Genomic DNA, 53,050 nt, shown 5'->3' with positions numbered 1-53,050 from the left:
GGACACCGCGCGCCATGATCACCGGCACCATGGTCGACGAGCTGGAGCGCCGCAACGCCCGCTACGCCCTGGTGACGCTGTGCATCGGCGGCGGCATGGGTGTGGCCACCATCATCGAGCGCGTCTGACGCCCAACCCTTCACATTCTCCAGGAGAACGAAAAACTATGACAGAGAACATGATCGGCTGGGAAAAGGACGCCGACGGCATCGTCGTGCTGACCATGGACGACCCGAACCAGGGCGCCAACACGATGAACGAGCTCTACAAGAGCTCGATGCACGCCACGGTGGACCGCCTGGTGGCCGAGGTCGACGACATCACCGGTGTCGTCATCACCTCCGCGAAGAAGACCTTCTTCGCGGGCGGTGACCTCAAGAACATGATGAAGACCACTCCGGAGAACGCTCCGGACATCATGGAAGAGCTCACCAGCATCAAGGCCGACCTGCGTCGCCTCGAGACCCTGGGCAAGCCGGTCGTGGCCGCCATCAACGGCGCCGCGCTCGGTGGTGGCCTGGAGATCGCGCTGGCCACGCACTACCGCATCGCCGCCGACGTCAAGGGCGTGCAGATCGGTCTGCCCGAGGTCTCGCTCGGCCTTCTCCCGGCCGGTGGCGGTGTCACCCGCATCACCCGCATGCTCGGCATCGCCGACGGCCTGATGAGCGTGCTGCTGCAGGGCAACAAGTTCAACGCGCAGAAGGCCAAGGCCAAGGGCCTGATCAACGAGGTCGTCGGCAGCGTCGAGGAACTGGTCCCGGCCGCCAAGGCGTGGATCACGGCCAACAAGGACAACGCCGAGGCCGCCACCCAGCCGTGGGACCGCAAGGGCTTCAAGATCCCCGGCGGCTCGCCGTCGAGCCCGGCGCTGGCCGCCAACCTGCCGGCCTTCCCGGCCAACCTGCGCAAGCAGCTCAAGGGTCAGAACATGCCGGCCCCGCGGGCCATCATGGCCGCCGCGGTCGAGGGCGCGCAGGTCGACTTCGACAACGCGTCGCTGATCGAGTCGCGCTACTTCGTCTCCCTGCTGACCGGCCCGGTCGCGAAGAACATGATCCAGGCGTTCTTCTTCGACCTGCAGGCCATCAACAACGGTGGTTCGCGTCCGAAGGACGTGGCCAAGCGGGAGATCAAGAAGGTCGGCGTGCTCGGCGCCGGCATGATGGGCGCGGGCATCGCCTACGTCTCGGCCAAGGCCGGCTTCGAGGTCGTGCTCAAGGACGTCTCCCAGGAGAACGCCGACCGGGGTAAGGACTACTCGGTCAAGCTGGAGCAGAAGGCGCTCTCGCGTGGCAAGACCACCGAGGAGAAGTCCAAGGCGCTGCTGGATCGCATCCACCCGACCGCCGACCCCAAGGATCTGGCCGGTGTGGACTTCGTGGTCGAGGCCGTCTTCGAGAACCCCGACCTGAAGGCCAAGGTCTTCCAGGAGATCGAGGACGTCGTCGACGCCGACGCGCTGCTGGGCTCCAACACCTCCACCCTGCCGATCACCTTGCTGGCCAACGGCGTGAAGCGGGCCGAGGACTTCATCGGCATCCACTTCTTCTCCCCGGTCGACAAGATGCCGCTGGTGGAGATCATCCGTGGTGAGAAGACCTCCGACGAGGCGCTGGCCCGGGTGTACGACTACACCCTCGCGATCCGCAAGACCCCGATCGTGGTCAACGACAGCCGCGGCTTCTTCACCTCTCGCGTCATCGGCACGTTCATCAACGAGGCCATCATGATGCTCGAGGAGAACATCGACCCGCAGACCATCGAGCAGGCCGGTCTGCAGGCGGGCTACCCGGCCGCGCCGCTGAAGCTGAGCGACGAGCTCAACTTCGAGACCATGCAGAAGATCTTCAAGGAGACCAAGGAGGCCGCCGAGAAGGACGGCATCGCGATCTCCGCCGCTTCGCTGGCCTCGGGCCGCGTGGTCGAGACCATGATCGACAAGTTCGATCGCAAGGGCAAGCTGCACGGTGCGGGCTTCTACAACTACGCCGACGGCAAGACCGCCGGCCTGTGGGAGGGCCTGCGCGACGCCTTCAACTCCAAGCGTGAGCTGCCCGAGGGCGTCACACTGCAGGATCTGAAGGACCGCATGCTGTTCATCGAGGCCATCGAGACCCAGAAGTGCTTCGACGAAGGCGTGCTGACCAGCACCGCCGACGCGAACATCGGCTCGATCTTCGGTATCGGCTACCCGGCCTGGACCGGTGGTGTGCACCAGTTCATCGTCGGCTACCCCGGTGGCACGGAGGGCTTCATCGCCCGTGCCGAGGAGCTGGCCGCGAAGTTCGGTGAGCGCTTCCAGGTGCCGGACTCGCTGCGCAAGTAAGGTTCTCGCCACGCCGAGATACCCTGCGACGGCCCGGATCACGTTCCCGCGTGATCCGGGCCGTTTGCTGTCTCGTCGCTCTCACCGGCGTGGCAGCGGCCGACGGAAACGGTCGCGACTCGAAGCGAGCGGAACTGCGCCCCGACCCGTACGGACCGCGCTACGTTGGAATGAGGGCGCGACGTTCGAGGTGGCCAGATGAACCCACAAACGGGCAAGGTCCCCAGCACGGACGACCCCGCGGCGGACTCGGAGGCGGCCGCGGGGGCGAATACCCAGCGCTACCAACCGATTCGCATCGCCGACGAACTCGAGGCGATGGGGCTGTTCGATGCCCAGGAGATCGGGCGCGGCGGTTTCGGGGTGGTCTATCGCTGTGCGCAGCGGGTACTGGATCGCGTGGTGGCGGTGAAGGTGCTGTCCTCGGAGATCGACGAGGAGAGCCGGGAGCGGTTCCTGCGCGAGGAACATGCCATGGGCCGGTTGTCGGGCCATCCGAATATCGTCGACGTCCTGCAGGTCGACGTCACGCCCAGCGGTCTGCCGTTCCTCGTCATGCCGTTCGCCGCGCACGGCTCGCTGGAGCAGCTGATTCGCGATCACGGCCCGCTGAGCTGGTCGGATTCGCTGCGGGTCGGCGTGAAACTCGCGGGCGCGATCGAGAGCGCACATCGCGTGCACGTCCTGCATCGCGATGTGAAACCGGCGAACGTGCTGCTGAGCCGCTACGGCGAACCACAGCTGACCGATTTCGGCATCGCGCGCATTCCGGGTGGTTTTCAGACCTCGACCAGCATGATCACCGGATCGCCCGCCTTCACGGCGCCGGAGGTGCTCAAAGGTGAGGAACCGACCGTGCGGTCCGATGTGTACGGTTTGGGGGCCACGCTGTTCGCGCTGCTGACCGGGCACGCAGCCTTCGAACGCCGCTCCGGTGAGCGTGTGGTCGCCCAATTCCTGCGGATCACCACCCAACCGGTTCCCGACCTGCGCGAACAGGACATTCCGGCCGATGTGGCGGGCGTGATCGAATCGGCGATGGCTCAGGATCCCGCCGATCGCCCGGCCTCGGCCCTGGAATTCGGGCAGGAGATGCGTGCCGTGCAGATCGCGCACGGCGAGACGGCCGACGAGATGGCTCTGCTCGACGGCGAAACGACCGACGGCCGCACGGCCGAACCCGACGCGACGGCTCATCCGATCACCTCACGCCGCAGCCGCGCGGTCCTCGGCCTGCCCGCGCTGCGCACGCCGGGGCCGCCCGGTCTCGCCCAGCCCGCGACGCTACCGCCTACGGCCGCAACGAAATTCCGTCCGCCGACCCCGGCCCGCGAGCCGATTCCCCGGCCCCGGCTGCTCGATATCCTGCGCACGGGTGGGCGCCGCCGGCTGGCCGTGATCCACGGTCCGGCGGGCTTCGGAAAAAGTACGATCGCCGCTCAATGGCGCACCGAACTCACCGCCGACGGCATCGCGGTGGCGTGGATCGGCATCGATCACGACGACGACAACGAGGTGTGGCTGCTGGCCCATCTGATCCAGGCGATCCGGCGCGTGGCGCCGGATATCGGTTCCGGGCTGGCGGAGGTGCTCGAGGAGCGCCCCGCGGAGGCGGTGCCCTATGCGATCTCCACGCTGATCGACGAGATCCACAGCGGCGGACAGGTCGTCGTGGTGGTGGTGGAGAACTGGGATCGGGTCACCGACGAAGGCGCGCACCGGGTGATGGATGCGTTGCTGGAGAACGGATGTCACCATCTGCGCTTCGTGATCACCACCCGCGAGCAGGCCGGTCTGCCGCTGAGCCGGATGCGGGTATGCGACGAGCTGGTCGAGATCGGCAGTCACGAACTGCGGCTCACGTTCGCCGAGACACGGCAGATCCTGTTGGAGCGCAACAAATTTCCGCTCACCGACGAACAGGTCGAGCAGATCCACGCCGCCACCGACGGATGGCCGGCGGCGATCCAGCTGGTCAGCTTGTCGCTGCGCGGGGCCACCACGGGCGCACCGGTGGATCCGGCGCAGCTGATCGCCCATCTGTCCGGCGGAAACCAGGCCATCCGGGAGTATCTGGCGGAGAACGTGCTGGCGGGGCTCGAACCCCGCATGCTCGAATTCCTGATGTCGATCTCGGTCGCGGAGAAACTCAACGGCGGGCTGGCCGTGGCGCTCAGCGGCGAACCGGATGCCGAGCAACTGCTGGAGCAGGCGCAACAGCGCGAGCTGTTCGTCACCCGCGTCGAACACGATCCGGGCTGGTTCCGAATCCAGCCGCTGTTCGCCGAGCAGTTGCGTGCCCGGCTCGAACGCGTGCATCCCGGCAAGTTGAAATCGTTGCACCGCAAGGCGTCTCGCTGGTACGCCGAACATCAGCAACTGCGCAAGTCGGTGGACCATGCCCTGGCCGCCACCGACCTGAAGATGGCGGTGGATCTGGTCGAGAACGGTGGCATGGATCTGATCGACACCTCCCGTCTGGCGACCCTGCTCGGCACGGTATCCAAACTGCCTGTGCAGCAGGTCACTTCGCGTTCGAAGCTGTTGATGACGCTGGCGCGGGCCAATATCAATCTGCAGCAGTCCGGAGCGGCCCGCACCGCGCTCGGGCGACTGTCGAATATGCTCGCCCGCAGCTCACCCTCGGATGCCGATGCCACCCGCCAGCGGTGTGAGGCCGCGGTGTTGTCGGCCGCCGACCTGGTGGCCCGCGACCGTACCGACGGTGTGCTGGAGAAGGTGCTGCCGTGTCTGGAGGAGCCCGAGGAACTGCCGCCGTGGACGGTGTCCACCGCGGCGAATCTGGTGTCGTTCGTGCGGCTGTGCGATTTCGATTTCGACGGTGCGCTGGCCATTCAGGACTGGGCCGCGCCCTATCACAGCAGGTCCAAGGATCCGCTCGGTGTGGTGCTGGGTCTGCTCAACACCGGCGCGGTGGCCTACGAACAGCTCGATATCGACACGGCCACCCGGTGTTTCGACAAGGCCTGGCAGATCGGGCGGGAGCGCTCGGGCCCGCGTTCGCACGCGGTGCGGGTGGCCGCGGCGCTGCTGGGGGAGCTGACCTATCGGCGCGGCGATCTGGAGGCGGCGGATCGGCTGCTCGAGCAGAGCCATCGGTTGCCGGCGCGGATCGGTGCGGTGGATTTCATGATCACCACCTTCGTCGTGGGCGCGCGGGTCAAGGCCGTGCTCGGTGATACCGAGACCGCGCGCGCCCGGCTCGACGAGGGCGCGCGGATGGCCGCCGAGCGCAAACTCCCGCGCATGGCCGCCCACATCCGGGCGGAACGGCTGCGGTTGGGGCTGGTCGAACCACCCGCCGGGCCGGAACCGCCCGCCCCGGTGCTGCGCCAGTCCGCCGGCACCGTCGCCCTCACCGCCGAGGCCGAGGAGGTCGCGGCCGTGCGCGTGCTGCTGGCGCGGCACTATCGCGGTCTGGACGGGGCGAACGTGGCGGCCGAGGGCCTCGAATCGGCGGTGAAACGGGCGCGCGCGCTCTACGGCCGGATGGTCGAACAGAACCGTCCCCGAGCGGAATTGGATGCCGCGCTACTGCTGGTCGAATGCCTGTCGGTCGCCGGATGGAACGGCGAGGCGATCACCTCACTGCTGCCGGCGCTGGATCGCTGTGCCCGCTTGGGCTGGACCAGACCACTTCTCGATGCCGGCCCGGAATTGAGCTATCTGCTGCATTCGCTGCGCGACGACATGCTGATCGCCGGTGAGGGCACCGGATCGTTCGATATTCCACGGCCGTTCCTCAACGCGCTGCTGCACTGACAACGCCGGCGGGCCGGATTCGTCACCACGAATCCGGCCCGCCGGCAACATGTTTCGTGCCCGATCAGGCGTTCCACCAGGGACGCAGCGGCACGTCCCAGGTCTGCTTGTCTCCGAGCTTCATCCCGAGCACCTGGTGCAACTGCACCACATTGCGCTCGAAGCCCAGCTGGGAGCCGGCCATGTACAGGCCCCACACCTTGGCGGTGCCCTCACCGACCTCCTCGACGCATTCGTCCCAGTTCGCGACCAGGTTCTTGCACCATTCGTGCAGGGTCAGCGCGTAGTGCGGGCGCAGATTCTCCTCGTGCAGCACCTCGAGCCCCATGTTCTGGATATCGGTGATGATGCGCCCGGAACCGATCAGCTCGCCGTCCGGGAAGACGTAGCGGTCGATGAAGTCGCCGGCCTTCGTCGTGCGGGTGTTGTCGGGGCGGGTGATGCAGTGGTTCAGGAACAGGCCGCCGTCGCGCAGCTTGCTCTTGATGAAGCCGAAATAGCTCGGGTAGTTCTGCACCCCGATGTGCTCGGTGAGGCCGATCGAGGACAGCGCGTCGAAACCGGATTCGGCGATGTCGCGGTAGTCGCTGTGGCGGACCTCGGCCAGGTCCTGCAGACCCTCCTCGACGATCTTGGCCTGCGCCCATTCGGCCTGTTCCTTGGACAGGGTGGCGCCGATGACCTTGACGCCGCGCCGGGCCGCGTAGCGGACCATGCCACCCCAGCCGCAGCCGATATCGAGAAGGCGATCGCCTTCCTTCAGCCGCAATTTCTCGAACACCAGCCGGTACTTGTTCTCCTGGGCCTGTTCGAGGGTCTGGTTCTCATCCGCGTAGCAGGCGCAGGTGTAGGTCATCGACGGGCCGAGCACCAGTTCGTAGAACCGGTTGGACACGTCGTAGTGATGGTGGATCACCTCGGCGTCGCGGTTCTTCGAATGCCGCAGCCCCTCGAGCGCGATGCGCCGCCAGCGCGGCAGCGTCTCCTGCGGCGGCGGCGCGATCGGCTTGAGGGCGTCCCAGCCCAGCGAGCGCGCGATGGTGACCAGTGCCAACGCCGACGGGCGCCGGAACTTCAGGTCGGTCATCGCCTTCAGGATGTCGTACGGGTCGCCCGGGTGGACGCCGTCGACCGCCATATCACCGGAGATGTAGGCCCGCGCCATGCCGAGGTCGCCCGGTGCGGTGGCGATGTAGTTGATGCCCCGCGGCGTCGTGATCTCGAGGCTGAACTTCGAATCGTCGGGTCCGGTGCTGCTTCCGTCGTAGGCGGAGAACCGGATCGGGACGCCGCCGTCGACGAGAGTCTCGAAGATTTCGGCAATGCTGAGTTTCGTCCCCAGCTCCGAGAACGGGGGCAGCTGGGAATCCTTGAATGTCGTCACTTGCGTTGCACCGCCTTCGAATACAAATCCAGCAAACGATGATCGGGGTCGTATCGTTTCTTCAGATTCGCGTAGTGATCGCCTCCGTAGAGGCGCGCGAAATCGTCTTCTGCGTAGTAGGAGTCCGAGTAGAGGGACTTGTGGCCGTCCAGGCGGGCGACCTCGTCCTCGATCGCGCGATTGGCCGCGCCCTCGATCTGCCCGGGTTGTTTCGGCACCGCCGACCAGAAACCGACATTGACGTAGGTGCGATCCGGTTCCAGCGGATACAGCGGCCACGGACGCGACGGATCCCCCGGTACTTCCGCACTGTCGCGCAGCCGGAGCGGGCACAGCCACAGCGGTTCGATCGGAATTTCGCGCAGGAACCAATGCAGGAATTCGGCGGTGCGCTCGATCGGCACCTCGATGTCCTGCACCACGCGTTCCTGCGGCGGATTTCCCTTGCGTGCTTCGAGCTTGTCGCCGATGTTGTATTTGTGATCGAGCGCGATCAGCTTCCAATAGAAGCTCGAACGGCGGTACTTCTTCGGCCAGAACCGGCGGATCTTCGGATTCTGGGTGCCGAATGCCCGTGAGCACCAGAACCAGTCGGTGTCCCAGCGCCACAGATAGTCGTGGATGGTCAGCCGGTCACGCTTGGGCTCGGCGCTGTCGTGCCGCAGGGACTGGTAATAGATATCCATCCCGGTGTAGTCGCTGACCGGGCCGGGTTCGTCGGTCTGGCGGCCCAGGACCAGATAGCTCTCCTCGGCGGTGAATACCGCGCCGTCGAGATAGTCGACCCGCTCGCCGTCGTAGCTGCGGTCGGTGACGATCTGCGCCATCACGGTTTCGAGTTCGCGCAGATCGTGGAAACGTACATGGCGCAGCGCCACATACGGCTGCACCGATTCCAGCTCGATCTTCAGGCGAGTCGAATAGCCGAGCGTGCCATAGGAATTCGGGAAACCGCGGAACAGATCGGCGTATTCGCCGTCCGGGGTGGCGGTGATGATCTCGCCCGCGCCGGTCAGCACATCGATCTCGAGGACGGATTCGTGCGGCAAACCGTTGCGGAACGACGTCGATTCGATTCCCAGGCCGGTGACCGCGCCACCCAGCGTGATCGTCTTCAACTGCGGAACGACGAAGGGCGCCAGACCGTACGGCAGGGTGGCGGCGACCAGATCCTCGTAGGTCGTCATACCGGCCACATCCGCGGTCTTCGCCTGGGGATCGACCGCGATCACCCGGTTCAGGCCCGAAACATCCAGTCCGGGTGCGGGGTTCTTCGCCCGGGCGCGAAACAAGTTCGACGTCTTTTTCGCCAACCGCACGTTGGCATCCGAAGGAATCGCACGATAGCTGGCGAGCAGACGCTCGACACCTTCTCGGTGCGCGGCAAAACCTGATTCGCGTGCGGCCGGCGCGCGGCCGGCCTTCCCCAACAGACTCACTGCCACCCCCTGACGCTATCTCTCCTGGTTTCCCCCGGCCACCGCGAGGGTACCTATGGGCGCGATTCTTCACGCATATGTTGTATTGCGTTCGATCACGGGCCCGGTCCGTACCGCCCCACCATCCGCGCAGCTCGCGCGCATATTTCCGGTCGGAAACACGGCAGCGTGTGCGGCCTCGGCGGACGTGTCGAACGCCTCGAAATTCTTCGCGCGTCCCGGAACGTGCGTTCCGGTTCGGCGTCGATCCGCGGTCGGCGGCCGCCCGCGATCGGCTGGCCCGACGAGTCGTCGCCGGACCCGTTCGTCGTGCGCCGAACAAGTGGGGTCGACGCCCGGCAGCCGCAGTCACCGCTGTCTGTGCCGCCACCGAAGGAGTGCGCGAAAGAGAACTCCGGCAGACGACCGCCTGGGCGGTGCCGTTGGCGATGCGGACGGGACGGGCACTACCTCCAGCGAGGCGTCGAAACTCGACGACGGCGGCCGACGATGCCGCCCCGGGCTCCGGTGCCATTCACGGTAGGCCGGACATTCCGGAGTTGCCGGCCGGACGTTCCGGTCTCGGACGGACCGGCGTTCGTCCCGGCGAAAGGCTCGGCCCTGCGGACGTTTTGGCGAGTCGTGGTGCTATCGCGGTCCGCTCGGGGGATATCCGGACGGCGCGGGCGGGTGGCTCGGCGAGGCAGCGCCGGGCGCGAGATAGGGTGCAGCAGAGGGGTATTCCGCGTAACCGGATGGGCCCTGGCGGGTCGGATATCCCGGCGGCGGCGAAGCGTAGCCGGCCGCGGGGTAGGCGGGCGGCAGATAACCGCCGTTCGGACCGCTCGGATAGCCGGGTGGGGTAGGTGTCACCGGCTGGTCGGTACCGGTCCCGGGATATCCGGCCGGATTAGGGACCACGTGCATACCGGTGTTCCCACCGGAACCGCCCAAGCGGCGCACCTCGCCGACCAGGAAGGCGCCACCGGCGATGATCATCAGCACACCACCGCCGAGCATGAACCAGCCGGTCCGGGTGTTGTCCGACGCTTGTTCGTCCACCGATCGGGTGGTGCGGTGACCGTGTTTGTCGACCTCGACGCAGGTGTCCCCGGACTTCATGGTCCTACCGCCACAGTCGACATCGCCGTGACTGTTCAGCATCGTGAAGGCGCCGATGAGCAGAACGACGCCGACGACTATGGCGCCGACCCAGATCAACACGTTCTTCACACGGCGCGCGCGGATCGCGAAGTTCGACATTCATCCCCCCGGGCATAGCTGCGGGCAGAGCGAAACCGCGTCTGCCGGTCCGGAACTGCACCGGACGCGGCGTAGCATAGCCCCGCAGAACGGCTCGAATAAACCCGAACGACCCCGGATCGACTAGGAGCTCATTGTGGGACAGGTCAGTGCATCCAGCTCGACCGTCGTCGCTGCGGAACCGCAGCGTGCGCTGGAAGCGATCGCGGACTATCAGGATGTGCGCCCCCGCATCCTGTCTTCGCACTACCACGACTACAAGGTGCTCGAAGGCGGAAAAGGCGCCGGAACCGTCGCCGAATGGACGCTGCAGGCGACGCAGAAGCGCTCCCGCAACGTCCACGCGGTCGTCTCGGTCTCCGATTCCATGGTGACCGAACGGGATTCGAATTCCACGCTCGTCACCACCTGGACCGTCACCCCCTCGGGTGAGGGTTCGCAGGTGACGGTCCGCACCAGCTGGAAGGGTGCGGGCGGTGTCCCCGGCTTCTTCGAGGGCATCTTCGCCCCGCTCGGCCTGAAGAAGATCCAGGCCGAGGTATTGGAAAACCTGAAGCGCGAGCTCGGTTAATTGGCCTCCGCTTCGCTCCGGCGGGCTTCGGCCCCCTGTGCCTCGATTTTTCCCTCCTCCGCTCAGTCGCTGCGCTCCCTCGCTCCGTCAGTCCAAAATCGAGGCGGGCCGAAACCATTGGGGATGCACCGCTTCGGGGAAGTGCTTGCCTGCACACCCCCCGAAGCGGCTCAGTGCTGGTGGGCGATGTCGAACAGGTTGCCCTCGGGGTCGGCGAGAGTGACCCACTGCACGCCGAATTCGTCGAAGTCGCCGATGTGTTTCGCGCCCAGCGAGACCGCCCGCTCGATCTGAGCGCGCCAGTCCGGTGCGCTCAGATCGAGGTGGACGACGTTCTTGCTCGGGGTCTTGTCGGGGACCTGGATGAACATCAGCGCCGTACCGCTGTCGCCACCGCGGCCGATCGAGGCGAAGTACTCGTTGGCGTCCGGGTCCACCGGCCGCTCCAGCAGCTGGGCGTAGAAGTTCGCCAAGGTGGCGGCGTCACGGCAGTCGAAGGTGACGGCGGCCAGGCTGATCGACATGAAATATCCTCTCTTCGTGGGGAATTCGTGAATTCGGGAGGTGTGTCGCGGCGTTCGCCCGATCACGCCGGTGCGATCGGCCAGCAGACCTCGGTGCGCTGCGCGGTGGGATCCGTGCAGTCCTGCGGGCCGACCACGTAGATCTCGCGAATCGGCTCGGTCAGCGCGGTATCGTGTTCGGCCACATGCGAACCCAGCGCACCGTAGGTGCGGTCGAAGTCGGTGAACGGCCCGGCATGGACCGCAATCGCGAAGCGGCGCTGCGGAAATCGGCGAACCGTGACGTCGCCGTGGTTGTCGAAGGCGGCGCCCGGATCCGCAGCCAGCGGCGCGAATGCCACCACCTCGCCGATCTCGTTCTCGAAGAAGTCCGCCGAATACGTCGCCCCGCTGGGACCGCCCGGAGCCACCCCCGCGGCCGCGAGCACGTCGTAGAGCCGGGGGAACACGGCCCCGCACCACTCACCGATCTGCGCCCGCGATACCAGCGCGCGAATCGTCACGGCGGTGAAATCCGGAACCAGGCGATACCGCACGTCGATCGGCGCGCCGGGTGACAGCAGCGTCCGCAGCGATGCCACCACATCGCGCGTCCGCAGCAACTCCGCTTCCATTCGCTCCAGGTGCGCGGCCAGCGCCGCATCCCGGGTCGACCGATCCGGCGCGGCCAGGACCGCGCGGATCTGCGGCATCGGCATATCGAGATCGCGCAGCCGGCGGATCAGATGCGCCTGCTCCACCTGGGCGGTCGAATACCGCCGATACCCCGAGCCGGGATCGACCGACACCGGCTCGAGCAACTCGATCTCGTGGTAGTACCGCAGCGTTTTCACACTGAGACAGGTGAGGCGGGAGAACTCGCCTATGGAGACTGTCGCGGGCATGAAGACAAGCGAACACCCTCCAGCAACAGGAGAGTCAAGTCCTATTGCTCCGTGAGAGCGAACGTCAGCAGCAGCGTGGTCTGGAAGAACCCTCGCCACCAGGAGTAACCGAACCAGACGCCGGGGGTCACCTGGCGGATCTCGTCGAGGATCTGCGGTGTGATCGAGGGGCTGTAGTCCAGGAGCCAGGCCGGTTGGCCGTCCAGGCGGGCGGGTCCGGAATACACGTTGGCGGGAAAGCCCTCGATACCGGCCCCGGTGACCCGGTTGGTCAGGGTGCCGCCGTCGGGGCCGGTGTAGAAGTTCTTGCCGATCCAGAACGACGGCGCCACCGCCTCCATCACCGGCGGTCGGGTCACCCAGCCGTTGGTCACCCCGGTCGGCACGTCGCCGCGGGGTGCGTCCCGGAAGATCTGATCCTGCTGTTCGGCCGAACAGTGGTTGTGCAGCGCGTCGATCGTCGCCGCCGGATCGTCGGTGTAGAGCACGCAGCCACCGCCGTAATCGGTATCCGCCGACGCGGCCGGGGCCAGGACGGCGGACCCGAGGCTCAGAACGGCGGTCGCGACGACGGCCGTCAACGCCGAACTCCGCCGCCCGCGACGTGGCGGTGGTGCGGATGGGGTGTGCGCAGATGCGGAAGACATGTGTTGATCTTGATCCCGATACATAACCGGCCTCCACCGGATTGGCCCGACCCGTGTGCCGACGTCCGGCCCCGTTCCGATGGTAAAGGCGCCCGGGCCGGGCCGGTACCGGGCGGAATCCGAACGTGACTACGCTGGTGCACATCCGCATCCCGCAGAGAGGACATCCCCGTGGAGCCTGGTGGACAGCTCGATATGCAGGCCCTGCTCGCGCAGGCGCAGCAGATGCAGCAGGCGGTGATGGCCGCGCAGGCCGAAATCGCCGCCACCGATGTGACGGGTGAGGCCGGCGGCGGTCTGGTGCGGGTGACGATCAAGGCCAGTGGCGAGGTGCAGTCGCTGCAGATCGATCCGAAGGTGGTCGATCCGGAAGACGTGGAGACGCTGCAGGATCTGATCGTCGGGGCGGTCAACAACGCGATGGCCAACGCGCAGCAGCTGGCCGCGGAGAAACTGGGCCCGCTCGCCGGCGGCATGGGCGGCGGTTCCGTGCCCGGCCTGCCGTTCTGAGCGGCCCGATAGGACGAATCGGTGTATGAGGGTCCGGTCCAGGATCTGATCGACGAACTGGGCAAACTGCCCGGAGTCGGTCCGAAGAGCGCGCAGCGCATCGCCTTCCATCTGCTGTCGGTCGAGCCGCCGGAGATCGATCGGCTGCAGTCGGCGCTGCAGAAGGTGCGCGACGGTGTGCGGTTCTGCGCGGTCTGCGGCACCGTCTCCGACGGAGAGTTGTGCCGCATCTGCGCCGACCCACGCCGGGACCGGACCATGATCTGCGTCGTCGAGGAACCCAAGGACGTCCAGGCCATCGAGCGCACCCGCGAATTCCGCGGCCGCTACCACGTGCTCGGCGGTGCGCTGGACCCGCTCTCGGGGGTCGGCCCGGATCAGCTGCGCATTCGAGAGTTGTTGGCGCGCATCGGAAATCAGGAGGACGGTGTCGACGTCACCGAGGTGATCATCGCCACCGATCCCAATACCGAGGGCGAGGCGACGGCCACCTATCTGGTGCGGATGCTGCGGGACTTCCCGGGCCTGTCGGTCACCCGGCTCGCCTCCGGTCTGCCGATGGGCGGCGACCTGGAATTCGCCGACGAACTGACCCTGGGCCGCGCCCTGTCGGGACGGCGAACACTCTGACGTCGCGGGAGGCGCCGATCGGGACGTCCGTCAGAACGTCACCTTCAGAACGTCACCGCTTCCCAGTCGAGCGCGTCGAGGCGGCCGCGATCCCCGGCGGTCCAGTCCCAGACGAGTGCGGCCACCTGGTCGCCGTCCTCCAGCTGCACCGCGAAATGCCGGTCGGGACCGCCGTCGCGGTATTCCAGCGTGTACAGGCCGGGCTCGTCGCGATAGGTCTGGATGTAGACGTGGTCGGCGCGTTCCACGATCAGATACGGATTCGGTTCCCCGAGTTCGGTGATCCATCGGTGCGCGAGCTGCTCGGTGAGGTAAGGGAATTCACCCGCACCGCCGTGCGTGACGGTGACATCGATGCGACCGGTCGGATCGATCAGCCAGTTCAGCTGCGGATCGTAGAGCGCGTAATCACGCGGGGTCGCGAGTTCGAACAGAAGGTTGCGCACGTGGCCGATGGCGTCGTAGCGGGCGGCGACGTACAGGGCGCCGCCGGTGCCGTCGCCGCCGGTGGCGACACTGAGGAACGCCTCCTCCTCCGGCAGCGCGTCGTTGCGCCGGTTCACCTCGGCCGCGATCGCCGCCACGGTGTCGGTCTGCGGCCGTCCCTGCTGTGCGGCCAGGTAGGTTTCCACCGCATCGGGCGAGGTGGCGATGCCCGCGGGGAGCAACACGTGGTCGTAACTCATCCGGCCAGGCTACGTGGGGGTGTGGCGAGGGTCCTTTTCCCGCCCGCGGACCGACCTGTAAACTGGCCGACATCATGCAGCGGGCACTCCTCCTCGGCCGCCGCGACGGGGTCTGAATCGGACCGGCTCCCGTCGCGGGGTTCAGCTGTGCCGGTCGACCCCATACTTGGGACACCCACCCACACCCTCGGAGAAACGCCATGTCACCCGCTGACGCCTTCGTATCCGGTACGCGCACCATCACCGCGCCGTCCAAACCCGCGCCCGCCGATCAGCCCGCGTGGAATCAGCAGAAGAACTCCTCGATGCCGACCTTCCGGTACCGGCCCTTCGCCGAGGAGGTCGAGCCCATCACGCTGCCCGACCGCACCTGGCCGAACCAGGTCGTGGACCGGGCTCCCGGCTGGTGCGCGGTCGACCTGCGCGATGGCAACCAGGCCCTGATCGACCCGATGAGCCCGGCCCGCAAGCGCCGCATGTTCGACCTGCTGGTGCGGATGGGATACAAGGAGATCGAGGTCGGCTTCCCCTCGGCCAGCCAGACCGACTTCGATTTCGTCCGCGAGATCATCGAGGACGGCGCGATCCCGGACGACGTCAGCATCCAGGTGCTGACCCAGTGCCGCCCCGAGCTGATCGAGCGCACCTTCGAGGCCTGCCAGGGCGCCGCCAACGTGATCGTCCACTTCTACAACTCCACCTCGATCCTGCAGCGTCGCGTGGTGTTCCGCGCCGACCGCGACGCGGTGAAGAAGATCGCGACCGACGCCGCGACGCTGTGCCTGGAGATCGAGCAGCGCTACCCGGACACCAACTGGCGCTACGAGTACAGCCCGGAGTCCTACACCGGCACCGAACTGGACTACGCCCGCGAGGTGTGCGACGCGGTCTCGGAGATCATCGCGCCGACCCCGGACAAGCCGCTGATCATCAACCTGCCGGCGACGGTCGAGATGGCGACGCCGAACGTGTACGCCGATTCCATCGAGTGGATGAGCCGCAACCTGGCCCGCCGCGATTCGATCGTGCTGTCGCTGCACCCGCACAACGACCGCGGCACCGCGGTCGCGGCCGCCGAACTGGGCTATCAGGCCGGTGCCGACCGCATCGAGGGCTGCCTGTTCGGTAACGGTGAGCGGACCGGAAACGTCTGTCTGGTCACCCTGGGAATGAACCTGTTCTCCCGCGGTGTGGATCCGCAGATCGACTTCTCCGATATCGACGAGATCCGCCGCACGGTCGAATACTGCAATCAGCTGCCGGTGCACGAGCGTCACCCCTACGGTGGCGATCTGGTCTACACCGCCTTCTCCGGCAGCCACCAGGACGCGATCAACAAGGGCCTGGACGCCATGAAGACGGCCGCCGACGACGCCGACGCAGATATCGACGACATCGTCTGGGAGGTTCCGTACCTGCCGATCGATCCCAAGGATGTGGGCCGCACCTACGAGGCCGTGATCCGGGTGAACTCGCAGTCCGGCAAGGGCGGCGTCGCCTACATCATGAAGACCGACCACGGGCTGGTCTTGCCGCGGCGGTTGCAGATCGAGTTCTCGCAGGCGATTCAGAAGATCACCGACGGCGAGGGCGGCGAGGTCACGCCCAAGGAGATGTGGGACGTCTTCGCCGACGAGTACCTGAACCCGATTCTGCCGCTGGAGCGGATCCGGCAGAAGATGACCGCCGCCGAAACCGATTCCGGCACCGACACCATCACCGCGGTGGTGAAGGTGGACGGGGCCGAACAGGAGATCGTCGGTTCCGGCAACGGCCCGCTGGCCTCGTTCGTCGACGCGCTGACGACCATCGATTACGACGTGCGGGTGCTGGACTACTCCGAGCACGCGATGTCCTCCGGTGACGACGCACAGGCCGCCGCCTACGTCGAATGCGCGATCGGGGACAAGGTGACCTGGGGTGTGGGCATCGCGACCTCCATCACCACCGCCTCGCTGCGCGCGGTCGTCTCCGCGGTGAACCGCGCACTGCGCACTCGCTGATCCGCACACCCCGCTCGACAGCCGGGACCGCCCACCGCCGGGAAGGTGGTGGGCGGTGTTCTGCGGCGACCCGTCCGGCACGGGGTGCGGCCCCTGTTCACCGGGGGACTCGTATTCGGCCAGCATGCTAGCGTTGTGGCGCATTGGCCGCGAGCTCTCTGCTCGAACTCTGTCGAGCAGATGGGGGAAACGTGACGACTAACGACAACTCCACTTCACCGCCTTGGTTGCATGGGCAGGGAATGGGCGATACAGCTGCCGACCAGGACAATCCGACCTCGCTGCCGTCGCGGGACGAATCCGACGCGGACACAACGGCATCCGACGGGACGTCGAGCGTGACGTCCGAAGCCGAACCGAACGGCGCACCTGCCGACGAATCCGCGGAATTCGAACACGCGGCGTCCGGGATCATTCCGCCGGTGCCCGACGGTATCGAGCAGACCACGTTCGCACCCGGTCCGCAGTTCGGGCCGGACGGCTTCGCCCCGCCCGAGCAGGGAGGATTCGCACCGGGCCCGTTCGCGCCGCCGGGAGCGAACCCGTATCCGCCGAATCAGGGTTTCGCGCCGCCGGGGTTCCCGATGAACGACCACGCCGGTCCGTTCGCCCCGCCGGGAGATCCGAACGGATTCCCGCCGCCGTGGGCGGGCGGTCCCGGTCCGGACGGTTTCGCGCCCAATGGATTCCCCGGTGAGCAGGGCGGTTTCGCGCCGCCCGGCGGCCCCGCCGACCAGGGCGGCTTCCCGCCGCCGGGACACCCCGGCGAACCGGGCTTCGCACCGGCCGCATTCCCCGGTGAGCAGGGTGGTTTTCCGCCTCCCGGAAATCCCGGTGAACAGGGTGGTTTCGCGCCGGGCGGATTCCCCGGCGAGCAGAACGGTTTCGCGCCCCCCGGTGAGCAGGGTGGTTTTCCGTCGCACGGAAACCCCGGTGACCCAGGTGGATTCGCGCCGCACGGCAATCCGGGTGACGCAGGCGGATTCGCGCCGCACGGCAATCCGGGCGATCCGGGTGGTTTCGCAGCGCAGGGCAATCCCGGTGAACAGGGTGGTTTCCGGCCCGGTGCCGGTGAGCCGGGAGCCGGGTACGGCGAGGTCCGGCAGGACACGCCGTACGGTGAGATCCGCCAGGAGATCGGTTCCGACGGCATGGTCCGCCGGGTCTTCGACGAGCGGCAGGGGCCGGCGTCCGGTCCCGAGCAGCAGGGCGGGGACGCCGATGCGGGCGGCCCGATCTTCAGCTGGGCGCCGCCGCCGTTGCCCTCGACTCCGCCGCAGCAGCCCCAGCAGTATCAGCCGCAGCAGCAGGGCGGCTGGCAGGGCGGTCCCGGACCGCAACAGCAACTGCCGCAGGCATATCAGCAGCAGCAGCCGCCGCAGTCGACGTTCCAGCCGCAGCACATGACCCAGCCGGTGCAGCCGGGCAATTCGGTCAACGACCTGAATCTGCTCAAGCGAGCACGGCGTTCACCGCGCAGTGGCTGGCGCCGCGCCGTGCACAAGGTGACCGGTGGCGCCATCAATCCGGGTGAATCGTCGGCCGATGTGATCTACCGCGAACTGGTGGATCGGGTGAATCAGCCGGTGCGCGGCGACTACCGGATCGCGATTCTGTCGCTCAAGGGTGGCGTCGGAAAGACCACGACCACAGTCGGTTTGGGCTCGACCTTCGCCTCGCTGCGTGGTGACCGCGTCATCGCCATCGACGCCAATCCCGACCTCGGGACCCTGGCCCACCGGGTGCCGCGCCAGACCCGCTCGACGGTCCGCAATCTGCTCGAGGATCAGCACATCGGCCGCTACTCGGATGTGCGGGCCCACACCTCGCAGGCGCCGAGCCGGCTGGAAGTGCTTGCCAGTGAACAGGATCCGGCCGTGTCGGAGGCTTTCAGCGAGGCCGACTACCGGCGCGCGATCGGCATCCTGCAGCAGTTCTACAACATCATTCTCACCGACTGCGGTACCGGACTGATGCATTCGGCGATGGCCGGTGTGCTGGATATGGCGAGTTCGCTGATCCTGGTCACCTCCCCGGCCATCGACGGCGCGCGCAGTGCCTCGGCGACGCTGGACTGGCTCGAGCACCACGGCTACAGCAAGCTGGTGGAGCGGACCGTGGTGGTGGTCAACGCCTCTCGCCGCGGCGCCTCGACCGTCGACCTGGATCAGCTGCGCAAACTTTTCCTCGACCGCACCCGCGCGGTGCAGGTGGTGCCGTTCGACGATCATCTCGCCGAGGGCGCGGAGATCGATCTGGAACTGGTCGGCAAGCCGACCCGGCGGGCGCTGCTGGAATTGGCGGCCATGGTCGCCGACGATTTCGGATATCACGTCCCGCAGCCGCCGTTCCCGGGTCCGCAGACGCAGTACCCGGGTCCGCAGGGGCACTATCCGGGCCCGCAGGGCTACTGATTCGCGCCGGGCACCGGTTTGCGAGGATTTCCTCCCCGCCGAATTGCTGCCCGGCCGAATTGTTACCCCAATCGATACGAGGCCCGGCCGCACCGCATACAGTTACCCGCGGTGTGGAGGTCCCGATAGATGGCAGAAAAATACGGGGCCGTCTCGCGAAGGACGGTACTTCGCGGGGCGGCCGGCGCGGGTGTGATAACCGCGGGCGCCATGATGCGCCCGATTCGTGCGAATGCCGATCCCGGTCGGCGGGTCGCGATTTTCGGTGGCGGCGTCGCCGGACTGACCGCGGCGCACGAATTGGCCGAACGCGGATTCGACGTCACGGTCTACGAACGCCGGGCGCTGGGCGGTAAGGCGCGCAGCATTCCGGTGCCGGACAGTGGTCGCGGCGGCCGTGCCGATCTGCCGGGTGAACACGGTTTCCGATTCTTCCCCGGTTTCTATCACCACATTCCCGACACCATGCGACGAATTCCGTTCGCGGGCAATGCCAACGGCGTCTGGGACAATCTGGTCCCGGCCGCCGAGGCGCGTTTCTCCCGCGCCGGCGCCGACGACACCATCGTGCCGATGGGGCGCGCCGGAAAACCGTGGGCCACCCCCGACGATTTCCGCCAGACGGTCGCCTCGGTGATCTCCACCTCGATGAAGATGCCGATGACCGATGCGGCGTATTTCGCCAATCGGCTCCTGGTTTTCAACACCAGTTGCGACGATCGCCGTTTCGGTGAGTGGGAAAAACTCGCCTGGCGCGATTTCGTGGGCGCCCGCGGTCGCTCGCAGGAATTCCGCATGCTGATGTCGCGCACTCTCACCACACTGCTGGTCGCGGCCAAGGACGATCACGCCAGTACCCGGACCATCGGTTCCATGGGCGAGCAGTTCCTCGGCAATCCGCTGGAGACCGGTAACGACGGACCGCTGGACCGGCTGCTGAACGGTCCGACCAACGAGGCCTGGATCGACCCGTGGGTGGCCCATCTGCGCGGCCTGGGGGTGCGCTTCGACACCGCCGAACTGCGCGGGCTCGACGTGCGCGATCGGCGTATCTCGGGTGCCCGGGTGACCGCCGGCGGCGGCGAGCGGGCGGTCGACGCCGACTATTTCGTGCTGGCGGTGCCGGTCGAGGTCGCGCGCGCACTGTGGACGCCGGAAATTCTGGCCGTGCAGCCGGAATTGGCGGCCATGGACGGCCTGGTGGTGAACTGGATGAGCGGAATCCAGTTCTATCTGCGCCGTCCCACCCAGATCGCGCGCGGCCATACCGCCTACGTCGACTCCCCGTGGTCGCTCACCTCCATCGCGCAGAATCAGTTCTGGTCGCGCACAAGGCTTTCCGATTCCGGCGACGGTTCGGTCCGGGATTGTCTGTCGGTCGACATCTCGGACTGGAATACACCCGGCATCCTGTACGGCAAACCGGCGATCGAATGCACCCACGACGAGATCGCCCGCGAGGTCTGGGCGCAGTTGCAGAAGCATCTGGAAGGGCATGCGGCGCTGGAGGATTCGGATCTGGTGTCGTGGTTCCTGGATACCGGCGTGAGCTGGGATGCCGCGCAGAACCGCAATACCAACGCCGATCCGCTGCTGATCAATACCGCCGGCTCGTGGGCGGCGCGCCCGAATGCGCACGGTGGTCTGGAAAACCTCTTCCTCGCAGGCGATTACGTCCGCACGAACATCGATCTCGCGACGATGGAAGGTGCCTGCGAGGCGGCTCGCACCGCGGTGAACGCGCTGCTGGACGTCGCCGGGTCGAACGCCGCCCGCTGCCGGCTGTTCCAGCTGTACCGGGCGCCGCAGCTGGAGCCGCTGCGCCAGGCCGACAGCGCGCGCTACGCGGCCGGACAGCCGAATATGTTCGACGTCCCGATGTAGGTGGCGGGCGGCGGATCTCGCGCGTTCAATGGGGTGATGAGCGAGATCACCAGCGCCGCCGAACTTCGGGAACTGCTCGGTGAGCCGGCGCCGCGCGCCGCGACGAAGGAACGGACGCGGCTGCACCCGCTCGATCGGGAGTGGATCGCGACCGCGCCGTTCGCCGTCCTGGCCACCAGCGACGCCGACGGTCGGTGCGATGCCTCGCCGAAGGGCGATCCGGCCGGATTCGTGCACGTGATCGACGACCAGACGCTGGCCGTTCCGGAGCGGCCGGGCAATCGCCGGGGCGACGGATACTTCAACATCCTGTCCAATCCGCACGTCGGCGTGCTCTTCCTGATTCCCGGACGCAACGAGACGCTGCGGATCAACGGCCGGGCGCGGCTGCTGCGTGACGCGCCCTACTTCGACGACATGGTGGTCAAGGGGCACCGCCCGATCCTCGCCATCGAGGTGGCGATCGAGCAGATCTTCTACCACTGCGCCAAGGCGTTGCTGCGCAGCGACCTGTGGCGGCCCGAACGCTGGCCGGAGGATCCGCTGCCCAGCCATGCGGTCCTGGTGAAGCAGGTGCAGCGCAACACCACCGAATCGCTGGAAGAGCTGCGGGACTACTACTCACCGGAGAACTACCGGCGCATGCTCTACTGAGCGCCTCCCGCCCCCGGTCGCAGATCACATCGGCCGGTCGCGCACCGGTGTCTGTCCACCAATACACTCGCGTGGTGGCAGACATCTCGGTGCGCGGACGGCTGGCGCTGCGGGCGGCGGCAGCGGCGTCGTGGGCCTCGCAGAAGGCCGGACGCGGTAAGGGGTCGATGATCGGCGGGCTGATCGCCCTGCAGATCGCCCCGGACATCATGACCCAGTTGGGCCGCGATCGGCGGACGGTGCTGGTCACCGGCACCAACGGCAAGTCGACGACGACCCGGATGACCGCGGCCGCGCTGGCCGAACTGGGCCGCGTCGTGACGCAGGCCGACGGGGCCAATATGGATGCCGGAATCGTCGCCGCGCTCAGTGTCGACCGCACCGCGCCGCTGGCCGCCATCGAGGTCGACGAACTGCATCTGCCGCACGTGGCCGATGCGCTGAACCCGGCCGCGGTGGTGCTGCTGAATCTGAGCCGCGATCAGCTCGATCGGGTCGGCGAGATCAACATGATCGAGCGCAAGCTGCGTGAGGGGATGGCCCGCCATCCCGACACCGTGCTGATCGCCAACTGTGACGACGTGCTGATCACCTCGATCGCCTACGACCATCCGAACGTGGTGTGGGTGTCGGCGGGCAGCGGCTGGGCGGTCGACGCCACCAGTTGCCCCCGCAGCGGTGAGCCGATCGTCTGGGAGGGCAACCACTGGCGCAGCACCGGTGCCGACTTCCATCGGCCCGATCCGCAGTGGTGGGTCGACGCCGAGTATCTGTGCGGACCCGACGGGCTGAAACTGCCACTGCACCTAGCACTTCCGGGGCGTGCCAATCGCGGCAACGCCGCGCAGGCGGTGGCCGCGGCGGTCGCGCTGGGCGGCCGGGCGGAAACCGCGGCGCAGGCCGCCGGAACCGTTCGCGAGATCGCCGGCCGCTACCGCACCGTGCAGGTCGGTGAGCACTCCGCGCGCCTGCTGCTGGCCAAGAATCCGGCCGGATGGCAGGAGGCGCTGTCCATGATCGATCCCGACGCAACGGGTTTGGTGATCGCGGTCAACGGCCAGGTGCCCGACGGTGAGGATCTGTCCTGGCTGTGGGATGTACGCTTCGAGCACTTCGAGGGCACCCAGGTGGTCGCGGCGGGCGAGCGCGCCACCGACCTGGGCGTGCGACTGACCTACGCCGGGGTCGAGCACACGACCGTGCCGAATCCGTTGCGTGCCATCGCATCCTGTCCGCCCGGGCGGGTCGAGGTGCTCGCCAACTACACCGCCTTCCGGGATTTGAATCGCGATCTGGACGGAAACCACTGATGGCTGAATCGACGGTACGGATCGGGCTGGTGCTGCCCGATGTGATGGGCACCTACGGTGACGGCGGCAATGCGCTGGTCCTGCGGCAGCGGCTGCGCATGCGCGGTATCGATGCCGAGATCGTGGAGATCACGCTCGCGGACCCGGTGCCGGAGACGCTGGACATCTACACCCTCGGCGGCGCCGAGGACTCCGCACAGCGCTTGGCGACCAGGCATCTGCAGCGTTATCCGGGTCTGCAGCGTGCGGCCGCGAAAGGTGTTCCGGTACTTGCCATCTGCGCCGCGATCCAGGTGCTGGGCAACTGGTACGAAACCTCGGCGGGGGAGCGCGTGGACGGTGTCGGCCTGTTCGACGTGACCACCGCTCCGCAGCGGGTCCGGTCCATCGGCGAGGTCGCCACCACGCCGTTGCTCGCCGGCCTGACCCAGCCGCTGACCGGCTTCGAAAATCACCGGGGTGGAACGGCTCTCGGTGCGGACGCGACCGGACTGGGCCGGGTCACCAAGGGCGTCGGCAACGGTGTGGGCGACGGCCTCGAGGGGGTGGTGCAGGGCTCGGTGATCGGCACCTACATGCACGGCCCGGCACTGGCCCGCAATCCCGAACTGGCAGACCACCTGCTCACGCGCGCCCTCGGCGGTCGCGAACTGGAACCGCTCGACCTGCCCGAGGTCGACCGGCTGCGTCGCGAACGTCTGCGCGCCTGAGTCCCTCTACTACGTGATATAGCGATCGCGCATGTAACAGCGCGGTCGCCGGCGCCGATCCTGTTGAGAGATAGGAAGTTCGGCGGTAATCTCGCGCGCGGCCATGCGTGATGAGGGAGGTGGCCGGTGCGGAGACGTGCCTTTTTACAGGCGGCCGGTGCTGCGGTTTTGCTGGGTGCCACGGGCGCGTTGCGCGAGACCGGAACAGCCAGCGCCGACCCGGCGTGGAACGGGATGTTCCGCAACTGGGTGTCGGAGATCTTCGTACCGCTCGCGGATCCGCCGGAGCACACCGAGGCCATCGTGATCGGATCCGGCTTCGGCGCCGCGGTGGCGGCGTTGCGCCTGGCGGAGGCGGGTATCGCCAACACCGTGCTGGAGCGCGGTTCGCGCTGGCCGAACGATCCCTGGCGAGAGATCTTCACCGGTGACGATCTGCCCGACGGCCGCGGGTTCTGGCATCGCACCAGCTTCACCGGCGTCACCAAGGTCGCCATGCATTTCGCCGATTTCGGCGGTGTCCTCGATGTCACCGAATTCGACGGGATCGATGTGTGGCGGGCCGCGGCCGTGGGCGGCGGTTCGGTGATCTTCTCCGGGTGCATGATCGCCCCGGAGCGCCGGCACTTCGACGAGATCTTCGGTGGCACAGTCGATTACACCGAATTGGAGCGCACCTACTATCCGCGCGTGCGGCAGATGCTCCGCCTGTCGGTCATGCCGGCCGACATCTACAATTCGCCGCCGTTCGCCCATTCCCGGATGTGGGACGATCAGGTGCGCGCGGCCGGATACGAGCCGCAGCCCAACGAGTCCATCTTCACATGGGATACGGTCCGCGCCGAATTGGCCGGTGCGACGCGCGCGTCGGCCACTGCGGCCCGCAGCAATCTCGGCAACTCGAACGGTGCGAAGTTCGACCTCAACCAGAACTATCTGAAGTACGCGCATGCCACGGGCCGCTCGTCGGTGTTTCCGGGGCATCGGGTGGACAGCATCGGCCGCGACGGTGACCGCTACGTCCTCCAGGTCTCCAAGATCGACCCGACCGGCAAGGTCCTGGGCATCCGCACTCTGACCTGCGACAAGCTGTTCCTGGGCGCCGGATCCATCGGCACCACCGAACTGCTGGTCCGTGCTCGCGCCACCGGCACGCTGCCCAACCTCGACGAACATGTCGGCGACGGCTGGGGCACCAACGGTGACGTCGCGCTGGCCCGCGGTGAGAGTCGCCTCTCGGGGCTGGGGCAGGGCGTGCCGAGCGCCAGCCGGATCTTCGACGAATCCGGCATGCCGTTGACGCTGGAGAGCTGGTACATCCCCGGGATTCCGGTGGAGACCGGCGCATTGGCCTCACTCGGGCTCGTGATCGATCCGACCCGGGCGCGCATCACCTACGACGCCGCGCGCAATGCCCCTGCCCTGAGTTGGCCCCGTGCGGCTCAGGATCGGATCGTGGCCGCCTGCCGCGCGGTCGACCAGCGCATCGCCGAACGGTCGGGCGCGCTGTTCGACTATCAGGCGCTCGGCTACGACGCCAATGCCCCGTTCACCGCGCATCCTCTCGGCGGTGCGGTCCTGGGCCGGGCCACCGACAACTACGGCCGGGTCAACGGCTATCCGGGGCTGTACGTGGTCGACGGCGCGGCGATTCCGGGCAGCACGGGTGCGGCGAATCCGTCGCTGACGATCACCGCGCTGGCCGAACGCAACGTCGAGGCGATCATCCACTCCGGGCACTGATTCCCGCCGCCCCGGGCCTCGGGGCGGCTTCCCGGCGTCGCCGGTGCCGTTACTCTCGGCAGGTACCCGTTCGATGTGGAAGGGACCGTTGTGGCGCAGTACCCGGCTGGATCGTTGCCCGAGCAGTATCCGCGCAAGCCGCCGGCGCTGTGGACCGACCTGGTGATGCTGGTGCTCGCCGTGGTCTCGGTGGGTCTGGTCACCTGGATCACCTTCTTCACCGTTCCGCAGCACACGTATCACGTGATCGTGGTGGTCGACATTTCGATCTGCGCGGTGTTCGCCCTCGAATTCCTCTGGCGCTGGCGGCGGGCGGATTGGTCGTGGACGTTCCCGTTCGTCTACTGGTACGAGGTCCTGGGCATGATCCCGGTGACCAGTCCGTTCTTCCGGGGCTTCCGGTTGCTGCGCATCATCGTGATTCTGGTCCGGCTGGCCCGCGTCGCCGACCGGGCCTTCGGCGATCGGGTCACCGCCGCGGTGGTGAACCGCTCGGTCGGCGTGATCGTCGACGCGGTCCGGCGCCCGGTCACCATGGCCGTGCTGGAGGAGGTCGCCGATGTGCTGCGCCGCGGCCGGTACACCCACAACATCGCCGCGGCGCTGGAGGAGAACCGCGACGAACTCGACGCCATGATCCTCGAGCTGATCAAGAAGGATCCGGCGGTCGGGCGGGTGCGTTACCTGCCGTTCCACGAGGAGATCATCCGCGGTATCGCCGACGCCAGCTTCCGGATCGTCTTCCAGGTGCTGGCCGACCCGCGCACCGATGAGCTGGTCGGAGATGTGTTGCGCGAGAACATCAATCAGATGCGGGACGCGGTGCGCGACGGCGGGCAGGTGCCGGAGGCGGTGGATCACAGACTCCAGCAGCGTGTTTCGCCCGATCGGGCACCGCGCTAGTCCGGTTCGGCGGTCAGTGCGCGTGCCGCACCGCGTCGCGTGGCTGCGCGTAACGCACTGTCTCCCAGACGATCAGCACGGTGAGCACGGCACACAGCAGCGCCAGTGCGGCCATCGCCGGCAGTTGTCCGGCGAGCGGAACCGCAGCGATCAGTACCGCCGCGGTGACCAGGCGCGGCCACAGCACCACCCGGGTCGCGTAGTGCCGGAAACCGACCAGTGCCAGCAGGTACAGCACCACGCCGCCGTAGAGCGCGAACAGCGGAATGCCCTGCAGCCGATCGTGCAGGGTATGTCCGGCCGCGCCGCCGAGATAGTTCAGCGTCTTCTTCAAGCCGAGCGACATGGCGACGATGCCGGCCACCATCGGGAAATGCCAGAAGGTGTAGCAGTTGCGCGCGATCCGGATCCGGCGCGGCCCCGAGGCCTCGGTCATCGCGCGTTCCACGACGGTCGCGGCGACGTCGAAGTAGGCCCACCACAGCAGGCCCGAAACCGCCAGTGCCAGTAGCGATCCCACGGCGATCGGCCACGAGATCGGCAGCCCGGCCACGCCGACGCCGATGGAGACGATCGATTCCCCCAGCGCGACGATCACGATCAGGCCGTGCCGCTCGGCGAAGTGCGAGGCCGAATTCACGCGCCAGTCGTTACCGGCGAAGAAGGTCCAGACCATATCGCCGGCGATGGCCGCGATCCACAGCACGATCTGCACGGTGCCATGTTCGACGGCCGCCACGATCAGCAGTGTGGTGCCGATGGTGATCGAGCCGCCGGCCCAGCGGCCGACCTGCCCGCGCAACTGCCGGTCCTCGATACTGGCCAGCCAGAACATCCCCAGATGGACCAGCCGGATCACGAGGTATCCGATGGCGAACACGAGCGGTCCGTACCAGCCGCCCGGCATGTCGTGGAATGCCTCGGGAATCACCTCGGCCACGATGAGTCCCGCGCCCATGGCCGCGAACATCGCCACCCGGGCCAGACCCTCGTCGGCCTTCACCACATTGCCCAGCCAGGCGTAAGCGATCCACACCCACCACATCACCGCGAGGACCAGCAGGGCTCTCAGCATGTTGAGCGCGGTGACGTCGTGGGCGGCCAGATCGGTCACCTGGGTGAAGGCGAAAACGAGGACGAGGTCGAAGAAGAGTTCCAGCTGGGTTACCGAGGCGTCCTCGGTGACCGCTTGAATGCGTGTGCGTCTGACACCGGTCATTCGCACATCGTGGCAGGAAGCCGACGTCAGCGCCCGCGACGGCGAACCGCTCGCTCAGCCGACCTCGTAGTTCTCGCCGAAGGGAAATTTTTCGATGTACTCGATGAGGTTCTGCACGGCCTCGTCGTTGGCCCGCGACAGCGTGCGCTTGAGCAGCAGACCGGGAACGGGGATCGGCAGGTACACCTCGGAGTGGTACCAGACCTCGGTGCCCTCGTCGGTCTCCTCGATGTCGAACCAGCCCTTGCCGCCGCCACCGGCGGCGCTTTCCACCACTTCCCAGGAGATGCGTTCCGGGGTGCAGGTGTACTCGAGGACCTGACGGTCGGAGTTGTTGAGGGTCGTCACCGTGGCGTAGACGCGGCGGGGACGGTCGAATTCGTCGCGGGTCGCGACGCGCACATCGCGGTGCGCGGGCGACCATTCCGGAATCCGCTCGACGGCCAGCAATGCTTCCTGAACCTGATCGGGTTCGACATCGATGATGAATCGGTGATCGGTCTTCGTGCGCATGTCTTGCCCTCCACTGCTTCGGCCGATTGTCTCCGCCGTCACACGCGGTCGTCAACCGTGTGGTCTGTTCCTTGAGTTACAGAGACCGACCAGTCTGATTTGATTCGGTCGGGCGAGCCGAGTTTGCGGTCGCGCTGCCGGGGCGGGTCGGCGGCGTGCGCGGCGTCGCTGCGCCGCGCCGGTGGCCGGGCGATTGCCGGGTGAGTGGTCGCCTGCCCGTAGAGGGGCTGCCCCCGGGTGGGAAAGGGGGCTTGACGTTGCTCGTCCGCACAGCTACCGGTGGTGAAGGACCTCCCAGTCGGGCCCTGGGAAGACCAGACTTTCGTGTCCGTCCTCGAACCGGACGACGTAGGGCGGGGCGCCGTCGCTGCCGCGCGCCTCGATGATTTCGCCGGTGCGTTCGGGTATTCCCACGGCATTGCTGTGGACGAGGATGTGATCGCCTATATGCGCCTGCATGCCCGCCATTATCGTTCGATGTGATACTGCTCACAAGTCAATGTCATAGTTCCCTGCCGACCGAATCGCCTTGTCCGTGGCGATCACCGCGACGGCGGTGCGCAGCTATTCCCGATCCCGCTTGACACCACTTCGACTGTAGTACTACGTTTCAACCACTACAGTTAGAGTGCAACAAGCAAGGCGGTATCGGTATGCGAAAGCTTCTCTACTTCGTCGGCGTCTCGCTCGACGGCTATATCGCCGGGCCGGGTGGGGAGTACGACTTCTATCCCGTGGCCGAGGACATGGCGGAATTCGTCAATGGGCGCTATCCGGAGTCGGTTCCCGCGCACCTGCGTCCCCACTTCGGGATGGCCGTGGACGAACCCAACAAGGAATGGGACACGATCCTCATGGGGCGCGGCACCTACGAACCCGCGCTGTCGGCCGGAATCGCGAGCCCCTATCCGCATCTGAAGCAGTACGTCGTATCGGCCACGCTCGATCGCGTCGACGATCCGGAGGTCGAGCTCGTTCCGAGCGATCCGGTGGCCCTGGTGCGTCGCCTGAAGGAGCAGGACGGCAAGGACATCTGGCTGTGCGGCGGGGGACAACTGGCCGGCGCGCTCGTCGACGAGATCGACGAGCTGATCATCAAGAGTTATCCGGTGGTCGCCGGCGCCGGCATCAGCGCCTTCACCGGCAACTTCCGGCCGACCGCGTTCACGCCGGTGCAGCGCCGCGAATTCGGCAACGGCGCGCAGATCACCTGGTTCGAGCGCGGCTGACGTGCCCGCCCGGCGCGGGGCCGCGATCAACCGGCGTCGCGCAGGAACGACAGGCGCACCCGGCGAATGGGGTTGTCGATGTTGAGATCCACGAAGGCGATGGACTGCCAGGTCCCGAGCGTCAGCTCGCCGCCCAGCACCGGCACGGTGGCGTAGGGGGCGATCAGCGCGGGCATGACGTGTGCGCGGCCGTGCCCGCGCGAACCGTGGGCGTGGCGCCACCGATCGTCGGCCGGCAGCAGGTCGCGCAGGGCGTGCAGCAGGTCGTCGTCGCTGCCCGCGCCGAGCTCGATCAGGGCTACGCCGGCGGTGGCGTGCGGGACGAAGACGTGCAGCAGTCCGTCGCCGCCGCCGGCCTCGCGCAGAAACGTGGCGCACTGCGGGGTCAGGTCGTGGACGACCTCACGATCGCCGGTGTGCAGCTCGATTTCGATGCTCTTCATAGGCCCATCGTGCGCTTTCGCCGCGAGGTACACCGGCGACTCACGGGAACGGGTTCGCCGACCGGGTGCTAAACCGGTCGGTGTGATTACTCACACCGGTACGCCGGCTGTTCGGGCGGCAGCCGGTCACGGACTCCCGCGCACCCGGAAAACCGCTGATGAACGGGGCTGTTCGCGCCGATTCCGATGCCCCGCAAGGGCTCTGCCGTCGCGGCCGCGCCCCACAGCGCCGTCACGGGACGGGATCGCCGCTGGTCCGGGTAACGAATTCGAGGGACGAACCCGTCCGGTCCCGGTGGCCGCTCGGAGGTAGCCCACCACCGAGCGGACTCCGATCGGTAGTCTTATTGGCTGTAACAGCAGCTAGTCGATCTTGGAGGACCCCACTGTGGCTCTCGTCGTTCAGAAGTACGGAGGATCTTCGCTCGAGTCTGCCGAGCGGATCCGGCGCGTCGCTGAGCGGATCGTCGAGACGAAGAAGCAGGGGCACGACGTGGTCGTCGTGTGCTCGGCAATGGGTGACACCACCGACGAACTGCTCGACCTGGCCCAGCAGGTTGCGCCGGCGCCGCCGGCCCGCGAACTCGACATGCTGCTGACCTCCGGTGAGCGTATCTCGAATGCGTTGGTGGCCATGGCGATTCACTCGCTCGGCGCCGAAGCGCGGTCGTTCACCGGTTCCCAGGCGGGAGTCATCACCACCGGCACCCACGGCAACGCCCGCATCATCGACGTGACCCCGTCCCGGGTTCGCGATGCGCTCGACGAGGGCTTGATCGTGCTGGTCGCGGGCTTCCAGGGCGTTTCGCAGGACAGCCGCGACATCACCACGCTGGGCCGCGGCGGTTCCGACACCACCGCGGTGGCGCTGGCCGCCGCGCTGGAGGCCGACGTCTGCGAGATCTACACCGATGTCGACGGCGTGTTCACCGCCGATCCCCGGATCGTGCCGGATGCGCAGAAGCTGGAGCAGGTGAGCTTCGAGGAGATGCTCGAGCTCGCCGCCACCGGCGCCAAGGTGCTGATGCTGCGCTGCGTCGAATACGCCCGCCGCTACAACGTTCCGGTGCACGTGCGGTCGTCCTATACCGACCGCAAGGGCACCTATATCTACGGATCGATGGAGGACATCCCCTTGGAGGACGCAATTCTCACCGGCGTCGCGCACGATCGCAGCGAGGCCAAGGTGACCGTGGTGGCCCTGCCGGACGAGCCGGGCTACGCGGCCAAGGTGTTCCGGGCCATCGCCGACGCCGAGATCAACATCGACATGGTGTTGCAGAACATCTCCAAGGTCGAGACGGGCAAGACCGACATCACCTTCACCCTGCCGAGGGCCGACGGGCCGCGCGCGGTGGAGTTCCTGACCAAGCGTCAGGGCGAGCTGGGCTTCAGCCAGGTTCTCTACGACGATCACATCGGCAAGGTGTCGCTGGTCGGCGCGGGGATGAAGAGCCACCCCGGGGTCACCGCCACCTTCTGTGAGGCGCTGGCCAAGGCCGGAATCAACATCGACCTGATCTCCACGTCCGAGATCCGCATCTCCGTGTTGGTCAAGGACACCGAACTGGACGGCGCCGTGCAGGTGTTGCACAAGGCGTTCGACCTAGGCGGCGACGAGGTCGCGGTCGTGCACGCGGGATCGGGGCGCTGACATGGTCGGGTCAAGCGCGGAGGCGGCAGCGCAGCGTAACCACGTAGCGCTCCCGAGCATGTCGAATGGAGCAGAGCCATGGGCGTACGCGTAGGTGTGGTCGGCGCGACCGGGCAGGTCGGCGCCGTCATGCGAAAACTGCTGGAGGACCGCGACTTTCCGGCCGATGAGGTGCGATTCTTCGCCTCATCGCGTTCGGCGGGCAAGAAGCTGCCCTGGCGCGGCGGCGAGATCGTGGTCGAGGACACCGAGACCGCGGATCCGTCCGGGCTGGATATCGCCCTGTTCTCGGCCGGCGCCACCATGTCGCGGGTGCAGGCGCCGCGGTTCGCGGCGGCCGGTGTGACCGTCATCGACAATTCCTCGGCGTGGCGCAAGGACCCCGAGGTGCCGCTGGTGGTCAGTGAGGTGAATCCCGAACAGACCCGCAACCTGGTCAAGGGCATCATCGCCAACCCCAACTGCACCACGATGGCCGCCATGCCGGTGCTCAAGCCCCTGCACGACGAGGCCGGACTGCAGCGGCTGATCGTCTCCAGCTACCAGGCCGTCTCCGGCAGTGGACTGGCCGGTGTCGAGGAGCTGGCCGGCCAGGCGCGTGCGGTGATCGGGGACGCCGAGAAGCTCACCCACGACGGCAGTGCCGTGCAGTTCCCCGCGCCGAACAAGTACGTCGCGCCGATCGCGTTCAACGTGCTGCCGCTGGCGGGTGCGCTCGTCGACGACGGTTCCGGTGAAACGGACGAGGACCAGAAGCTGCGCAACGAGAGTCGAAAGATTCTCGGCCTGCCGGAGCTGCTGGTCAGCGGTACCTGTGTGCGCGTGCCGGTCTTCACCGGGCATTCGTTGTCGATCAATGCCGAATTCGCGCGGCCGCTCTCGGTGGAGCGGGCGAAGGAACTGCTCGCCGGTGCGGCCGGTGTGAAGCTGGTCGACGTCCCGACGCCGTTGGAGGCCGCCGGTAAGGACGAGTCGCTGGTCGGCCGGATCCGCCAGGATCCGGGCGTGCCGGAGGGACGCGGCCTGGCGCTGTTCGTCTCGGGTGACAACCTGCGAAAGGGCGCCGCGCTCAACACGATTCAGATCGCGGAAGTGCTGCTCGCGCAGCGCTGACACTGCGTCTTCGCCGAAGTTCACGTCGAACGGGCCGTCCGATTCCGGGCGGCCCGTTTCGCTGTCGATCGCTCAGCCGGCCGGCGTGCAGCGGGCCCGCAGTCCGTCGAAGACGACGGCGAAAGCGCGGGCTCGCTGCTCGCCGGTGGCGGTGTGCGTGCCCGCGAAGGTGCCCTTCAGCACCCGCATCAGATCGTCGAAGTCGATATCGCCGCGGATCGCGCCGGCATCCTGCGCGCGGCGCAACAACTGGGCGATGGCCGCCTGGAATTCCTTTGTGGGCCCGGTGATCTCGATCGTCTCATGACCGCCCAGCGCATCGGCGAGGTCCCGCTTGACGCCCCCCTCGGTGACCATGTGGTCCAGCAGGTCGAAGAAGGCGGCCCCCGGATCGTCGGCGGATTCGAGCCCGCGCGCGTAGTCGATCATGCGCTCGATGTTGTCGACGATGGCGGCGTGGAAGAGGGCTTCCTTGGTGGGAAAGTGGCGGTAGACGGTCCCGGGGCCCACCCCGGCGCGCCGTGCGATCTCGTCCAGCGGAACCGAAATACCTTCGGCGGCAAAGGCTTCCCGGGCGGCTGCGAGTACCCGCTCCCGGTTGCGGCGGGCGTCGGCGCGCAGGGCGCGGCGCGGTTCGGCCGCCGGGTCCGCTAACTGTTTCTCCGCCACAGCGCGAGTCTACCCGGTAACCGTTGACAAACGGGGCGCGCGTTCCGGATCATAAGCGGGGCGTACGTTCCGCTTCTAGCAGAGGAGTTTGTCATGGTTTCCAGTTCGGTGCGCAGTGCCCGCCAGGTGGTCGAGGATCTGTTCGCGACATTGCCGGTGCGCGATGCCGACGCCTTCGTCGCGGCGCTCGCCCCCGATGCGGTATTCGAGATCCCGTTTCCGATTCCGGGAATGCCGGAGCGGCTCGAGGGACGGGAGGCGATCCGCGAACACCTCGCGCAGCGCTGGTCGGGTCTGTCGGGTATCGAGGTGCACGGGGTCTGTCCCACGGTCTACGAATCCACCGAAGACGGAGTGCTTTTCGTGGAGAACGAGGTGGATATGACGGTGCCCGGCGCACCACGTGCGCGAGTGCGTACCTCGGTCAACGTGGTGCACGTGCGGGACGGGGAGGTCACCCTGTTCCGGGACTATATGGACACCGCGCGGATAGCGCGTATCACCAGCTGATCCGGTGACGACAACGCCCTGCCTCCGCGGGCGGCGGATCCGGCCGCGGCCGAAGGCATTGCGTCAGCGGATGCCCGGTGTGCGGGGATCGGGCCCGAGGCAGACCAGCAGCGCGCAGCCCGGCGGCGCGTCCGAGAACGGCGGTGTCAGAGGCGTATTCAGACAGGACAGCACCGAACAGCCGGGGTAGGCGTCGGGCCCGACGCCGAACACCGCCAGGGTGATGTTCGGATCGAAGAACGCCCGGGGATCCAGAGTGACCGGTGGTTCGACATAGGGGCCGGGGTCCGGGATCGGCGGCTCCTGGAAGGCGGCGAGCAGCCTGCGGAAGAATTCCCAGGTCAATTCCGTCAGATTCTGCACGATGCCGGTCGGTCCGCCGTTGCTGCGATTGCCGAACACACCGGTCCACACCACGGTGAGATCCAGGCTGGGGATGAAGAAAACGTCCTGCAGACCGAGCCCGGACATCGCGAAGACGTCCGCGGGCAGGAACGACGGTATCTCGATACACCCGGGGCGGGCCCAGAACAGATAGCCGTAACAGTCGCGGCCCGGACCCGTCTCCTGCGCGCGGTGCAGATAGTCCGCCGAGACGACCCGCACTCCGTTCCAGTCGCCACCGTCGGCGACCAGCAGCGCGATCTTGGCGAGATCGTCCGGCGGGATCAGCAGATGCGCGTAGCCGTAGGTGTGACCGGACCGGTCGCGGGCCCAGTAGTAGTCACCACGGTCGATGCCCAAGGCAGAGAACAGTTCCCGCTGCGCGAACTGCTGCAGCGGTTCACCGACCGCCAACTCCACCACGTAGGACAGCAGATCGACATTGCGCTGGCTGTAGGAGAACGTCGTGCCGGGGGGATGGTCGAGCGGAACGCCCAGCGCCTGCACGGCGCTGTTCGGATCGAGCGGGATCACCCCGGAGATCCCCTCGTTGATCACCCCGACGCGCAGGCCTGAGCGCTCGGTCAGCAAATCCTCGACGGTGATCGCGCGGTGGGCGGCGTCGCCGAGGCCGGGCGGAAGATAGCGCCCGATGGGCGCGTCGATATCGAGTTTGCCCTGGTCCCAGGCGATTCCGGCGATCAAGGAGACCACGCTCTTGGTGACGCTCCAGATATTCCACGGCGTCCGATCGGTCGCGTCGTTGTGTGCGCCGGTGCCGATGAGGCAGTTGTGCCGGAAGATCTTGACGTTCAGCCGGTTCCGTTCGTCCGCGAACCGCAGGGCGGATGCCAGCCGGGCCGAGTCCAGGCCCGCCGATTCCGGTGCGGCTCGTTCGAACGCGCGTCCGGACGAGACCGCGCAGGTCTGTGGATCCTCCGCTCGTGCCGGAACCGCAGTGGCGCAGGCGCCACCGATCAGTACTACGACGAGAACTCCGATCACCCAGCCGTGTAGGCGTCCCATGAGTGCGAGGTTAACGACCGGCATCCCGCCGTGGTGCCCAACACGCAACCGGCGCAATCAAATCGGAACCGGCGGCGCACCTCTTCGGTCGGACGCCGGATTCGGGCCACGCAGCGCTACTGCCACATGGCGACGCCCGGCAAGCGCCTCTCGGCGAGTGGTCGCTCGAAGCGACAAGGGGTGCCGCCCGGGGCTGTCCCGACGCCGGCAAGCACTACCAACCCGGGAATGCGGGGATCTATTTCGCGGCCGACTGTGGTCTGGACGACGGTCCATGTGCGCATCCGGCGAAGGGCTGTGACCTACAGAACATCCCCACTGGTCTTTTCTTGACTTATTCCAGAAAAGGGGCAGACTGGGTTCATGCACACCGAAGGTTTCGATCCGCGCGAACGATTGCGTGCGGCCGGCCTGCGGGTTACCCGCCCGCGGGTGGCGGTGCTGGAAGCGGTTGCGGCCCATCCGCATTCGGATGCGGACCGGGTGGCCGCCGCGGTCCGGCAGGAGCTGGGTTCGGTGTCGACCCAGGCCGTGTACGACGTACTGCACGCCTGTGTGGGCGCGGGCCTGCTGCGCCGGATCGAACCGGCCGGTTCGTCGGCGCGGTATGAAACCCGCATCGCCGACAACCACCACCATCTGGTGTGCCGGAACTGCGGCACGGTCGTGGACGTGGACTGTGCCGTGGGCCGTGCCCCCTGCCTCGACCCGTCGGATGCGCACGGGTTCACGATCGACGAAGCCGAGGTCGTGTTCTGGGGACTCTGCCCGCAATGCCGTCGGTGACGACGCGCCATCACGATGGCCCGGATCTCCCGGGCGACAGCTGAAACAGGAGGCTGCGATGACCAAGCCGATCAGTGGGCCGACCACTACCAACACCGGCACCCCGGTGCCCAGCGACGACGAATCGCTGACCGCCGGCACCGAGGGCCCGATTCTGCTGCACGACCACTATCTGATCGAGAAGCTCGCCCAGTTCAACCGGGAGCGGGTACCGGAGCGGATCGTGCACGCCAAGGGTGCGGGCGCCTTCGGCGAGCTCGTCGTCACCAACGACGTCAGCCGCTACACCAAGGCGAAGCTGTTCCAGCCGGGTGCCCGGACCGAATCGCTGGCGCGGTTCTCCACCGTCGCCGGTGAACAGGGCAGCCCCGACACCTGGCGCGATCCGCGCGGTTTCGCGGTCAAGTTCTACACTCCCGACGGCAACTACGATCTGGTCGGCAACAACACCCCGGTGTTCTTCATCAAGGATCCGATCAAGTTCCCCGATTTCATCCATTCACAGAAGCGACTGCCGGGCAACGGACTTCGCGATCACAACATGCAGTGGGACTTCTGGACCCTGCGCCCGGAATCGGCGCATCAGGTGACCTGGCTGATGGGTGACCGCGGCATTCCGAAGACCTACCGGCACATGAACGGCTACGGCTCGCACACCTACCAGTGGATCAACGCCGAGGGCGAACGGTTCTGGGTGAAGTACCACTTCAAGACCGATCAGGGCATCGAATTCCTGACCCAGGCCGACGCCGACCGGCTGGCCGGCACCGATCCCGACTATCACCGCCAGGATCTGTGGGAGGCCATCGAACGCGGCGAATTCCCGAGCTGGACTCTGTATGTGCAGATCATGCCGGTGGGCGAGGCGGCGAACTACCGCTTCAACCCGTTCGATCTGACCAAGGTGTGGTCGCACAAGGACTACCCGCTGATCGAGGTCGGCACCTGGACGCTGAACCGCAACCCGCGCAACTACTTCGTCGAGATCGAACAGGCCGCGTTCGAGCCGTCGGCGATCGTGCCGGGTATCGGTTATTCGCCGGACAAGATGCTGCTGGGCCGGGTCTTCGCGTATGCCGACGCCCATCGCTACCGCATCGGTACCAACTATCACCAGCTGCCGCCGAACCGCGCGCGGGCGGCCGAGGTGAACTCCTACTCCAAGGAGGGCGCCATGCGCTACGACTTCAACGCGCCGGAAGTACCGGTCTACGCGCCGAATTCGTTCGGCGGCCCGCATGCCGACGCGGCCGCGGCCCCGGAGGAGGCGGCGTGGGGTTTCGAGCCCGAGCAGGTGCGGGCCGGATACGTCCAGCACGCCGAGGACAGCGACTGGGCGCAGCCGGGCACGCTGGTGCGTGAGGTGTACAACGACGAGCAGCGGGAGCGCTTGGTGGACAACGTGGTCGGGCATGTGCTCGGCGGCGTGCGCGAACCGGTGCTGAGCCGGGTGTTCGACTACTGGAAGAACGTCGATCCGGAGATCGGCAAGCGCATCGAGGAAGGTGTGCGCGCGGGTCTGAATGGCAACGGCTGAACCTGACGAAATGTACGGGCCCGCACCGGACTTCGGTGCGGGCCCGTCGTCGGCAATGTCATACGGCCGGCAGCAGGGTGTCGACCAGCCGGGTGGCGGTGGTGTGGTCGAGGGGGGCGTGGCCGAGCAGGAAGCGGTACCAGAACAGTCCGTAGAGCAGATCCACCAGCAGGTCCGCATCCGTCTCGGCGGGCAGTTCACCCCGGGTGATCGCGCGCTCGAGGATATCGCGCACGGCGGCGCGGCGGGCTGCGGTGAACTCCTGCATCAATTCGGCGAGGTGGGGGTCGCGGGCCGCCTCGCGCACCAGCGCGCGCAGCGCCGGAGCGGTCGAAACCTGTTGGGCGCCGGTGAAAGTGGAATCGGCGACCGCCAGCAGATCGGTGCGCACCGAGCCGGTGTCGGGAGTCGGGACCGACCGGTGCGCGCGGTCGAGCAGGGCGTCGAGCAGCACCGCTCCCTTCGATGGCCACCAGCGGTAGATCGTCTGTTTGCCGACCCCGGCCGCGGCCGCGAGGGAATCGACCGTGACCGTGCCGCCGTCGGCGGTGGCGAGCTGAGCGAGAGCGGCGTCGAGAATCGCGCGACGGGTGGCCTCGTTCCGGCGCCGGCCGGTGTGCTCGCGTGCGGGTGGCGTCGAATCCGGTTGCCGCGGTGGTGTTCTCATGGTCTACCTCCCAGCGGTGGCGATGCGCGGGAATACCGCACCCGATACGCTCGTTGTCGAGACTGTCAGTCTCGTCAAACTGTACAGGACAGGAACAGTTGCAATGAGCGCTTCCAGCACCGGCATCCCGCGCGTGGTCGTCATGGGCGGTAGTTCCGGTATCGGTGCGGCCACCGCCGCGCTGTTCGCGAACGAGGGTGCCGAGGTCGTGGTCACCGGCCGCAGTCAGGACAAACTCGACGCGGCAGTGGCTCGGCTGGGTGGTAAGACCAGCGGCTACCGGATGGACGCGACCGATGCCGAGCAGATCGCGGCATTCTTCGCGCAGTCCGGCCCCATCGACCACCTCGTCGTCGCGGTCAGCGGTTCGGCGGGCAGCGGCCCGTTCGCCGAACTCGATCTCGACCACCTGGCGCAGGGGTTCGACGGCAAGTTCTGGCCGCAGGTGAGAATTGTCAAAGCGGCTCTGCCGCATCTGGTTTCGAACGGATCGATCACCCTGATCACCGCGGCGTCGGCGCATGCGGCCTTCCCCGGCACCGCCGGACTGGCCGCGATCAACGGGGCGCTGAACGCCATGGTGGCACCGCTGGCGGTCGAACTCGCCCCGCTGCGGGTGAACGCCGTCGCCCCCGGCGTCGTCGACACCGAATGGTGGGAGCGGGTGCCGGAGGAACAGCGCCGTACCCTCTTCGACGGCCTCGCCGCCACCACACCCGTTGGGCGCGTAGGGGATCCGGAGGAATTGGCGCGGGCCGTGCACATGATCGCCACCAACGGCTTCGTCAGCGGTGTGGTGCTCGACGTGACCGGCGGGGCGAACCTGCCCACCGGCCGCTGATCTCCGCGGGCGGAGGCTCCGGGCAGGTGCTCAGGACCTCCGCCGCGCGTGCAGTCCGTCGAGGATCAGGCCGAGTTCGGAGTCGAAATTGTCCTCGCGGATGCGGGCCGAGTCGTGACCGCGATGGCCGGCGAAGCGCTGATGGATCCGCGGATACGGCCGTGCGGCGATGTCGGCGGCGGCCATGAACTGCTCGAACCACACCTGTTCGTCGAGTCCGCTGCGCGCGATGGAGGTCAGCATCGCGGCCTCGGTCGAGGTCGCGCCGATGACATAGGCGAGCAACGTATTCGAGGCACGGTCGGCGGTGTCGGAGTCGAAGCCGGCATCCTCCAGGATCGACAGCAGCGACTCCGACAGCCGCAACATGTTCGGGCCCAGATAGGCCAGCCCCGCGGTCGTCATCACCATCGAAATCCACGGGTGGCGCAACAGGATGCGCCGGATGTCGTGACAGAGCTCGAGCATCGCAGCACGCCAGTCGGTGCTCGGCTCGGCGGGCAGCCGCAACTCACCGAAGGCCTCGTCGACGACCAGTTCGAGCAGTTCGTCCTTGTTGGCGACATGGGTGTAGAGCGAGGTCGCGCCCGCGCCCAACCGGCTGCCCAGCTTGCGCATGCTCAGCGATTCGAACCCCTCGGCATCGAGTAGCGCGATCGCCTCGGCGACGATCTGCGCTCGGCTCAGCGCCGGTTGATCGCGGCGCTGCCGGTGTTCGCGGGTCCATACCGAGCGGATCTGCGCGGTGTCCGCGGATTCGGCCGGCGTGGAGTCAGTCGTAGTGGAGTCGGTCGTAGTGGAGTCGGTCGTAGCGGGCCGAGACGCCATCGGCTCTCCTTTCGCAGTCGACGTCAGCATAGTCGCGTCCGCACGACGTTCGATCAGTCGAACGCCGTACTCATTGCCGAACGGTGTGCGGTGGCCGTACAGTGTTCGGAGTGGCGCACGGTGTGCGTCCTTTTGGTCCTTCGAAAGGGTTCGCGATGGATAGTTCGGAATCGACCGCTGTCGGCAGTTCGCGCCGCTGGCTGATCCTGGTCGTCCTGTGTCTCAGCTCGCTGGTGCTGGTGATCGACAATATGGTGCTGACGGTCGCCATCCCGCAGATCGCCACCGATCTGCATGCCGACGCGCAGCAGATCCAATGGATCATCGACGCCTATCTGCTGGTGTTCGCCGGACTGCTGCTCACGTCCGGCAGTCTCTCCGACCGCTTCGGCCGGCGCCTGATCATGGTGATCGGACTGGCACTGTTCGGCGGCGCCTCACTGCTGGCCGCCTACGCCGGAAGTCCGGAAATGCTGATCGCCGGGCGGGTCCTGATGGGCATCGGCGGCGTCCTGATCATGCCCAGCACCCTGTCGATCCTGATCACCGTCTTCGACGACCGGGAACGGCCGAAGGCCATCGCGGCGTGGAGTGCGGTCGCCACCCTCGGCATGGTCGGCGGCCCGGTGCTCGGCGGAGCGCTGCTGAACCACTTCTGGTGGGGTTCGGTCTTCGTGATGAATGTGCCGATCGCGGGCGTGGCGATCGTGGCGGCGCTGGTGCTCATGCCGGAATCTCGGGGACCGTGGCGTAAACCGGACCTCCCGGGCACGGTGCTGTCCATCGTCGGGATGACGGCGCTGGTGTGGACGATCATCGCCGTGCCGCAGCGCGGCTGGACGGACGGCGCGACTCTCGCCGCCGCGGCGGTGACGGTTGCCGCATTGTGCGGCTTCGTGATTCGCGAACTGCGCACCGATTCGCCGATGGTCCCGCTGCACCTGTTCGGCAACCGCACCTTCACCGGATCCAGCTTCTCGCTGGTGCTGGTGACCTTCGCCAACGGCGGTCTGGTGCTGGTGCTGACGCAGTATCTGCAATTCGTGCTCGGCTATTCGCCGATGCGAACCGCACTGGCGTTCACGCCGATGGCGGTCGCGGTGCTGGCGTTCAACGCGCTGGGGGCGAGTGTGGTCGGGAAACTCGGCGCCAAACCGGTGACCGTCGCCGGGCTGGTCGTCGTCGCCGGAGGTTTCGGGGTGCTGGCCACATTGAACGCCGGAACCGGGTTCTGGCTGCCGGCCTTGGCCATGGCGCTGCTCGGCGCGGGAGCCGGTCTGGCGATGCCCGCGGCGATCGGCGCGTTGATGAGCGCGGTGCCCGCCGAACACGCCGGGGTGGGGTCGGCGCTCAACGACACCATTCAGCAGACCGGTGGTGCGCTGGGCGTCGCGGTTCTGGGAGCCATCCTGGCGGGCACCTATTCCGGCGCGATGCCGGACCGGGCGCCGGCGAGTGCGCGCGAGTCCATCGCCGGTGCGCTCGGCCTGGGTGACCCGCACCTGGCGAGATTGGCTCGCGATGCCTTCAGTTCGGGAATGCAAGCCGCCTTCGCGGTCGGCGCGGTGAGCGCGGTGGTCGCGGCACTGGTAGCGGTGTTCTTGATGCGGAACGTGAAAGAGACTGTGGGACAGCAGGACCCGGGTGCGGCGGAAGAACTGGTCGGCACGCGCTGACCGGCCGGGACGGACTCCGTCGCGTCCGGGGGTCGAGTCCGTGGCGAGCCGGGGCCTGCCGATCGGTCAGATCAAGCCCCACCAGTAGATCAGGCAAGCCAGGACGAAGACGACCGCAGTTTCCATACCCCCATCATTCCTCGAGTCGGACACCCGCGCCGCTGCCGAATCGTGATCCGCCCGGCCTGTCACCCCTCGTCGACAGACCGAGCGGATCGTCTCGGTCGCAGCCGGTGGGTGATCCTGCCGCCCCCTCTCGCGGCAGGAGCACTCCCGGTGTCGACGACGACAATGCCGGGATGCGCTTGCCGCGCCCTTAACGAGCGCTTGTGAGGGGGTGGGGAGAACAGAGGCCGTCGATCAACCGACGATGACGACGACCAGCCGTCGCTCGGTCTCCTCGATGACTCCGCCGACCTTGCCGGAATCGGCCTCCGGATCGGTCATGGCGGTCGGGCCGCCGAACCAGGTGATGGACCGGCGCGGGTCCAGCTTGTCCAGGACCTGTGGCAGCGAGAAGTCGATCTGCTCGACGCGGACCACGCAGATATGACAGTCGGCCAGGACGGCGGCGTCGCGGCGGCACTGTCCCGGCCCGCCGTCGAGAATCAGGGTGCCCGCATCGGCTACCGCGCCGGCACATCCGGTGACCACGGCATCGGTGCGTTCGCGATCGAGGATCGACAGCTGCGGCTGATCGTCGAGGACCCGATGTTCACCCGTCAGTTCCCAGCGCCGCAGCCAATGTTCGGGCAGCCCGTCGGGGGCCAGCGCGGAGCGGGCGCCGTGCGCGCGCAGGGCCGAGTCGATCGCACCGGGGATTTCGTCCGCGCCGACCCGATGGACCTGGGCGCCATAATGTTTGAGGCGATCGATGAACAGTTCGACGATCTCGGCCTGGTCCGCGGCCGAGTGCACCGGGGCATTGCGCTGATAGTTGCGCGGCACCGGCACCATACGTTCGTCATTCGGTAGCGCCTCGAGGGCATCGCGCACGCGGCGCAGGAAATCCTCCCGCGAGGTCACCGTGAATCTCCCGTTCCATTGCTCCGGCTCCTCCCGCCGGATCGTACTTCGCGACCTAGGCTACCGTGCGGTAGAAGATCGCGAGTTCAGCCTACGAATTCCCGGGTACGCCGGCGCCGGACCAGCGTAACCACCAGATCGGCCGCGGTGGCCGCCCACACCGCCAGCGCCACCCATGCCTCACCGTGCCCGAAGTCGACCATCCACTGTTCGCCGGTGGCCTTGCCCAGTTCGGCGGTTCCCACGCCGTACATGCCCACGGGAAACACGATGCTCCACAGGCCCGGTTCGTAGCTCAGCCCGAAATGCCGGACCAGATGCCGCCAGATGCCGGCCGCCAGCAGCAGCGGCACCAGCCAGCTGCCGAACGCCCACAGCACCAGCGTCGCGCCCTCGAGCATGGGCCGCACGGTCGCGATCAACGCCACCGAGCGTTGATCCATGATCTGGGTGCCGGCCAGCACGCTGATCGCGGTGGCGCCCATGAAGATCCAATAGGTCGGCGCGAGGCGCTCGGCGGTCAGCGAGGTGCCGAACAGGGTGCCCAGCACCACCGTCGCCACGATGCCGTAGAGCACCACGCCGACCGACCAGCACAGCAGCGCCGGCACCGCGAAACGCTGACCCCACGGCTGCGGCAGGGCGGTGGCGGCCACCGCGAGTGATTGAGTGCCGACCACCCAGAGGAACCAGGTGCCGTTGGCGCCGGTCACCGCGGTCGGTGCGCCGTGGTGCAGCATCAGCAGCGCCGGAATCGCGTATACGAGGACCGCCCACGCGACCGTCGCCACCAGCAGTAAGGCCAGCGCCGCACCCACCCAGGCGTGCCGGGACAGCCCCGCCGACATCACCCCGGTGGCGGCGACGAAGGCCAGATAGGTGAAGCCGGTCGTGGGATTCACCGCGTCGCCGATCACGCGGTCGCCGAAGAATGCGATGCGCAGCAGGGTCGCCACGACGAGCACGGCGTAGGCGATCAAGCCGACGATCAACAGGGCAGTGCCACCCCACTCCCACCCCGCCGCGCCGACGGCCCGCGAGACGATGCCGGTCGCCATCACCGAGGCGAACCACCCCGGACCGAGATTCGCCACGAAACCCACTCGCCGCCCGAACTCGCTCACAGCGCGAGTGTTCCACGCGGATGTCGCCGAGCCCCGCATCCACACCGTGCAGGGGTCGGCTCGGCTCGACCGGTGCGCTCGGCGTCGTGATGCCGCGCTGCCGCCGGTGAACTCGTCTCTGCGGGCGTCGCCGGATGTGCCCATGGGTGGTCCGTGTAGCCGATGTGGTGCGCCTTGGCGCTCGCGGCGGTAACTTGCGTCGGATGTGCTGGTCCGCCGGACTGTGGGATGTGGCGGGTTTGCCCTCGAGCCAGCTTTGTTCAGGCGGCGGTGACCTTGTCGTCGTCCCTGGCAGCTGGTTCTTCGCGTACCACCAGCAGGCGTTCGCGGTGGTGTTCCTCGTGCAGGTCGCGGCGGCGGGCGTGGAGCAGCTGTTCGAGGGTGATGATGCCGCACAAGCGGTTCGGATCGTCGCGCGCGACCACGGGTGCCGCCGTCACGTGTGCCAGCGCGAGTGCGTTGGCCACCTCGCGCAGGGTGTTGTCCGGATGGACGGCGGTCCGGATGTCCAGGGTGGCCGCCGCGACCGCCGTGCCGGGGCTGTTCTGCAGGGCCTGGCGGGTGGTCACGCCGGCCAGCGCACCGGAACCGTCGACCACGGGGTACAACCCGGCGTAGTGGGTCCGGGGGAGGATCGGGTCGATGAGGTCGTCGAGTCCGAGCACCAGCGGATCGGCGGTCATCACCTCGTGGGTGAAGAACGTCTCCAGGGGGTCGGTGGTGTATTCGCGGGTGAGATGCAGGCGGCGGCGGGCGATCTTCTCCGTCAGCACCGAACGCTTGAGCAGCAGGACCGACACCGCGTACGCCGAAACCGAGGCCACCGCGAGCGGCAGCACGTCGTTCCAGGCATGGGTGAGTTCGCAGGTGAAGACGATGCCGGTCAGCGGTGAGCGCATCACCCCGCCGACCACCGCGGCCAATCCGCACATCGCCCAGAAACCCGCGGTGACGTGCGGCAACAATCCGCCCTCCGCGGCCCCGAGCGCCGCGCCGATCATGAACACCGGCGCCAGCACGCCGCCCGAGGTGCCGGAGCCGAGCGAGAGCGACCAGATCAGGGTTTTCACCACCAGAATGCCGACGATCAGCGACAGCGTGGCATGTCCGGTGAGCAACTGGTCGATGACGTCGTAGCCGACTCCCAGCGCCCGCGGTTCGAACAGGCCGCCGATGCCGATGATCAGGCCGCCGATGGCCGGCCACCACATCCAGTGCACCGGGATCTTGGCGAAGGAATCCTCGGCGAAATACACCATCGCGGTCGCGGCGATCGCCAGCAGTCCGCCGGTGATGCCGGGAATCAGCGCCAGGCCGTCGGACAGCGCGCCGGGCGTGCGCCCGTCGGTCGCCACCGCGAACACCGGTCCGTTGCCGAGCATCGCCCAGCGGCAGATGGTGCCGGTGACCACGGCGGCCACCACCGGAATGAAACTGCGTGGCCGCCATTCGAACAGCAGCAGTTCCACCGCCAGCAGAATCGCCGCCAGCGGGGCGTTGAAGGTCGCCGCCATCCCCGCCGCCGAACCGGCGACCAGCAGTGTCTTGCGTTCGTCCGCGGACAGTTTCAGCAATTGCGCCAGAATCGAACCGACCGCGCCGCCGGTCATGATGATCGGCCCCTCGGCGCCGAACGGGCCACCCGAGCCGATGCTGATCGCGGCGGAGGCGGGCTTGAGCAGCGCCACCCGCGGCTGCACCCGCGACCCGCCGGTGAGAATGGCCTCGATCGCCTCCGGCATGCCGTGGCCGCGAATCTTCTCCGAGCCGTAGCGGGCCATCACCCCGATGATCAGCCCGCCCACGACCGGTGCCGTGAGTACCAGCCACCACGGGTGATGGGTGGCGCCCGGCGCGACCATCTCGGTGCTGAAGCGTTGGTAGAACACGAGATTGGTGATGAACCCGATCAGCTGCAGCAGCGCGTACGCGGCCACCGCGGCCGCGCCGCCGACCGGAATCGCGAGGCCGGCGATCAGCAGCAGGCGCGGGCTGACCTGGAAATCGCCCAGATGCGTCGCGCGCGAATGCCCGGCGCTCATAACGACCCCGGCCCGGTCGCGGTGACGAAGGGCGTGGTGGCGGCGGCCTGCACCAGATCCCGCGCCGCGACGATCACGCGGGCGCGTGCCTCGGGAGTGAGGCCGTCCAGCAAGGATCCGAAGGCGACCTTCCGCCGCTGCAACACCTGATCGACCACGGCCTGTCCGGCGGTGGTGACCTCGATGGTGACGACGCTGCGGTTGTGCGCATCGGTTCCCCGCGCCACGTACCCGCGGGCCTCGAGCTTGTCCGCCAGCCGCGTCACCGACGAGGCGTTGACGCCGAGCGCGGCCGCCAGCCGCGACGACGACACCCGGCCCAGGGCCTGCAGGATCAGCAGGAAGCGCATCTGCGGGAAGGTGACGCCGGGCGGTGCGGCGTGGGCACTGTCCCAGGCGATGGAGACCAGCATCCGGGTCAGTGCTTCGAGTGCCGCGATCTCGGCAGTGGTGCTCTGTTCGGACGCGGCGTCGGCGGCCGGCGCGACGGTCCCCTCATTGCCTTGCATTAGACAATAGTTGCAATGTGCAAATGTTGCGTCAAATCAAACGCCCCCGTTGTGTTTGGCATCACAACCGATCCGCGCCGATCGGCGTGCTCAGGCCGTATCGGCAGTCAGCGGAGATAGAGATCGTCCAAGCCGACCAAGGCGATATCGCTCGCCCGGGCCGCTGCGCGCTCGAGCGCCGGCATGAAACCCGCCGCGCTGTAACAGATCAGCCGAGTTTCGGAGGTGTCGTACCGACTGGAGAGTAGTTGCCGGATACGGCGAAGCCGGTCCAGATGCCCCATGCCCACGACGTCGTTCCACTTCGCCTCGCCGATCGCGAGCAGCGATTCGGTACCCTCGCGCCCTTCGCCGAACACGACCACGTCGACTTCATGTGTAGCCCGATCGGCGGGGTCGTTCACGACTCCGGAGCCGACCCTGCCGGGATAACCTCCGAAGGTCTCGGGCGGTGCGTAACCGGCGATCCAGTCGCGGCAGATCTGTTCGAAATGCGGGCCCAGCACATTGCTGTCGAATCTGCTACGCCGACGGCGCCACAACCTGTCGGTATCGCGGCCCCGCTCCCACTGTGCCCACTCGGGACGCAGGATGGTCTGATAGAAGGTGACCAATGGTTCGCTGATTCGATAGAGGATTCGGTTGCCGCGGAACAGATCCGGCTCCCGGCGCAGGAGTCCGCAGTCTTCCAGAACGGCGAGCGGGTGAGCGATATCGCTGGCCTTACGGCCTACATACGATGCGATCCCACCGCTGGTCGAATTGCCATGTGCCACAGCCGAAAGCACCGAATGATAGAGGCCGGGATCGCGTAGTCCGGGCTCCTCGCTGAGCAGATACCGAGCCTCGCGGAACAGCGGGCTGGACGGATTCAACACCGTTCGCCGAACCCAGTCGTCGAAGTCTTCCGGCCCGGAGGGGGCATCGTCCTCGACGAATTCCCGGCGGTAGGCGGGGGTGCCGCCGACGATCGCGTGCACGCGCACCGCCAATCGCGGATCCTCGATTCCCCAGAACTCGGCCGCGAGCCGATAGTCGAGAGTGGGCACGACGAGTTCCAATCCGGCTCGCCCGCGCAGTGGTGCGTCGCCGGAAAGCAAGGAGCCCATGAATGACAACGCCGAGCCGCACAACAGCAATCGACCTCGCGAACGCAGGCGTTCGGGTCGGCGGGGCGCCAGCGCGGCTTGCACGATCGAGGGAAGCGCTGGAGCGGCCTTGGCGAGGTAGGGAAACTCGTCGATGACCACGGGCACCTCGCGGTCGACGGTCACCGCGAGTAGTCCATCCACCGCTTGACGCCAATCCTCGAAGGTCACCGGCAGATCGGAACCGGAATAGTCTGCGACCGCGCCGGAGAAGTAACGGAGCGACTCGGCCTCGGTCGCTTGATCTGCCGCGAAGTAGAAGCCGCCGGTGGCCTCGCACAACGCCTCGAGCAGGAAGGATTTGCCCTGTCGCCGACGTCCCGAGACCACCCCGAGAGTCGCGTGCGGTTGTCCACTCGTGACGAATCGGGTCAGCGCCTCCCATTCGCGCGTTCGGTCGAACATGTCCGAGGGCTTCGCGATCGCCATCCAAACCTCCGAGGTTTAACTATGGTTAAACTAACTATAGTTAAACCTGCCGCGGCAAGCGGATCCGCTACCGAAGCGTGGCGCGCCGGCCCGGCTCGTATGACGCGATCGATCTAGCCGTTGTCGAGGGTGCCGTTGCGGAGGTCGGTGGTGAAGGCGTCCCATTCGGTGGGGGTGAAGACGAGGGCGGGGCCGGTGGGGTTTTTGGAGTCGCGGACTCCGACGTGTCCGGTGGGGAGGAACGCGGTCTCCACGCAGTCCTTACCGCCACCGCTGCGGCTCGACTTGAACCACTTGGCTCCGGTCAGATCGACGTTCACGATCGAACTCCCTTGCTGTGTTCCTCAGAAAACGCTTGCTGTCCGCAATGTCAAGCGCCGCTTGCTCGATGATGCTGTACGCCTGACGATACCGCCCCACATCCTTTGGGCGCTCGAGGTACAGATCGCCTGCGTACGATTCGATATAGACGACCGTCGGCGACAGTTCACGGCCCTTCAAATCGGTTCCGAAGTCGAGGATGGCGAAGGGGCCGGTCGGCAGTCCGGCCGGGAATCCGGCTTCGTACGTCAGAACCTTGACGGTCACATTTCCCGGTAGATTTGCCAGGTGGTGGCATTGTGCCGCCATCGTCCGCGGGTCTCCCACAACGGTTCGCACCGCAGACTCATGGATTATCAGATCAACCGAGATGGGGCTTACTTTCCTGGTGAGCAACGCTTGACGTTTGGTCTTCAGTTCGATTCGCCGCGCCAACTCGCCAGGATCGATCTGAGGGTAGTAGCGCTGATCGACAGCACGCGCATACTCCTTCGTTTGGAAAAGGCCGGAAGGCATGTCGGGCCTGAAAATGGAAAGCCGTTTAGCCGACGACTCCAATCCCACGTACAGGTCGAAGTTCCCCGAAATAACGTCATCGAATGCCTGCCACCAGCTTTTGCCGGTGCTTTGTTTCGCCAGGCCGACGAGGCCGGCAATGACCTCGGGATCGTCGATGTCGTAGATGCCGCACAGCGCCTCCACATCGAGCACTCGGATGGCTGGGGACTTTCCGGCTTCGAGTCGAGACAGTTTGCTCGCCGACCATTGCATAAGCGGCGCAACGTCTTCCAACCGCAGGCCCACGCCCAGGCGGGCCTCCTTGAGATACCTGCCCAATTGCCGCCGGGGCAGGGTGGTCGAGCTGTCCTCACCAATGTTCGTCACGGATTCCTCGTTTGCATCGTGAGCGGTCGCCGTTTGCACGAGGAAAGAAGTCGGCTACCCCCGTGCGAGCCGCTCTGGGCCGTCGCAGAACCTTCGTTGCATATGCATGGCGCTATTGTCCCGCCGGCTCAGTCGGTGGTCTTCTTGAGCCACCCCGATGGCCGGGAAACTCGAATCGGCAAGTCGCACAACCGTTGCCCCCGGATGCGACTACAACCGCGATGGTACCGACGAGACATTACCGCGTAGCACCGACGCCGCAAGGTGGTGGCCGAAAAATGGCCCCGGCCATCGGGAGTACCAGCAGTCGCGTGTCCGCTGGTGCCCCGACGACGTCCGGAGGTGTTCTCCCGTGCACGGTTTGCGACCGATCATCCACAGCGCCCTGCCGACCATGACCACCGCGCTCGCTCACCGCATCATGCAGGACCATCTCGACTGCCCGATCACGGTGTGCGCCCGCAAGTTACAGGCCAAGCTGTGGCTCGTCGCGACGGGCGCCATGCACCCCGCCGACCGCCCGCACTTCGGAATCTGAGCGGCCATGACCAACCCGGTCTTCCACGGCCCGCTCGCCAACCCGATCTCCCCCGAGCGGATGCACCGCGAGATCCATGCCGACCGCCACGCGGCCTGCACCCCGCAAACCTGCGACATGCTCGGCAGCTGCCGCAACATCCTCACCACCCTCGGCCACGACCCCGACGCCGCGACCACCGCCCAATGCACCGCCTGCCACACCGGGCCCACCATGAAAACGCCTCGCTCGCAGGACGTCTCGACGCCACCGTCCCACTCCCCACCGAGTGCCGCGAGCGAGTCTGAGGTGCCTGCGGGGTCCCCTCCCGACCCCGCAGGCCACCGCAACGCCCCACCACCGCAACGCGTCACTACGCGGCAACGCTCCGCGACGCCCCCGACCGCAACGCCGCCAACGCAATATCCGGCCACCGCAAGGTCCGCCAAGGAAGGGCCCGCGCGCGATATCACGCGACAAGGAGCGACATATGACACCGACTCTGCCGCAACGCATTCCACGAACTTCCCCCGCCCCGACGATCCAAGGCGACCCCCACTGGTACGCGGTAATCGCCCAAGCCCTACGCGCCACCCCCGCCACCAGCTTCCCCTGCCTGAACGACCTGATACCCCGCCACAACCCAACGTCCGAACCAGACCGACCCCGCCAGTCCCCGAGGTGAACTAATCGTGCAAACCTCCACGAAAATGCGCGAAAACTGCAAATCCGAGCGAGGTTTGCACGATCAGTACACGCGCCGCCCCTTCGAGAACGCCCACCGGAACGGCTTGCACGCACTTGCGGGCCTACCGCCCCCCTAGACGCCCGGATGGTCGAGCGCCGACTTGCGGCATCGAGCGGCTGGCACGGCAACTCGCGCTTCTTGCGTAGTTGCTTCTGTGCCCTGCAACATATCTCGGCGTCGGCTTCGGCCCGCCGAACCCGGCGTGAGTATGCCCGACATCGCTTGGGAGGAGCGCTGTCATGACCGTCGATACCGTCCCGTCGGAATAGATGCACCAGCGAATCACGGCAGCGGAATACGATTCCTGGCCCGAAGAGCGTTGTGCGAGTACCGAAATTGCGGTGGGCATCGCCGTGGCGCGTCCCAGCGCGTCCAAGCGGCACAACCGGCTGGCCCGCGTTCTGGCCAACGCGCTGGATGCCGCGTCGGGCCCGGAGTGGAACGCCGATACGGACTTCGACGTCCGCCTACAGGACGTTCCGCTCACCAACCGCCGTCCAGATGTCGTGGTGTACCGCGCGGACACGATCGACATCACGCCTACCCGCCCTGAACACGTCCTGCTGGTCGTGGAGGTTGTTTCGCCCGGGTCCGAGACGACCGATCGGATCGTGAAGGTCGACCAGTACGCCAAGGCGGGTATCGCCTTCTACTGGCGAGTCGAACAGGCCGCGACCGGCGTCCCGCTGATCTACACCTACATCCTCGACCCGGCAACGAGGGCATATCGGACCGGCGAGATGTACACGGGCATTATCAAGGCGACGGCACCTTTCACCGTCGACATCGATCTCAGCGATATCTGACGACCCCGCGACGACGACGGCCCCGGTCGCGATCGGTGATCACAACCGGGGCCGGTCGAACGAGGCGAATTACGCGGAGGCGGTGATGAATTCGGCCGCCTTCTCACCGATCATGTAGCACGGGGCGTTGGTGTTGCCGCCGGTGATGCTCGGCATGATCGAGGCGTCGGCCACGCGCAGGCCCTCGATGCCGCGCACCCGCAGCTGCGGGTCGACGACGGCGCGCTCGTCCACACCCATCCGGCAGGTGCCGACCGGGTGGTAGACCGAGTGGATCCGCATCGGCAGCTCGCGGCGCAGCGCGGTCTCGTCCTGGAACGCGGGGCCGGGGGAGAACTCCTCGGTGATATCGCCCGCGATCGCCTTGTTCGCCGCCGCCTCGCGGATCATGCCGATGGCCTCGACCAGGAAGTCCATATCGGCCGGATCCGAGAGGTAGCCCGGGTCGATCAGCGGCGAGGTGAGCGGATCGGTGGAGGCCAGGCGCAGTTCGCCGCGGCTCTTCGGGTAGATCAGGGTCGGGAAGATCGTCAGCGCTTCCCGCTTGTCCACCATGTGCAGCTTGTCCTCGTCCTGGTTGGGCGTCGGGTAGCTCCACGGCAGGGTGTGGATCTGCATATCCGGGATGTCCTTGGCCATCGAGGTCCGCACGAAGCCCACGGATTCGAAGACCGTGCGCCCGAACCACGAGCTGCCGGGGCTGCGCAGTTCCTTGAGGAAACCGGCCGCGAAATGTGACGGAATGCCGCGGTGCAGCGCCTTCTTCGAGATGAAGGTCATCGGGACGAACAGGTGGTCGTGCAGGTTCTGGCCGACCGGCAGATCCGCGTTGACCTCGATGCCGAGGTCGCGCAGGTGCCCGGCGGGGCCGACTCCGGACAGCATCAGGATGTGCGCGGAACCCATCACGCCACCGGAGACCACGACCTCCTTCTCGGCGCGGATGATCCGGCGGCCCTTCTTCTCGATGACCTCGACGCCGATGGCGCGGCCCTTCTCGATCACCACGCGCGCCACGTGCGCCTTGGTGACGACCTTCAGATTCGGATTGGGGCGGTTGGTGATGAAGCCGCGCGAGGAGCTGAAGCGCAGGCCGTCCTTCACGCTCTGCTGGAAGATACTGATGCCCTCTTGGGACTCGCCGTTGTAGTCCTCGATGACCGGGACACCGAAGGTTTCGGCCGCGGCCTCCATCCACTCCTTGGCGATCGGGGTGAGGTCCTTCTGCCGGGTCACCTCGATGGGACCGCCGGAGCCGCGCAGGTCGCTGGCGCCGTCCTCCCAGTTCTCCAGGCGCTTGTAGGCCGGCAGCACGTCCTCGTAGCTCCAGCCCTCACAGCCTTCGGCGGCCCAGGAATCGAAGTTGGCCTTGTTGCCGCGCACGAAGAGCATGCCGTTGACCGAACTCGAACCGCCCAGCACCTTGCCGCGCGTCATCGGCACCCGGCGCTCGGCGGCGTGCTTCTGCGGAATCGAGTACTGCGACCAGGTGACCTGGTGCTTGAGCTGCGGAACGGTGTGAACCGTGGTGATCATGCCGGGGACCGTGACCAACTTGGTGTTGTCCTTGCGGCCGGCCTCGAGCAGGATGACGCTGGCGCCCTGCTCGGCGAGCCGACTAGCGACAGTGGCACCGGAGCTGCCCGCGCCGATGACGATGTAATCGGCTGCGCTGGTGTCGGTCATGTTCGGTTACCTCATCTTCGAAGTGGTAGCGGCTGATCGCGGCAGCGCTCGGCGCGGGAGCGTGCCTCAGCTCACTGTAGAACAAGTTCTAATAATGGTGAAGATGCGCAGTGGGGAAAAATCATGCGCGGGACGCGGTCCGGGAGCGACTTCCTGGCTATGACCTGGGATGTTGTCCACGTCACACTATAGAACAGGTTGCAGTTAGTTCGCCTGTGCGCGGGCGCTGCGGCGGGATGCGTCGACCCTCGGCACACCTTCCGCGGACGGGTCCGGCGACGGAAGTCGCGCTCGCACCCGCCGAGATTCCACCTATCATTTCGACTGTGACCGATATTCGTGACATTCCCGTCCAGACGCTCGCCGGCGAACCCGCGACCCTGGCCGAACTCGCCGGTGACAAGGCCCTGCTCGTGGTCAACGTCGCCTCGAAATGCGGTCTGACACCGCAATACACCGGATTG

General features: G+C 67.1%; 48 protein-coding genes (1 of these 48 only partly in view). 25 read left to right on the top strand and 23 right to left on the bottom strand.

What is annotated here, in order from left to right:
- The 3 genes from IRT45_RS18400 to IRT45_RS18390 all read left to right on the top strand — a co-directional run.
- The coding region (locus IRT45_RS18400) for a hypothetical protein (protein WP_194807075.1) at positions 1–128 on the top strand (128 nt) is incomplete at its 5' end.
- A gap of 38 nt (positions 129–166) precedes the next feature.
- Positions 167–2,329, top strand: a complete 2,163-nt coding sequence (locus IRT45_RS18395; RefSeq protein ID WP_194807074.1) for a 3-hydroxyacyl-CoA dehydrogenase NAD-binding domain-containing protein — start codon at positions 167–169, stop codon at positions 2,327–2,329.
- A gap of 198 nt (positions 2,330–2,527) precedes the next feature.
- Positions 2,528–6,112, top strand: a complete 3,585-nt coding sequence (locus IRT45_RS18390; RefSeq protein WP_194807073.1) for a serine/threonine-protein kinase — start codon at positions 2,528–2,530, stop codon at positions 6,110–6,112.
- A 64-nt stretch (positions 6,113–6,176) separates the two neighbouring features.
- Here the strand turns inward: IRT45_RS18390 and IRT45_RS18385 are convergent, their stop codons facing one another.
- The 3 genes from IRT45_RS18385 to IRT45_RS18375 all read right to left on the bottom strand — a co-directional run bounded on the left by IRT45_RS18385 (position 6,177) and on the right by IRT45_RS18375 (position 10,177).
- Positions 6,177–7,496: a class I SAM-dependent methyltransferase gene (locus IRT45_RS18385; protein WP_194807072.1), complete on the bottom strand. Its 1,320-nt coding sequence runs from the start codon at positions 7,494–7,496 to the stop codon at positions 6,177–6,179.
- On the bottom strand, positions 7,493–8,935 hold the full coding sequence (locus tag IRT45_RS18380) for an FAD-binding oxidoreductase (RefSeq protein ID WP_194807086.1): 1,443 nt from the start codon (positions 8,933–8,935) through the stop codon (positions 7,493–7,495). The genes IRT45_RS18385 and IRT45_RS18380 overlap by 4 nt, the downstream gene beginning before the upstream one ends.
- 627 nt (positions 8,936–9,562) lie before the next feature.
- On the bottom strand, positions 9,563–10,177 hold the full coding sequence (locus tag IRT45_RS18375; RefSeq protein ID WP_194807071.1) for a hypothetical protein: 615 nt from the start codon (positions 10,175–10,177) through the stop codon (positions 9,563–9,565).
- A 136-nt stretch (positions 10,178–10,313) separates the two neighbouring features.
- On the opposite strand from IRT45_RS18375, the gene IRT45_RS18370 reads away from it, so the two are divergent.
- Positions 10,314–10,748 carry an SRPBCC family protein gene (locus IRT45_RS18370; RefSeq protein WP_094024878.1) on the top strand — a complete coding sequence of 145 codons (435 nt, stop codon included), beginning with the start codon at positions 10,314–10,316 and terminating at the stop codon, positions 10,746–10,748.
- Between the two features lie 170 nt (positions 10,749–10,918).
- On the opposite strand, the gene IRT45_RS18365 is transcribed toward IRT45_RS18370, so the two are convergent.
- The 3 genes from IRT45_RS18365 to IRT45_RS18355 form a co-directional block, all read right to left on the bottom strand.
- The gene (locus IRT45_RS18365) at positions 10,919–11,272 is read right to left on the bottom strand and encodes a VOC family protein (RefSeq protein WP_194807070.1); all 354 of its coding nucleotides are present in this window, start codon (positions 11,270–11,272) and stop codon (positions 10,919–10,921) included.
- A gap of 62 nt (positions 11,273–11,334) precedes the next feature.
- Positions 11,335–12,156, bottom strand: coding sequence for a MerR family transcriptional regulator (locus IRT45_RS18360; protein WP_194807069.1), 822 nt, complete (start codon positions 12,154–12,156; stop codon positions 11,335–11,337).
- A gap of 41 nt (positions 12,157–12,197) precedes the next feature.
- Complete coding sequence (locus IRT45_RS18355; RefSeq protein WP_194807068.1) at positions 12,198–12,737, bottom strand: hypothetical protein; 540 nt, start codon at positions 12,735–12,737, stop codon at positions 12,198–12,200.
- 237 nt (positions 12,738–12,974) lie between these two features.
- Between IRT45_RS18355 and IRT45_RS18350 the strand changes: the two genes are divergently transcribed.
- Both IRT45_RS18350 and recR read left to right on the top strand, forming a co-directional pair.
- The gene (locus tag IRT45_RS18350; protein ID WP_083870525.1) at positions 12,975–13,313 is read left to right on the top strand and encodes a YbaB/EbfC family nucleoid-associated protein; all 339 of its coding nucleotides are present in this window, start codon (positions 12,975–12,977) and stop codon (positions 13,311–13,313) included.
- A 21-nt stretch (positions 13,314–13,334) separates the two neighbouring features.
- Entirely contained in the window at positions 13,335–13,943 is a 609-nt protein-coding gene (gene recR, locus IRT45_RS18345) for a recombination mediator RecR (protein WP_030516496.1), read from the top strand.
- 44 nt (positions 13,944–13,987) lie between these two features.
- Here recR and IRT45_RS18340 read toward each other — a convergent pair whose 3' ends face one another.
- Positions 13,988–14,629 (bottom strand): hypothetical protein, encoded by a 642-nt coding sequence (locus IRT45_RS18340; RefSeq protein ID WP_194807067.1) that lies wholly within the window; start codon positions 14,627–14,629, stop codon positions 13,988–13,990.
- Positions 14,630–14,829: 200 nt separating this feature from the next.
- On the opposite strand from IRT45_RS18340, the gene leuA reads away from it, so the two are divergent.
- The 8 genes from leuA to IRT45_RS18300 all read left to right on the top strand — a co-directional run bounded on the left by leuA (position 14,830) and on the right by IRT45_RS18300 (position 26,250).
- Positions 14,830–16,632 carry a 2-isopropylmalate synthase gene (leuA, locus tag IRT45_RS18335; RefSeq protein ID WP_194807066.1) on the top strand — a complete coding sequence of 601 codons (1,803 nt, stop codon included), beginning with the start codon at positions 14,830–14,832 and terminating at the stop codon, positions 16,630–16,632.
- A 584-nt stretch (positions 16,633–17,216) separates the two neighbouring features.
- Entirely contained in the window at positions 17,217–19,046 is a 1,830-nt protein-coding gene (locus tag IRT45_RS18330; RefSeq protein ID WP_375540120.1) for an AAA family ATPase, read from the top strand.
- Positions 19,047–19,175: 129 nt separating this feature from the next.
- On the top strand, positions 19,176–20,930 hold the full coding sequence (locus IRT45_RS18325) for an FAD-dependent oxidoreductase (protein ID WP_309241037.1): 1,755 nt from the start codon (positions 19,176–19,178) through the stop codon (positions 20,928–20,930).
- Positions 20,931–20,966: 36 nt separating this feature from the next.
- Positions 20,967–21,584, top strand: a complete 618-nt coding sequence (locus tag IRT45_RS18320; RefSeq protein ID WP_194807065.1) for a pyridoxamine 5'-phosphate oxidase family protein — start codon at positions 20,967–20,969, stop codon at positions 21,582–21,584.
- A gap of 74 nt (positions 21,585–21,658) precedes the next feature.
- Positions 21,659–22,894 (top strand): Mur ligase family protein, encoded by a 1,236-nt coding sequence (locus IRT45_RS18315; RefSeq protein ID WP_194807064.1) that lies wholly within the window; start codon positions 21,659–21,661, stop codon positions 22,892–22,894.
- Positions 22,894–23,604 carry a type 1 glutamine amidotransferase gene (locus IRT45_RS18310; RefSeq protein WP_194807063.1) on the top strand — a complete coding sequence of 237 codons (711 nt, stop codon included), beginning with the start codon at positions 22,894–22,896 and terminating at the stop codon, positions 23,602–23,604. Before IRT45_RS18315 ends, IRT45_RS18310 begins: the two co-directional genes overlap by 1 nt.
- A 126-nt stretch (positions 23,605–23,730) precedes the next feature.
- Complete coding sequence (locus IRT45_RS18305) at positions 23,731–25,347, top strand: GMC oxidoreductase (protein WP_309241036.1); 1,617 nt, start codon at positions 23,731–23,733, stop codon at positions 25,345–25,347.
- A gap of 75 nt (positions 25,348–25,422) precedes the next feature.
- Positions 25,423–26,250 carry an ion transporter gene (locus IRT45_RS18300; RefSeq protein ID WP_309241035.1) on the top strand — a complete coding sequence of 276 codons (828 nt, stop codon included), beginning with the start codon at positions 25,423–25,425 and terminating at the stop codon, positions 26,248–26,250.
- Positions 26,251–26,263: 13 nt separating this feature from the next.
- Here IRT45_RS18300 and IRT45_RS18295 read toward each other — a convergent pair whose 3' ends face one another.
- From IRT45_RS18295 to IRT45_RS18285, 3 genes are all read right to left on the bottom strand, one after another.
- Positions 26,264–27,469 (bottom strand): low temperature requirement protein A, encoded by a 1,206-nt coding sequence (locus tag IRT45_RS18295; RefSeq protein WP_194807062.1) that lies wholly within the window; start codon positions 27,467–27,469, stop codon positions 26,264–26,266.
- Between the two features lie 54 nt (positions 27,470–27,523).
- Entirely contained in the window at positions 27,524–27,982 is a 459-nt protein-coding gene (locus tag IRT45_RS18290; RefSeq protein ID WP_062994621.1) for an SRPBCC family protein, read from the bottom strand.
- Between the two features lie 273 nt (positions 27,983–28,255).
- Positions 28,256–28,441 carry a DUF1918 domain-containing protein gene (locus IRT45_RS18285; protein ID WP_194807061.1) on the bottom strand — a complete coding sequence of 62 codons (186 nt, stop codon included), beginning with the start codon at positions 28,439–28,441 and terminating at the stop codon, positions 28,256–28,258.
- Positions 28,442–28,635: 194 nt separating this feature from the next.
- Between IRT45_RS18285 and IRT45_RS18280 the strand changes: the two genes are divergently transcribed.
- On the top strand, positions 28,636–29,211 hold the full coding sequence (locus IRT45_RS18280; protein ID WP_194807060.1) for a dihydrofolate reductase family protein: 576 nt from the start codon (positions 28,636–28,638) through the stop codon (positions 29,209–29,211).
- 26 nt (positions 29,212–29,237) lie between these two features.
- Here IRT45_RS18280 and IRT45_RS18275 read toward each other — a convergent pair whose 3' ends face one another.
- Positions 29,238–29,654 (bottom strand): secondary thiamine-phosphate synthase enzyme YjbQ, encoded by a 417-nt coding sequence (locus IRT45_RS18275; RefSeq protein ID WP_194807059.1) that lies wholly within the window; start codon positions 29,652–29,654, stop codon positions 29,238–29,240.
- A gap of 388 nt (positions 29,655–30,042) precedes the next feature.
- Here IRT45_RS18275 and IRT45_RS18270 point away from each other — a divergent pair, with 388 nt between their 5' ends.
- On the top strand, positions 30,043–31,308 hold the full coding sequence (locus tag IRT45_RS18270; RefSeq protein ID WP_063006924.1) for an aspartate kinase: 1,266 nt from the start codon (positions 30,043–30,045) through the stop codon (positions 31,306–31,308).
- A gap of 78 nt (positions 31,309–31,386) precedes the next feature.
- Positions 31,387–32,421 carry an aspartate-semialdehyde dehydrogenase gene (locus IRT45_RS18265; RefSeq protein ID WP_194807058.1) on the top strand — a complete coding sequence of 345 codons (1,035 nt, stop codon included), beginning with the start codon at positions 31,387–31,389 and terminating at the stop codon, positions 32,419–32,421.
- 72 nt (positions 32,422–32,493) lie between these two features.
- On the opposite strand, the gene IRT45_RS18260 is transcribed toward IRT45_RS18265, so the two are convergent.
- On the bottom strand, positions 32,494–33,090 hold the full coding sequence (locus IRT45_RS18260; RefSeq protein WP_194807057.1) for a TetR/AcrR family transcriptional regulator: 597 nt from the start codon (positions 33,088–33,090) through the stop codon (positions 32,494–32,496).
- Between the two features lie 93 nt (positions 33,091–33,183).
- Between IRT45_RS18260 and IRT45_RS18255 the strand changes: the two genes are divergently transcribed.
- A complete protein-coding gene (locus IRT45_RS18255) occupies positions 33,184–33,600 on the top strand; it encodes a nuclear transport factor 2 family protein (RefSeq protein ID WP_194807056.1) in 417 nt (138 codons plus the stop codon).
- A 63-nt stretch (positions 33,601–33,663) separates the two neighbouring features.
- On the opposite strand, the gene IRT45_RS18250 is transcribed toward IRT45_RS18255, so the two are convergent.
- Positions 33,664–35,010 carry a serine hydrolase gene (locus IRT45_RS18250; protein WP_194807055.1) on the bottom strand — a complete coding sequence of 449 codons (1,347 nt, stop codon included), beginning with the start codon at positions 35,008–35,010 and terminating at the stop codon, positions 33,664–33,666.
- A 363-nt stretch (positions 35,011–35,373) separates the two neighbouring features.
- On the opposite strand from IRT45_RS18250, the gene IRT45_RS18245 reads away from it, so the two are divergent.
- Positions 35,374–35,796 carry a Fur family transcriptional regulator gene (locus tag IRT45_RS18245; RefSeq protein ID WP_194807054.1) on the top strand — a complete coding sequence of 141 codons (423 nt, stop codon included), beginning with the start codon at positions 35,374–35,376 and terminating at the stop codon, positions 35,794–35,796.
- A 70-nt stretch (positions 35,797–35,866) separates the two neighbouring features.
- A complete protein-coding gene (locus IRT45_RS18240) occupies positions 35,867–37,333 on the top strand; it encodes a catalase (RefSeq protein ID WP_194807082.1) in 1,467 nt (488 codons plus the stop codon).
- 58 nt (positions 37,334–37,391) lie between these two features.
- Here the strand turns inward: IRT45_RS18240 and IRT45_RS18235 are convergent, their stop codons facing one another.
- Complete coding sequence (locus IRT45_RS18235; protein WP_194807053.1) at positions 37,392–38,000, bottom strand: TetR/AcrR family transcriptional regulator; 609 nt, start codon at positions 37,998–38,000, stop codon at positions 37,392–37,394.
- A gap of 103 nt (positions 38,001–38,103) precedes the next feature.
- Here IRT45_RS18235 and IRT45_RS18230 point away from each other — a divergent pair, with 103 nt between their 5' ends.
- Positions 38,104–38,841: an SDR family oxidoreductase gene (locus IRT45_RS18230; RefSeq protein WP_194807052.1), complete on the top strand. Its 738-nt coding sequence runs from the start codon at positions 38,104–38,106 to the stop codon at positions 38,839–38,841.
- Between the two features lie 30 nt (positions 38,842–38,871).
- Here the strand turns inward: IRT45_RS18230 and IRT45_RS18225 are convergent, their stop codons facing one another.
- A complete protein-coding gene (locus tag IRT45_RS18225; protein WP_194807051.1) occupies positions 38,872–39,669 on the bottom strand; it encodes a TetR/AcrR family transcriptional regulator in 798 nt (265 codons plus the stop codon).
- A gap of 155 nt (positions 39,670–39,824) precedes the next feature.
- Here IRT45_RS18225 and IRT45_RS18220 point away from each other — a divergent pair, with 155 nt between their 5' ends.
- The gene (locus IRT45_RS18220) at positions 39,825–41,345 is read left to right on the top strand and encodes an MFS transporter (RefSeq protein ID WP_194807050.1); all 1,521 of its coding nucleotides are present in this window, start codon (positions 39,825–39,827) and stop codon (positions 41,343–41,345) included.
- Between the two features lie 360 nt (positions 41,346–41,705).
- Here the strand turns inward: IRT45_RS18220 and IRT45_RS18215 are convergent, their stop codons facing one another.
- The 7 genes from IRT45_RS18215 to IRT45_RS18185 all read right to left on the bottom strand — a co-directional run bounded on the left by IRT45_RS18215 (position 41,706) and on the right by IRT45_RS18185 (position 48,829).
- Positions 41,706–42,371, bottom strand: a complete 666-nt coding sequence (locus IRT45_RS18215; RefSeq protein WP_194807049.1) for an LUD domain-containing protein — start codon at positions 42,369–42,371, stop codon at positions 41,706–41,708.
- Between the two features lie 86 nt (positions 42,372–42,457).
- Positions 42,458–43,495 carry a tellurite resistance/C4-dicarboxylate transporter family protein gene (locus IRT45_RS18210; protein ID WP_194807048.1) on the bottom strand — a complete coding sequence of 346 codons (1,038 nt, stop codon included), beginning with the start codon at positions 43,493–43,495 and terminating at the stop codon, positions 42,458–42,460.
- A 260-nt stretch (positions 43,496–43,755) separates the two neighbouring features.
- Positions 43,756–45,537, bottom strand: coding sequence for a chloride channel protein (locus tag IRT45_RS18205; RefSeq protein ID WP_194807047.1), 1,782 nt, complete (start codon positions 45,535–45,537; stop codon positions 43,756–43,758).
- Positions 45,534–46,046 carry a MarR family winged helix-turn-helix transcriptional regulator gene (locus IRT45_RS18200; protein ID WP_194807046.1) on the bottom strand — a complete coding sequence of 171 codons (513 nt, stop codon included), beginning with the start codon at positions 46,044–46,046 and terminating at the stop codon, positions 45,534–45,536. Before IRT45_RS18200 ends, IRT45_RS18205 begins: the two co-directional genes overlap by 4 nt.
- Before the next feature lie 107 nt (positions 46,047–46,153).
- Positions 46,154–47,623 carry an ATP-binding protein gene (locus IRT45_RS18195; RefSeq protein ID WP_228534543.1) on the bottom strand — a complete coding sequence of 490 codons (1,470 nt, stop codon included), beginning with the start codon at positions 47,621–47,623 and terminating at the stop codon, positions 46,154–46,156.
- A gap of 113 nt (positions 47,624–47,736) precedes the next feature.
- Entirely contained in the window at positions 47,737–47,943 is a 207-nt protein-coding gene (locus IRT45_RS18190; RefSeq protein WP_194807045.1) for a DUF397 domain-containing protein, read from the bottom strand.
- Positions 47,885–48,829, bottom strand: coding sequence for a helix-turn-helix transcriptional regulator (locus IRT45_RS18185; RefSeq protein ID WP_194807044.1), 945 nt, complete (start codon positions 48,827–48,829; stop codon positions 47,885–47,887). The genes IRT45_RS18190 and IRT45_RS18185 overlap by 59 nt, the downstream gene beginning before the upstream one ends.
- Before the next feature lie 352 nt (positions 48,830–49,181).
- Here IRT45_RS18185 and IRT45_RS18180 point away from each other — a divergent pair, with 352 nt between their 5' ends.
- Together IRT45_RS18180 and IRT45_RS18175 are read left to right on the top strand one after the other, a co-directional pair.
- Entirely contained in the window at positions 49,182–49,367 is a 186-nt protein-coding gene (locus IRT45_RS18180) for a hypothetical protein (protein ID WP_062994606.1), read from the top strand.
- Between the two features lie 996 nt (positions 49,368–50,363).
- Positions 50,364–50,900 carry a Uma2 family endonuclease gene (locus tag IRT45_RS18175; RefSeq protein WP_194807043.1) on the top strand — a complete coding sequence of 179 codons (537 nt, stop codon included), beginning with the start codon at positions 50,364–50,366 and terminating at the stop codon, positions 50,898–50,900.
- 69 nt (positions 50,901–50,969) lie between these two features.
- Here the strand turns inward: IRT45_RS18175 and IRT45_RS18170 are convergent, their stop codons facing one another.
- Positions 50,970–52,586, bottom strand: coding sequence for a GMC family oxidoreductase (locus tag IRT45_RS18170; RefSeq protein ID WP_194807042.1), 1,617 nt, complete (start codon positions 52,584–52,586; stop codon positions 50,970–50,972).
- Positions 52,587–52,912: 326 nt separating this feature from the next.
- Between IRT45_RS18170 and IRT45_RS18165 the strand changes: the two genes are divergently transcribed.
- Positions 52,913–53,050: the 5' end (the start) of a glutathione peroxidase gene (locus tag IRT45_RS18165; protein ID WP_375540119.1), read on the top strand. The gene runs 354 nt beyond the window's last position; the window shows 138 of its 492 coding nt (coding positions 1–138); the start codon lies at positions 52,913–52,915; its stop codon lies off the right edge, out of view.

It is taken from the genome of Nocardia sp. BSTN01 (assembly GCF_015354405.1).
In the GTDB taxonomy this organism is placed as follows: domain Bacteria; phylum Actinomycetota; class Actinomycetes; order Mycobacteriales; family Mycobacteriaceae; genus Nocardia.
This window is presented reverse-complemented; position numbering and strand designations above follow the sequence as displayed.

Bases quoted from the DNA above. Each gene is read 5' to 3' on its own strand.
- IRT45_RS18235 (WP_194807053.1), bottom strand. From the start codon at position 38,000: ATGAGAACACCACCGCGGCAACCGGATTCGACGCCACCCGCACGCGAG.
- IRT45_RS18365 (WP_194807070.1), bottom strand. From the start codon at position 11,272: ATGTCGATCAGCCTGGCCGCCGTCACCTTCGACTGCCGTGACGCCGCC.
- IRT45_RS18280 (WP_194807060.1), top strand. From the start codon at position 28,636: ATGCGAAAGCTTCTCTACTTCGTCGGCGTCTCGCTCGACGGCTATATC.
- IRT45_RS18395 (WP_194807074.1), top strand. From the start codon at position 167: ATGACAGAGAACATGATCGGCTGGGAAAAGGACGCCGACGGCATCGTC.
- IRT45_RS18245 (WP_194807054.1), top strand. From the start codon at position 35,374: ATGCACACCGAAGGTTTCGATCCGCGCGAACGATTGCGTGCGGCCGGC.
- IRT45_RS18225 (WP_194807051.1), bottom strand. From the start codon at position 39,669: ATGGCGTCTCGGCCCGCTACGACCGACTCCACTACGACCGACTCCACT.
- IRT45_RS18295 (WP_194807062.1), bottom strand. From the start codon at position 27,469: ATGACCGGTGTCAGACGCACACGCATTCAAGCGGTCACCGAGGACGCC.
- IRT45_RS18200 (WP_194807046.1), bottom strand. From the start codon at position 46,046: ATGCAAGGCAATGAGGGGACCGTCGCGCCGGCCGCCGACGCCGCGTCC.
- IRT45_RS18360 (WP_194807069.1), bottom strand. From the start codon at position 12,156: ATGCCCGCGACAGTCTCCATAGGCGAGTTCTCCCGCCTCACCTGTCTC.
- IRT45_RS18205 (WP_194807047.1), bottom strand. From the start codon at position 45,537: ATGAGCGCCGGGCATTCGCGCGCGACGCATCTGGGCGATTTCCAGGTC.
- IRT45_RS18340 (WP_194807067.1), bottom strand. From the start codon at position 14,629: ATGAGTTACGACCACGTGTTGCTCCCCGCGGGCATCGCCACCTCGCCC.
- IRT45_RS18275 (WP_194807059.1), bottom strand. From the start codon at position 29,654: ATGAAGAGCATCGAAATCGAGCTGCACACCGGCGATCGTGAGGTCGTC.
- IRT45_RS18175 (WP_194807043.1), top strand. From the start codon at position 50,364: ATGCACCAGCGAATCACGGCAGCGGAATACGATTCCTGGCCCGAAGAG.
- IRT45_RS18310 (WP_194807063.1), top strand. From the start codon at position 22,894: ATGGCTGAATCGACGGTACGGATCGGGCTGGTGCTGCCCGATGTGATG.
- IRT45_RS18285 (WP_194807061.1), bottom strand. From the start codon at position 28,441: ATGCAGGCGCATATAGGCGATCACATCCTCGTCCACAGCAATGCCGTG.
- IRT45_RS18390 (WP_194807073.1), top strand. From the start codon at position 2,528: ATGAACCCACAAACGGGCAAGGTCCCCAGCACGGACGACCCCGCGGCG.
- leuA (WP_194807066.1), top strand. From the start codon at position 14,830: ATGTCACCCGCTGACGCCTTCGTATCCGGTACGCGCACCATCACCGCG.
- IRT45_RS18170 (WP_194807042.1), bottom strand. From the start codon at position 52,586: ATGACCGACACCAGCGCAGCCGATTACATCGTCATCGGCGCGGGCAGC.
- IRT45_RS18290 (WP_062994621.1), bottom strand. From the start codon at position 27,982: ATGCGCACGAAGACCGATCACCGATTCATCATCGATGTCGAACCCGAT.
- IRT45_RS18325 (WP_309241037.1), top strand. From the start codon at position 19,176: ATGGCAGAAAAATACGGGGCCGTCTCGCGAAGGACGGTACTTCGCGGG.
- IRT45_RS18230 (WP_194807052.1), top strand. From the start codon at position 38,104: ATGAGCGCTTCCAGCACCGGCATCCCGCGCGTGGTCGTCATGGGCGGT.
- IRT45_RS18195 (WP_228534543.1), bottom strand. From the start codon at position 47,623: ATGGCGATCGCGAAGCCCTCGGACATGTTCGACCGAACGCGCGAATGG.
- IRT45_RS18375 (WP_194807071.1), bottom strand. From the start codon at position 10,177: ATGTCGAACTTCGCGATCCGCGCGCGCCGTGTGAAGAACGTGTTGATC.
- IRT45_RS18255 (WP_194807056.1), top strand. From the start codon at position 33,184: ATGGTTTCCAGTTCGGTGCGCAGTGCCCGCCAGGTGGTCGAGGATCTG.
- IRT45_RS18265 (WP_194807058.1), top strand. From the start codon at position 31,387: ATGGGCGTACGCGTAGGTGTGGTCGGCGCGACCGGGCAGGTCGGCGCC.
- IRT45_RS18320 (WP_194807065.1), top strand. From the start codon at position 20,967: ATGAGCGAGATCACCAGCGCCGCCGAACTTCGGGAACTGCTCGGTGAG.
- IRT45_RS18250 (WP_194807055.1), bottom strand. From the start codon at position 35,010: ATGGGACGCCTACACGGCTGGGTGATCGGAGTTCTCGTCGTAGTACTG.
- IRT45_RS18220 (WP_194807050.1), top strand. From the start codon at position 39,825: ATGGATAGTTCGGAATCGACCGCTGTCGGCAGTTCGCGCCGCTGGCTG.
- IRT45_RS18330 (WP_375540120.1), top strand. From the start codon at position 17,217: ATGAACGACCACGCCGGTCCGTTCGCCCCGCCGGGAGATCCGAACGGA.